This window comes from Pseudoroseomonas ludipueritiae (assembly GCF_014490445.1).
In the GTDB taxonomy this organism is placed as follows: Bacteria; Pseudomonadota; Alphaproteobacteria; order Acetobacterales; family Acetobacteraceae; genus Pseudoroseomonas; species Pseudoroseomonas ludipueritiae.
This window is the reverse complement of sequence record NZ_JACTUZ010000019.1, coordinates 1-45,359: the sequence shown is the minus strand read 5'-3', so window position 1 is coordinate 45,359 and position 45,359 is coordinate 1. Positions and strand designations below refer to the sequence as shown.

General features: G+C 66.1%; 53 protein-coding genes. 46 read left to right on the top strand and 7 right to left on the bottom strand.

The features are described from left to right. On the bottom strand, positions 1-252 hold a 252-nt coding region (locus IBL25_RS27515; protein ID WP_202986712.1), incomplete at its 3' end, for a pentapeptide repeat-containing protein. 95 nt (positions 253-347) lie between these two features. Further along, positions 348-857 (bottom strand): helix-turn-helix domain-containing protein, encoded by a 510-nt coding sequence (locus IBL25_RS07525; protein ID WP_187777937.1) that lies wholly within the window; start codon positions 855-857, stop codon positions 348-350. Here IBL25_RS07525 and IBL25_RS07520 point away from each other — a divergent pair. The 43 genes from IBL25_RS07520 (at position 856) to IBL25_RS07310 (ending at position 36,545) form a co-directional block, all read left to right on the top strand. Further along, positions 856-1,059 carry a helix-turn-helix domain-containing protein gene (locus tag IBL25_RS07520; protein ID WP_187777936.1) on the top strand — a complete coding sequence of 68 codons (204 nt, stop codon included), beginning with the start codon at positions 856-858 and terminating at the stop codon, positions 1,057-1,059. The genes IBL25_RS07525 and IBL25_RS07520 overlap by 2 nt on opposite strands. A 236-nt stretch (positions 1,060-1,295) precedes the next feature. Then, the gene (locus tag IBL25_RS07515; protein ID WP_187777935.1) at positions 1,296-1,706 is read left to right on the top strand and encodes a hypothetical protein; all 411 of its coding nucleotides are present in this window, start codon (positions 1,296-1,298) and stop codon (positions 1,704-1,706) included. A gap of 24 nt (positions 1,707-1,730) precedes the next feature. Further along, entirely contained in the window at positions 1,731-2,210 is a 480-nt protein-coding gene (locus IBL25_RS07510; RefSeq protein WP_187777934.1) for a RusA family crossover junction endodeoxyribonuclease, read from the top strand. After that, entirely contained in the window at positions 2,207-2,638 is a 432-nt protein-coding gene (locus IBL25_RS07505) for a hypothetical protein (RefSeq protein ID WP_194433638.1), read from the top strand. Before IBL25_RS07510 ends, IBL25_RS07505 begins: the two co-directional genes overlap by 4 nt. Beyond that, positions 2,631-3,776 (top strand): helicase RepA family protein, encoded by a 1,146-nt coding sequence (locus IBL25_RS07500; RefSeq protein WP_187777932.1) that lies wholly within the window; start codon positions 2,631-2,633, stop codon positions 3,774-3,776. Before IBL25_RS07505 ends, IBL25_RS07500 begins: the two co-directional genes overlap by 8 nt. A 172-nt stretch (positions 3,777-3,948) precedes the next feature. Then, positions 3,949-4,272 carry a hypothetical protein gene (locus IBL25_RS07495; RefSeq protein ID WP_187777931.1) on the top strand — a complete coding sequence of 108 codons (324 nt, stop codon included), beginning with the start codon at positions 3,949-3,951 and terminating at the stop codon, positions 4,270-4,272. Beyond that, positions 4,272-4,523 (top strand): hypothetical protein, encoded by a 252-nt coding sequence (locus tag IBL25_RS07490; RefSeq protein ID WP_187777930.1) that lies wholly within the window; start codon positions 4,272-4,274, stop codon positions 4,521-4,523. Before IBL25_RS07495 ends, IBL25_RS07490 begins: the two co-directional genes overlap by 1 nt. Next, complete coding sequence (locus IBL25_RS07485; RefSeq protein WP_187777929.1) at positions 4,523-4,795, top strand: hypothetical protein; 273 nt, start codon at positions 4,523-4,525, stop codon at positions 4,793-4,795. Before IBL25_RS07490 ends, IBL25_RS07485 begins: the two co-directional genes overlap by 1 nt. Positions 4,796-5,009: 214 nt before the next feature. Beyond that, positions 5,010-5,243, top strand: a complete 234-nt coding sequence (locus IBL25_RS07480; RefSeq protein WP_187777928.1) for a hypothetical protein — start codon at positions 5,010-5,012, stop codon at positions 5,241-5,243. Beyond that, on the top strand, positions 5,236-5,451 hold the full coding sequence (locus IBL25_RS07475; RefSeq protein ID WP_187777927.1) for a hypothetical protein: 216 nt from the start codon (positions 5,236-5,238) through the stop codon (positions 5,449-5,451). Before IBL25_RS07480 ends, IBL25_RS07475 begins: the two co-directional genes overlap by 8 nt. Next, positions 5,451-5,672 carry a hypothetical protein gene (locus IBL25_RS07470; RefSeq protein WP_187777926.1) on the top strand — a complete coding sequence of 74 codons (222 nt, stop codon included), beginning with the start codon at positions 5,451-5,453 and terminating at the stop codon, positions 5,670-5,672. The genes IBL25_RS07475 and IBL25_RS07470 overlap by 1 nt, the downstream gene beginning before the upstream one ends. Beyond that, positions 5,672-5,938, top strand: coding sequence for a hypothetical protein (locus tag IBL25_RS07465; RefSeq protein WP_187777925.1), 267 nt, complete (start codon positions 5,672-5,674; stop codon positions 5,936-5,938). The genes IBL25_RS07470 and IBL25_RS07465 overlap by 1 nt, the downstream gene beginning before the upstream one ends. After that, entirely contained in the window at positions 5,938-6,234 is a 297-nt protein-coding gene (locus tag IBL25_RS07460) for a DUF551 domain-containing protein (RefSeq protein WP_187777924.1), read from the top strand. The genes IBL25_RS07465 and IBL25_RS07460 overlap by 1 nt, the downstream gene beginning before the upstream one ends. Beyond that, complete coding sequence (locus IBL25_RS07455; RefSeq protein WP_187777923.1) at positions 6,231-6,755, top strand: Lar family restriction alleviation protein; 525 nt, start codon at positions 6,231-6,233, stop codon at positions 6,753-6,755. Before IBL25_RS07460 ends, IBL25_RS07455 begins: the two co-directional genes overlap by 4 nt. After that, on the top strand, positions 6,752-7,114 hold the full coding sequence (locus IBL25_RS07450; RefSeq protein ID WP_187777922.1) for a hypothetical protein: 363 nt from the start codon (positions 6,752-6,754) through the stop codon (positions 7,112-7,114). The genes IBL25_RS07455 and IBL25_RS07450 overlap by 4 nt, the downstream gene beginning before the upstream one ends. Continuing rightward, a complete protein-coding gene (locus tag IBL25_RS07445; protein ID WP_187777921.1) occupies positions 7,111-7,662 on the top strand; it encodes a hypothetical protein in 552 nt (183 codons plus the stop codon). Before IBL25_RS07450 ends, IBL25_RS07445 begins: the two co-directional genes overlap by 4 nt. A gap of 317 nt (positions 7,663-7,979) precedes the next feature. After that, a complete protein-coding gene (locus tag IBL25_RS07440) occupies positions 7,980-8,333 on the top strand; it encodes an HNH endonuclease (RefSeq protein ID WP_187777920.1) in 354 nt (117 codons plus the stop codon). A 144-nt stretch (positions 8,334-8,477) separates the two neighbouring features. After that, on the top strand, positions 8,478-8,927 hold the full coding sequence (locus IBL25_RS07435; RefSeq protein ID WP_187777919.1) for a P27 family phage terminase small subunit: 450 nt from the start codon (positions 8,478-8,480) through the stop codon (positions 8,925-8,927). Continuing rightward, positions 8,884-10,686, top strand: coding sequence for a terminase large subunit (locus tag IBL25_RS07430; RefSeq protein ID WP_187777918.1), 1,803 nt, complete (start codon positions 8,884-8,886; stop codon positions 10,684-10,686). Before IBL25_RS07435 ends, IBL25_RS07430 begins: the two co-directional genes overlap by 44 nt. Positions 10,687-10,704: 18 nt before the next feature. Beyond that, positions 10,705-12,426: a phage portal protein gene (locus IBL25_RS07425; RefSeq protein ID WP_187777917.1), complete on the top strand. Its 1,722-nt coding sequence runs from the start codon at positions 10,705-10,707 to the stop codon at positions 12,424-12,426. Positions 12,427-12,574: 148 nt separating this feature from the next. After that, positions 12,575-13,297: an HK97 family phage prohead protease gene (locus IBL25_RS07420; protein ID WP_187777916.1), complete on the top strand. Its 723-nt coding sequence runs from the start codon at positions 12,575-12,577 to the stop codon at positions 13,295-13,297. 24 nt (positions 13,298-13,321) lie between these two features. After that, positions 13,322-14,635, top strand: a complete 1,314-nt coding sequence (locus IBL25_RS07415; RefSeq protein WP_202986711.1) for a phage major capsid protein — start codon at positions 13,322-13,324, stop codon at positions 14,633-14,635. Between the two features lie 70 nt (positions 14,636-14,705). Continuing rightward, the gene (locus IBL25_RS07410) at positions 14,706-14,978 is read left to right on the top strand and encodes a hypothetical protein (RefSeq protein ID WP_187777915.1); all 273 of its coding nucleotides are present in this window, start codon (positions 14,706-14,708) and stop codon (positions 14,976-14,978) included. Between the two features lie 2 nt (positions 14,979-14,980). Next, a complete protein-coding gene (locus tag IBL25_RS07405; protein ID WP_187777914.1) occupies positions 14,981-15,589 on the top strand; it encodes a hypothetical protein in 609 nt (202 codons plus the stop codon). Positions 15,590-15,591: 2 nt separating this feature from the next. Continuing rightward, positions 15,592-15,924, top strand: coding sequence for a hypothetical protein (locus tag IBL25_RS07400; RefSeq protein ID WP_187777913.1), 333 nt, complete (start codon positions 15,592-15,594; stop codon positions 15,922-15,924). A gap of 1 nt (position 15,925) precedes the next feature. Beyond that, on the top strand, positions 15,926-16,327 hold the full coding sequence (locus tag IBL25_RS07395) for a phage tail terminator-like protein (protein WP_187777912.1): 402 nt from the start codon (positions 15,926-15,928) through the stop codon (positions 16,325-16,327). A gap of 10 nt (positions 16,328-16,337) precedes the next feature. After that, the gene (locus IBL25_RS07390) at positions 16,338-16,538 is read left to right on the top strand and encodes a hypothetical protein (RefSeq protein ID WP_187777911.1); all 201 of its coding nucleotides are present in this window, start codon (positions 16,338-16,340) and stop codon (positions 16,536-16,538) included. Between the two features lie 72 nt (positions 16,539-16,610). Beyond that, a complete protein-coding gene (locus tag IBL25_RS07385) occupies positions 16,611-17,564 on the top strand; it encodes a phage tail tube protein (protein WP_187777910.1) in 954 nt (317 codons plus the stop codon). 106 nt (positions 17,565-17,670) lie between these two features. Further along, a complete protein-coding gene (locus IBL25_RS07380) occupies positions 17,671-17,976 on the top strand; it encodes a hypothetical protein (protein ID WP_187777909.1) in 306 nt (101 codons plus the stop codon). Positions 17,977-17,982: 6 nt separating this feature from the next. Then, positions 17,983-18,393, top strand: a complete 411-nt coding sequence (locus IBL25_RS07375) for a hypothetical protein (protein ID WP_187777908.1) — start codon at positions 17,983-17,985, stop codon at positions 18,391-18,393. 44 nt (positions 18,394-18,437) lie between these two features. Then, positions 18,438-18,749: a hypothetical protein gene (locus IBL25_RS07370; protein ID WP_194433637.1), complete on the top strand. Its 312-nt coding sequence runs from the start codon at positions 18,438-18,440 to the stop codon at positions 18,747-18,749. After that, positions 18,746-19,465 (top strand): HK97 gp10 family phage protein, encoded by a 720-nt coding sequence (locus IBL25_RS07365; protein ID WP_187777907.1) that lies wholly within the window; start codon positions 18,746-18,748, stop codon positions 19,463-19,465. Before IBL25_RS07370 ends, IBL25_RS07365 begins: the two co-directional genes overlap by 4 nt. Positions 19,466-19,941: 476 nt before the next feature. Next, positions 19,942-25,389, top strand: a complete 5,448-nt coding sequence (locus IBL25_RS07360; protein ID WP_194433636.1) for a phage tail length tape measure family protein — start codon at positions 19,942-19,944, stop codon at positions 25,387-25,389. Then, a complete protein-coding gene (locus tag IBL25_RS07355) occupies positions 25,386-27,062 on the top strand; it encodes a hypothetical protein (protein ID WP_187777905.1) in 1,677 nt (558 codons plus the stop codon). The genes IBL25_RS07360 and IBL25_RS07355 overlap by 4 nt, the downstream gene beginning before the upstream one ends. A gap of 26 nt (positions 27,063-27,088) precedes the next feature. Further along, positions 27,089-27,913: a hypothetical protein gene (locus tag IBL25_RS07350; RefSeq protein ID WP_187777904.1), complete on the top strand. Its 825-nt coding sequence runs from the start codon at positions 27,089-27,091 to the stop codon at positions 27,911-27,913. Positions 27,914-27,960: 47 nt separating this feature from the next. Beyond that, a complete protein-coding gene (locus tag IBL25_RS07345) occupies positions 27,961-28,239 on the top strand; it encodes a hypothetical protein (RefSeq protein WP_187777903.1) in 279 nt (92 codons plus the stop codon). A 3-nt stretch (positions 28,240-28,242) separates the two neighbouring features. Next, the gene (locus IBL25_RS07340) at positions 28,243-29,058 is read left to right on the top strand and encodes a hypothetical protein (protein ID WP_187777902.1); all 816 of its coding nucleotides are present in this window, start codon (positions 28,243-28,245) and stop codon (positions 29,056-29,058) included. Next, on the top strand, positions 29,058-29,501 hold the full coding sequence (locus tag IBL25_RS07335; RefSeq protein WP_187777901.1) for a FixH family protein: 444 nt from the start codon (positions 29,058-29,060) through the stop codon (positions 29,499-29,501). Before IBL25_RS07340 ends, IBL25_RS07335 begins: the two co-directional genes overlap by 1 nt. 79 nt (positions 29,502-29,580) lie before the next feature. Next, the gene (locus IBL25_RS07330; protein ID WP_187777900.1) at positions 29,581-31,755 is read left to right on the top strand and encodes a hypothetical protein; all 2,175 of its coding nucleotides are present in this window, start codon (positions 29,581-29,583) and stop codon (positions 31,753-31,755) included. Positions 31,756-31,757: 2 nt separating this feature from the next. Further along, a complete protein-coding gene (locus IBL25_RS07325) occupies positions 31,758-34,733 on the top strand; it encodes a hypothetical protein (RefSeq protein ID WP_187777899.1) in 2,976 nt (991 codons plus the stop codon). 70 nt (positions 34,734-34,803) lie between these two features. Then, positions 34,804-35,469: a hypothetical protein gene (locus IBL25_RS07320; protein WP_187777898.1), complete on the top strand. Its 666-nt coding sequence runs from the start codon at positions 34,804-34,806 to the stop codon at positions 35,467-35,469. A gap of 39 nt (positions 35,470-35,508) precedes the next feature. Beyond that, positions 35,509-35,862, top strand: a complete 354-nt coding sequence (locus IBL25_RS07315; protein WP_187777897.1) for a hypothetical protein — start codon at positions 35,509-35,511, stop codon at positions 35,860-35,862. After that, positions 35,859-36,545 (top strand): glycoside hydrolase family 19 protein, encoded by a 687-nt coding sequence (locus tag IBL25_RS07310; protein WP_187777896.1) that lies wholly within the window; start codon positions 35,859-35,861, stop codon positions 36,543-36,545. The genes IBL25_RS07315 and IBL25_RS07310 overlap by 4 nt, the downstream gene beginning before the upstream one ends. 485 nt (positions 36,546-37,030) lie before the next feature. Here the strand turns inward: IBL25_RS07310 and IBL25_RS07305 are convergent, their stop codons facing one another. Genes IBL25_RS07305 through IBL25_RS07285 form a run of 5 tightly spaced genes read right to left on the bottom strand, consistent with a single transcriptional unit; the run spans position 37,031 to position 42,339 of the window. Continuing rightward, the gene (locus tag IBL25_RS07305; protein ID WP_367615572.1) at positions 37,031-38,020 is read right to left on the bottom strand and encodes an ABC transporter ATP-binding protein; all 990 of its coding nucleotides are present in this window, start codon (positions 38,018-38,020) and stop codon (positions 37,031-37,033) included. Continuing rightward, on the bottom strand, positions 38,017-38,982 hold the full coding sequence (locus IBL25_RS07300; RefSeq protein ID WP_187777894.1) for an ABC transporter ATP-binding protein: 966 nt from the start codon (positions 38,980-38,982) through the stop codon (positions 38,017-38,019). The genes IBL25_RS07305 and IBL25_RS07300 overlap by 4 nt, the downstream gene beginning before the upstream one ends. Next, the gene (locus IBL25_RS07295; protein WP_187777893.1) at positions 38,979-39,833 is read right to left on the bottom strand and encodes an ABC transporter permease; all 855 of its coding nucleotides are present in this window, start codon (positions 39,831-39,833) and stop codon (positions 38,979-38,981) included. Before IBL25_RS07295 ends, IBL25_RS07300 begins: the two co-directional genes overlap by 4 nt. Continuing rightward, complete coding sequence (locus tag IBL25_RS07290) at positions 39,820-40,770, bottom strand: ABC transporter permease (RefSeq protein ID WP_187777892.1); 951 nt, start codon at positions 40,768-40,770, stop codon at positions 39,820-39,822. Before IBL25_RS07290 ends, IBL25_RS07295 begins: the two co-directional genes overlap by 14 nt. A 6-nt stretch (positions 40,771-40,776) precedes the next feature. Continuing rightward, positions 40,777-42,339 carry an ABC transporter substrate-binding protein gene (locus IBL25_RS07285; protein ID WP_238940266.1) on the bottom strand — a complete coding sequence of 521 codons (1,563 nt, stop codon included), beginning with the start codon at positions 42,337-42,339 and terminating at the stop codon, positions 40,777-40,779. 66 nt (positions 42,340-42,405) lie between these two features. On the opposite strand from IBL25_RS07285, the gene IBL25_RS07280 reads away from it, so the two are divergent. From IBL25_RS07280 to IBL25_RS07270, 3 genes are all read left to right on the top strand, one after another. Then, positions 42,406-43,404 carry a succinylglutamate desuccinylase/aspartoacylase family protein gene (locus IBL25_RS07280; protein ID WP_187777890.1) on the top strand — a complete coding sequence of 333 codons (999 nt, stop codon included), beginning with the start codon at positions 42,406-42,408 and terminating at the stop codon, positions 43,402-43,404. A 61-nt stretch (positions 43,405-43,465) separates the two neighbouring features. After that, on the top strand, positions 43,466-44,230 hold the full coding sequence (locus IBL25_RS07275) for a class II aldolase/adducin family protein (RefSeq protein ID WP_187777889.1): 765 nt from the start codon (positions 43,466-43,468) through the stop codon (positions 44,228-44,230). Between the two features lie 428 nt (positions 44,231-44,658). Beyond that, positions 44,659-44,910 (top strand): hypothetical protein, encoded by a 252-nt coding sequence (locus IBL25_RS07270; protein ID WP_187777888.1) that lies wholly within the window; start codon positions 44,659-44,661, stop codon positions 44,908-44,910. The last annotated feature ends 449 nt before the right edge of the window (positions 44,911-45,359 follow it).

The window sequence follows — 45,359 nt, the reverse complement described above, 5'->3', positions numbered from 1 at the left end:
CAGGTCCGCGCCACGCAGGTCCGCGCCACGCAGGTCCGCGCCACGCAGGCACGCGCCACCCAGGTACGCGCCAGACTTCAGGGCCAGCAAAACCGCCGCCTTGATGCGACCAAGCATCGGAATAGAAGCGTCGATCTCAGCGCGGAACAGGACGCGCTTCGCGTCCCAGCGCGACACGATCTCGACGGGGACTGTGTCAGGGGTCGCAGGAGCGTCGTCGCGCTCAACTGCGGAAATCTCGGTGGTGGTCACTGTGGGAACCTCCTAATCGGCGGGGTGCCGACAGGAGGAACTTTACGCGGAGAGTAGAAAGGTGGGCAAGGCTTTTTGTCTACTCTCCGCAGATTTTATTTGTCTAGCTCGCCGTCCTCTTTGCCCGCCTCCTGCCGACGCCCCTCTGGATCGGGGTCGCCAGGATAGTCCGCTGATAGCTTCCCCATCACCAGCCAAGTCGTAGCAACCTTATCTGACATGTCTTGGATGATGGACGCCGCCTGCTGCATCCGGGTCACCGCGCCTGGCCCGACCTCAGGGGTCATGAGTAGGGCTGCTGGATGCACACCGTAAAACGCTGCCAAGTCTCTTAAATCGTCCAGGTCCAAGGCTCTTGTTCCGTTCTCCCAGCTACTCAACGTTGATACTGGGTTCCCGGTTTGTTCCGCTAGCGCTCTAAGCGTGTATCCCTTGAAATTTCTCCACAACTTTAAGTTGTGCTGCATCGCTTTGGCCTCCTTTGAGAGGCCTGACTTCTTTTCTGCCATAAGTAGATTTTGCTCTGCGGCCAATTTGCCCCCAAGCCGGCTCCTGTAGAAATCGTGCTTGCGTTTTTGTCTACTCTCCGCGTACAAATGCCGCATGACGCTCCTCGATTACCGCAAGGCGAACGGCCTGACCCTGGCAGCCCTGGCGAAGAAGCTGGGGAGCCCCGTGTCCACCGTTCATAGCTGGGAATGCCTGCGCCGCCGTCCGGACTGGAAGGCGGTCGCGAGAATTGAGGCAGCAACCTCGGGACAGGTGACGGCCTCCGACTTTGTGCCGCGCCATGAGGTGGCGGCGTGAAGGGCCTCTTCCTCTTCGCTGTCGGCTTGGTCGCCGCCCTCCTCATGCGTCGTCGTGACGCCGACGAGGAGAGCCACGACTGATGTGTGGCAACGATTGCTCCTCATGCCGGGCTCTTTGTGGCTCGGCGCAGAACGGAAAAGGGCCGGGGTTGCCGCCCCAGCCCGTCCAAGTCGTCAGTTCCGAAAATCCGCACGCTCTCCATGGCCCAGACCATAGCCATGGAGCTTTGCGTGATGACGCAATTGTCCTGCGCGACCGCGCAGAAGTTTTGCGAGGCTGAGATGAGCGGCACGGTGGAAGCCATGCAACGGTTGGCGCGCGAGATCGGGAGCGCCGAAGAGGCATCTACGACCCAGCGCACGATTGAGCGCGTGGCGCGTGCCATCGGCCTCTCGTACCGACGTGCTTACGGCTTCTTTTACGGCACCGCCAAATCGGTGAGCGCCGAGGAATGGATCGCTGCGCAAAACGCGCTGATGGCCTCGCGCCGAAAGCGCGCGGCTCGCCTTCGGGCAGAGCTGGCAGCCCTCGAAACCCTCACGGGAGATACGCATGCAGAAGATCTGGCGCATGTGCGCCAGCCTGCTGGGCTGGATGGGCGACCGATGCTGGGACGGGGCGGAATGGTGCAAGACCAAAGCTGAGAAACTGAGGCGGAGGGCTGGTCAATGATGATGGTCGAGACCGCCATGAGCCTCAATGCCGAGTTGGAAATGCTTGGCCCGAAGCCTGTCCCCGGCGCCACGATGGTGATCCGCGTGCCGGGTGTCATGCGTGGCAAGCAGCGGCCGCGGTTTAACCGCAGGACAGGCCACGCCCACACCCCAGATCAGACCGTCACCATGGAGGCGCATGTCCGGCATTGCGCTGATCAGGCGGTGGGCAATCCTTGCCTGCAAGGTCCGCTTGCCGTCACTATCGAGGTTGGCGTTCCCATCCCGGTTTCATGGTCGAAACGCCGTCAGACTGAGGCCGCGAGCGGCGTCGCACGCCCCATCGGTAAGCCCGATCTCGACAACATCGTCAAGCTGGTGTGCGACGCCCTGAATGGCGTGGTCTGGCGCGATGACGCCCAGATCGTCGCCCAGCTCGCCACTAAGCATTACGCGCTCGTCCCCGAGACCATCATCCGGGTGAGGGCGGCGTGAAACAGAACCACCTCCACCCAAGCGTCCGCATCCCTGCCGGCCCGCTGAAGGCTGTGGACGGGTTCGCTAAGATGATCGCCATGCGCATCCTGGAGAAGGAGGATGCGCTTCTCTCTCTGACCGAGGCAGCCGGCCGGCTCGGGTGTGAGTGCGCCCCTGACGACCTGCGCATCCACTTTGCGGGCATGTTGAACACAGCCATCCCGGTCTGGCAGATGCGCCGGGGCAAAGCGCACGCCTTCATCAAGAAGGAAGTGCGCGCCCTGGTAGGGATCAAGGCCAAGGTCTCGGACATCGAGGCCGAAGCCATGCGCATCAACGAAAGCCTTGGTGAGCCTCTGCTCTACACCGAGGTCTACCGTCTCATTGGCGCCCAGCTCGCCGAATTCATCATGTGGCATCGCCGCACTGGTCGGCGCCGTGGCTGATATTGATTTCGAGACTTTCGCCTCGCTGTATGAGGCCGTCTCCCATGGCAAGCCCCCGAAGGAGCCTGCCACCAGCTTCCCGCTCCTCTGGTTCGAGGACATCAAGCCTTGCCTCGACACCCAGGACTTCGTTCAGGGCCTCCTGATGGAGCAGTCCTCGGCCGTGGTCTTCGGTGAAAGCAACGCCGGCAAAACCTTCTGGGCGACGGATCTGGCGTTGCACGTTGCGGCCGGACAGAAGTGGAATGGGCGCCGTGTCGAAGGCGGCCCAGTCATCTACTGCGCGCTTGAAGGCGGCGTAGGCTTCCAGAACCGCGTCGCGGCCTGGCGGGAAGCGAACGGAATGGAAGACGCGAACATTCCGTTCGCCGCCATCCGCTCCAGCATGAACCTGCTGTTGCCTGACGCAGACACGCCGCGGCTGATCAAGACCCTGCAGGACGTGGCCGACGTGAAGGGGCCGCCTAAGCTGGTGGTCATCGACACCCTCGCCCGCGCCATGGCCGGCGGCAATGAGAACGCCGCCGAGGACATGGGCGCGCTGGTGAAGAACATGGACCTGATCCGGCAAGAGATCGGCTGCTGCGTCCTGTTCATCCATCACAGCGGCAAGGACAGCGCCAAGGGCGCGCGCGGGCATTCGTCCCTGCGCGGCGCCATCGACACAGAGATCGAGGTGAAGGCTGGCGAGGAGGGCGCGCCCAAGTCTGCCACGGTGGTGAAGCAGCGCGAGTTGCGGAAGGGCGATGTCTTCCACTTCGACCTGAAGACGGTCGAGATCGGCCGGAACCGCCACGACGAGCCCGTAACAACCTGCGTAGTCGAGACAGCCGAGGCCCCCGCCGAGGATGACGAGACGGAAGACCAGACGCCTTCCGCCAAGCCGCTCACCGGTGACAACCTGATGGCGCTGCAGATCCTCCAGGACCTTCTCAATGAGAAGGGGCGTGGCGGCTTCCCCGGCGTGCCCCAAGGCTGCCCCAGCGTCCCCGAGGAATGGTGGCGGGAAGCCTTCTATTCCCGTGGCAAGCCCGGCGCGCTCCAGGCCGCCAAGCAGAAGGCCTTCATGCGCGCCACCACGGCCCTGGGCCTTCGGCGTGCCGTTGCTTCGAATTCTGGGAGGGTTTGGTGCCCGTGATCTCGGTCGAGACATCGGGCCGGACCGCCCGGACAGAACCGGACATGTTTCCGGTGCGGGTTCCACCCGCATACCGGGAAATGTCCGGCCTGTCTAGTCCCGCATCCCGGACATGTCCGGGACAATGTCCGGCATGTCCGGATGGAACATCAGATCTCCGGAGTTCGTGAAGATGGCGTTTGAACAGCGCGACATGACCGGGACCCTGTTCCGGAACGAGAGCGACAACGAGAAGGCCCCCAGCCACAAGGGCAAGATCATGGTCGGCGGGGTCGAGTACCCCATCGCCGCCTGGATCAAGGAAGGGCAGAAGGGCCGCTTCTTCTCCATCAAGGTCGAGGAGCCGCGGGAGCAGCGCCAGGCATCGGGCGGCGACTACCAGCCCCGCCAGCGTACGCCGGGTGAGCATCCGATGCCCCAGCGCGGCGGCGGGCCGAAGAAGCCGATCTCGGCTGGCCTGGAGGATGACATTCCCTTTTCTGCCGAGGTGCGGTGATGCGGACCTACTGGAAAGCCTTCGCGGCTGCCTGGGGTGCTTCGGCTGGCATTGCTTCCCTGCTGCTCATGATTGCGGCGGTGAACTACGTCACGGGTGCCAACCCGCCGGACGATACGGATAGCCCAAGCGCCCGCAGTGGCCTTGCCCTCCACACGGACCACAGGACCGGCTGCCAGTATCTCTCTGCGCTGTTTGGCGGTGTCACGCCCCGCCTCGACGGCCAGGGCAAGCAGGTGGGGTGCCGCTGATGCCCCGCTCCGAAAGCTACGTGGTCGCCCGCGGCTACACCATCGACATCGAGCGCAACCGCCTCACTGGCCTGCGTGACCGCGCCAAGGCCGCGCAGAGCCGGTGCAAGCGCGATCAGGACCGCGACTGCCTCCAGGCGGAGATCGACGTGTTCTCCGGCCTCCTGGCGGCTCTGGAGCGGGCTGCCTCTGCCCCGGCTCCGGATGCGCCTGTCCTGTCGAAGAGAGCCACCGCTTGGTTGGAAGCGGCTGCGGAACGGAGGGTTTCGTGATGGAGAAGCGCAACGACGCCTGCACCTCTTTCGTGCCCGGGCGCCAGATCTGCCGAGACGGCTTCCCTGTCTCTGGGGCTTGTTCCGGAGCGCGATGCCATGGCTGCGGCCAGTGGGTGGCTGAGACAAAGCCACCGGCCTGTCTCCGTGAGGATCTTGGTCCGCACCTGTTGGATGACGCCGGGCTGCCCCGGTTGGCGGAACGGAGGGTTGGATGAGCGAGTTCCGAGTTGTGGTCGCCTATCGCTACGCCAAGCGGAACGGCGGTGTCGCGTACGGCATGACCATCAAGGCCGAGAATGAGGAAGGCGCCATCGCCGAGGGGCATCGGAAGATCCTCCAAGGCTATCGCTCCCGCCGGCACGCCTACACCACCTGCGAGAAGCTCCCCGCCCCACCCGCCGCCCCTCAGATCAGCGCCGAGCAACGGGATGAGCCCCATGGCTGAATTCGTCCAGCGATACGACGGCAAGCCATGGTCCGTCCGGTCGAGCACGATCTGGCCCATGGCGTGCTGTGACTGCGGGCTGGTGCATCGCGTCGTCCTCACTGCTCGCGGGGCGTGGATCGGTATCGCGGTGGAGCGGGATGAGGAACTGACGGCTCAGCGCCGGGCGGAAATGGCCCTTGTACAGAGCGAAGAGGAGAGGGGGTGATGGAGCAGATCAGGTTCGCGGCTCACTACCTCGCTCTCGGCATGGGCTACGGCTTCATGTGCGTTGGTGGGCTGGCCCTCTTCGCCGCCATGGCTTGGTGGTGCCTCGATCAAGTCGCCACCCGCATCGGCTGGGTGCGCCTCTTCTATCGGCACAGCAGGACCATCATGGCCGCCGAGCGTGCGCGGCAGACCCCCACCCAGAGCGGAGAGAAGGCGTGATGGCCAACGTCAACGTCCCGTATTCCTGGGTCGTCAGCGTGGTGCAACTCGGCCTGGAGCGCGAGTTCCCAGCGCTCTCCGACAGCGAAACCCTCCAGATGGCGCGGGATAAGGTGGCCCGGATGGCGGAGGTTGCGCAGCGCCCTCCTAAGCCGGACCTGCACCACTTCAAGCCGAACAGGAAGTACCCCTGGTACTGCGCTCATTGCGGCTACGCGCCGCATGAGCCCCTGAAGCACATCCAGCCCAAGGCGGAGGAAGCGTGATGCCCGACACAAAGACCGCCCCCGCCCTGGCCGATCTCAAGGCCGCGCTGCAATGGCTGCCCATCGAGACTGCGCCACGGGATGGGAACAACATCCTCGTGTGGCCGTTCACGTTCGCCAACTGGGCCGGCACTCATCACGTGGTCACCATGGCCTGGTTCGATGACAACCTGAAGGGGTGGAGCATCATCGGAACGGGCATGATCATCCACCCAACCCACTGGCGTCCCCTGCCCGAGCCACCCGCCGCCGAGCGCGCCGGCCTGCTGACCTCCAATGACGGGGATGCGACATGAGCGAGAGCCTGCTGCCCTGCGCCCACTGCGGCGGGAGGGCCGAGTTCCACCGCTGCGAGAACGAGGAAGACGCCAACTTCGGCGCCGTGTTCGTCGAGTGCAGCAACTGCCATATGAGCAGCCCGCTGATCTTCCCGCTCATGGACGATGCCGAGCCGCCCCTGGCCGAACGCTGGAACCGCCGGACCGGGACAGAATGGGCCGCACAGATCGTCCAAGAGCAGGCGGAAAGGGCGAAGGCACTCCACCAAGCCACGCCGCCCGATGTTCGCGCTGCATGGGGCTGGGACAAGAAGGCTGATGCGCTGTTCGAGGCCGCCGGGCTGATCCGAGAGCGCGCCGGCCTGCTGAGCGAGGAGGAGCCGAAGGACAGGCTCAGCACGGTGGTCGCTGACCTGATCAAGTGGGGCGAATGCGTCCTGGATTGGGCGAGGAAGGATGGCGTCTACGGCACCCGAGGGACGACCGACCTCCACTTGGCAATCCAGCGCGCCCGCCAAGCCATGAAGGAGCGGACATGATGGGGCTCCCTATCCCAGTCCAGCAGGAAGCTCAGGCCCACGGCTTCTACCCGGCGCTGATGCTGTGGACCCGCCTGATCCTCAACAAAGCCGAGCCGCATGTTGGCTCAGTGGTCGAGCGCGAATGGGCTGTGCGGGCGTGGGTCTCGGCCAACAAGGCGCGCCGCAGCAAGGCACGGAAGAGGCCGGTGCAGCTCAGCATGGACGACCGCATCCATGCCAAAGCCCGCACAGCCCTCGCCGCGATCCACGGCAGGGGGATGGTGGTGGTGCCGAGGGAGAGCGGCGGCTTCATCACGTCACAGTCTCCGATGACGTTCCATCCGATGCCTCCCGCCCCCAAGGAACCCACCGCATGAGCCAGTCCGTTGTGCAAAAGGCACTCCGCCATGGCACCCGCCGAGCAGTAGACCCGGTGACGGACTATGGCCCCACTCTCCGCCTCAACCGCGGCGACGTGGAGAAGGTCATGCGGCCCGATCCTGAGAACCCTAACCGGGAGGTGATGGGCTGCCGCAGGGTGGAAGAGTTCCGCCGCATGCACCAGGCCGGCACGATCATGCTGGAGCACTTCCTGGCCTGTGAGCGCTACATCGTCACCGCCTCGGCAGCCATGGGCGTCCATGATCAGGACCGCTGCCCTGTCGGCCGCCGCGCGCATTGGCAGCAGGGCCATCTAGCCGACCAGCAGCTGGCAGCCATGGTGTCCATGCGGAACGCCATCGCAGCCCTGGGGTGCAGTGCCCACGCCCTGGTCGAAATGCTGGTCCTGGAGAACCTGCCGCTCGCTAAGATAGCGCAGCGGCGTGGCATGAACCCGACCGAGGCGAAGGGCGCTGTGCGGGCGGCTCTGACTAGGTTGGCGGAGCACTGGGGGCTTGCCCCTGCAGGAGGCGGCAATGGCTGAGGTGATGGCGCCATACATCGACGTTGAATGCCCGGTCTGCATCAGCGACTTCGACCTTACGGGCCCCATCCTTCCCATGGATCACCGATGGACGTGCCCTAGTTGCGGCACCGAAATCCGCCTTGGCGATATCGGATGCTACAACGTGCCGTCTGAGAACCGGGAGGATTGGCTGTATTTCTACCAGTGGGATGTTCCGCCATCAGATTGTGGTTGACCGACTTTTAGAGAACTGCTAGCCAAACATTATTAGTGCGCATTGCGCCCGAAGCCCTAGGAGCCCACGCTCCCGGGGCTTTTCTGTGTCTGGAGGGTCGATGCGGAAGCAGCGCGATCCCTTCTACGTCTCCCCCGAGTGGCTGGCCCTGCGGGAACAGTGCTTCCGGCGTGATGGCCACCGCTGCGTTGTTCTCGGCTGCAGGACGCCCACGCAGGAACTGACCTGCGACCATATCCAGGCCCGGCCCCGGGGTGCGGTCGGCCTGACCCAGCTTGATGCCCTCTCCAACCTCCGCACCCTCTGCGGCCCCCATGACCGGAGCGTGAAGGAACTGGCCAGCGGCCAGCGACGCAACGGCGGCAGGCTCGCTGTGCGGGGCTGTGACGCCGCTGGACGCCCGCTCGACCCGAGCCACCCGTGGAACCGCAGGCAGCCCTCAGCGCCGCGCTGAGGCGATCCCTGGCCCATCCTGACCGGGGGGGGGCGGGTCAAATCTTTGGCCGGGCTACCCCTCTGGACCGACTGGGGCCGTCCATTTCGCAGGGAACAAAAAACGGAGGGGGGGTTTCGACCTAAGCCCCTGTAATGGAAAGCAATGGCACTCGATGTGATCGCGGGCCCCGGCATGGATGTCGAGGAGCCAGATTGGGAGCTTCTGATCGCTGAGCGGCCTGATGGGCTCCACGCGAACCTGCGGAAGATGGCCCGCCGGGAGTGGTCCCGAGTGTGCGGTGAGCTTCGCGACATGCAGACCCTGGCGGCGGTGAACCGCCACGCGGTGCAGCGCTTGGTGCTGGCCTACATCCGCTACGACCTCGCTGCGGCGAAGGTGCTGCTGGAGGGCGAGGTGGTTGGTTCGCCCAACACCGGCGTCCCTCAGCTCAGCATGTGGCAGGTCGCTATGCGGCAGGCCGACAGTGATGCCACCACGGCCGAGATGGAACTGTGCTTGAACCCGCGCCGCCGTGGCGCTGCCACCAAGGTGCAGAGGAAGACCAAGCGTGTCACGGCGGCAGACAGCTACCTCAAGCGAGCGGGCGGCTGATCCGACCACCGCTTGGGCCCAGGACGCGGTATCGGGCAAGATTATCGCCGGCGACCTGGTCCGCCACGCTGCTGAACGACACCTGCGGGATCTGAAGGATGGGCCGGCGAGGGGGCTGCATTGGAGCCCTGAGCAGGCGGCGCACGCCATCGGCTTCTTCCCCGCTGTGCTGAGCGTCACGGCGGGGGCCAAAGCGGGCCAGCCTTTTCATCTTCTGCCATGGCATCTGTTCACTGTCGGGTGCTTGTTCGGCTGGCGGCGGGCGGATGGCTCGCGTCGCTTCCGGACCGCATGGCTAGAAACTGGCAAGGGGCAAGCTAAGAGCCCTCTCATGGCTGGTGTCGGGCTCTACTTGATGGGCTTCTCGGGCATCAAGCGCGCAGAAGTGTATGCCATCGCCGGGAGTAAGGGGCAGGCAAACGTCCTCTTTCAGGATGGCGTCGCTATGTGCCGCGCCCCGATCCCAGGCGAGGAAGACGGAGATACCTTAGAAGGTCGTGGTTTGGTGCTTATTCGTGGCACCGGCAACATGGCGTGGCGCATAGAACACCCTGAGACGGGTTCGCTCTTTCAGGCATTGGCTGACGGGGACAGCGTATCAGGTCCGCGCCCTACGGCGGTTCTCGCGGATGAAATCCACGAGTTCAAATCGTCCGAAGCAATTGAATTGTGGTCTGCCGCCATCACCAAGATGCCGGGCGATCCGCTGATGATGTTGGGCACCAACACGCCGGCGGCGGATCAGATGGTGGGTACGGAGTATTCCGAGCTCTACCAGAACGTGGTGAAGGGCACCTTCAAGGACGACACGTCCTTCGTCTTCATTGCCCGTGTCGATAAGGACGACGACCCTTTCGAGGACGAGACTTGCTGGCCGAAGTCGCTGCCAGCGCTGGGGATCACGTACCCGGCCGACAACGTGCGGAACGAGGTGGCAAAAGCCCGCGGGCTGGCGTCCAAGGCGCTGTCGGTCAAGCGCCTGTTCTTCGGCATCCCGGTTGGATCGTCGGAATACTGGATTGACGAGGATCTGTGGGACAGCGCGCTGGGTGACGTGGACGATGCTGAGATGCTGGGCATGCCCTGCTGGCTTGGCCTTGATCCGTCGCAGCGAAACGATTTGACCGCGCTGGGCAAGGTCTGGCGCGGCGCCTCAGGGCATCTGTACGCACGCATCGACTACTGGAAGCCCAAGGATGGGCTGGCCGACGCGGAAGCGAAGGACAAGGCGCCGTACCCGCAATGGGTGGAGGAGAAGCTGCTGAACGCCGTCCCGGGGCGGACCATCAGCATGAGCTTCGTGGCGGCCGAGGTGGAGCGCATGACGGTGCGGCACAACGTCGAGGCCATGGCCTTCGACCTGGCGCACTTCAACGGCTTCCGGGATGCCGCGTCGGAGGCGGGGTTCGCGACCTGGGAATACCAGGGTCCAAAGGAGCCGGAGGGCTCCGGGTTGAAGATGATCCGCCACGCGCAGGGCCAGCGGGGGCTGCATTCGGAGAAGCAACTCTGGATGCCGCGTTCGGTGCAGGCGCTGGAGGATCTGATCCTCTCGGGTGGCATCACGATCCACGACAGCGCCATCACACGCTGGTGCTCGGGCAATGCCACGCTGATCAGCGACGGGCAGGGCAACCGGTTCTTCGACAAGAAGCGCTCGCGAGGGCGCATCGACGGAATGACCGCTCTGGCGATGGCGATTGGGGCGGCAACGTCCACCGCGCCGGCGCCGGCGCGCTCATTCTGGCAAGACGCATAACGGCAGGAGGCCGACAGTATGGGTTTCCTGTCACGCCTGCTGGGGCGGGAGGAGAAGTCTGCGCCGCGCTATGGCTCCATGGAGTTGTTCCGAGATCTGCTGACCTGGGGGCGCTCCTCCAAGGCCGGCGTGACGGTCAACACCAGCACTGCCATGCAGGTCACCGGGGTCCTCGCCGGCGCACGCGTGCTGGCGGAAGACGTGTCCGGTCTGCCACTGCGGATCTACGAGCGCCGGGGCTCTTCGCGCGTGGCGCTGGATGATGAGCTTCAGTCGCTCCTGGACATGCCGAACGACTGGCAGACCGGGCAGGAGCTGCGCGAGCAGCTGATGCTGCACGCCGTTCTCTGCGGCAACGGCATCGCCTGGAAGAACGTCGTACGGGGCCGGGTGGTGGAACTGCTGCCGCTGCAGCCGGGCTGGGTGACGACCGAGCAGCACAAGGACTGGGGCATTGTCCACAAGGTCCATCTGCCGGACGGAGCCACTTTCGATCTGACAGCTTCGGAGGTCGTGCACCTGCGCGGGCCGAGCTGGGCGGGTTTCACGGGCCTGGAGGTCATTCGCCTGGCGCGTGAGGCCATCGGCTTGTCCATCGCCACGGAGGCGGCACACGCTTCGTTGCACGCGAATGGCCTGCATACCACCGGCCTGTATTCGGTCGAGGGCGCCCTGCAGAAGCCGGACTATGACCTGCTGCGGGCGCACATCGAGGCCAACTTCATCGGTGACCAGAACCGCGGCAAGCCGCTGATCCTGGACCGCAACGCCAAGTTCACCCCGGTCAGCATGACGGGCGTGGACGCGCAGCATCTTGAGACGCGGCGCTACCAGATTGAGGAGATCGCGCGGGCGCTTCGGGTGTTCCCGCAGATGATCGGCCACACGGACAAGGCCAGCACCTTCGCCTCGGCCGAGGCCTTCTTCCTGGCGCACGTCAAATACAGCGTCCTGCCCTGGGTCAACCGCTGGGAAGGGGTGATCAAGCGCGACCTGATCGGCCGAGACCGCCCCGGCGTCTTCGCCAAGCACAACGTCGCGGCGCTGGAGCGGGCCGACATCAAGACCCGCTACACGGCCTATGGCCAGGGCATCAAGGATGGCTGGCTGCTGCGCAACGAGGCGCGCGGCTGGGAAGAACTGGACGAGCTCGACGGCCTCAGCGAGCCCTTGCAGCCGCTGAACATGGCCACCCCGGATCAGGCTGCGCAGGAACAGGACACGGGAGGCGAGCCGAGCAAGGGCCGCCGCCCTTTCGGCGTTGAGGGTAAGGCGCGCACCTTCCTGCGCGACGCGCTTGGCAGGTTCGCCAGCTTCGACAGCATGCTTGCCGCGGTTCTGGCGGCGGTTCACCCCTCAGGGGCCCTGGCTCGGATCGGCAAGCTGTCAAAGAAGGATCGAGCCGGGCTCAAGGCGGCGGGCATCCGGTGGTCCGGCGGCACCATCCATGCCGAGGACCGGGTGCTGAAGAAGGCAATGCGTCAGGTCGGCACTCGCAAGCCAGCGACGGCTGCGGACCTGCGAGCTATCCCCTCGGTCATGCGGCCGACTGGCGCCAAAAGCTACGTTGATCGCGCCAATGGCACGCTTGTCCGGGTGCGGACGGCGCCTGATGCAGAGGGCATGGTGGTCAAGTACGTGATCCGGCCTTCGTCTCCACAGGGCGGCAACCGCCTGGTGACAGTGCAGCGGATGCCGACGGCGGCCATCGGCAACACGACGCAGTACAAGCCTATTTGAGGGAATTCCACCGGGTGAGGGTGCGCCACATCCCCATCCGTCCAACGGCCCGAAGGCCAAGCGACGCGTCGGTATAGCGACTTTCCGGGCGTCACCCGGTGGAAACCGAATTATGGGGGGTTTGCCCCCCAATCTCAAGGAGAATGCGATGCGCTGGGGAGCTGCGAGCCGGGCGACCGGCGCTGCGCTGGAGGTTCGCGACGGCTTCGGGGGCCGCAAGACCCTGGATTTCGGGCTGGAGGTGAAGGAGGTTGCCGCGGACGGCACTTTCTCCGGGTATGGCTCCGTCTTCGGCGTCCTGGACAGCTATTCCGACCGGATCGCGCCGGGGGCCTTCAAAGCCTCGCTGGCGGAGCACCGCTCTGCCGGGACCCTGCCGGCCCTGCTCTGGCAGCACGACCAGCGCCAGCCCATCGGTGTCTACACCTCGATCCGCGAGGACGAGCGGGGCCTTTATGTCGAGGGCAAGCTGGCCCTGAAGACCCGCCAGGGCGCCGAGGCGCACGAACTGCTGCAGATGAAGGCCATCTCCGGCCTGTCCATCGGCTTTGCCACGGTGAAGTCGGAGCGGGACGAGAAGAGCGGCATCCGCACGCTGAAGCAGGTGGATCTGTGGGAAGTCTCCCTGGTCACCTTTCCGGCGAACGGCGCGGCCCGCGTCTCCAACGTCAAGGCGGCGGATCGTATCCGCCTGCCCAAGGAATTCGAGGCCTTCCTTCGTGAAGAGGGCGGGTACTCGCACAGCCAGGCGCGGGCCATCGCCAGCGTCGGCTTCAAGGCTGCCATGGATCTTCGGGACGAAGAGGCGGGCGGCGTGTCGGACCTGATGGACAGCCTGCGGGCTCTTCAGGGCTCCCTTTCCTCTACCTGAACACACGCCCCCAAGGAGGGCAGTATGAACCGACATCATCTGATGGACGGCACGGCCCTGCGTGGCCGCGCCCCTGCTCTGGAGCGCCGTGAGGCCGGGAGCGAAACGCCGCTCGTCGAAGTCAAGAAGCTCATCGAGGGCGTGAACCGCGGCTTCGAGGAGTTCAAGACCGCCAATGATCGGCGCCTGAAGGAACTGGAACAGCGGGGCGCAGCCGACCCGACCGCGACCGAGACCGTCAACAAGCTGGAAGGGCAGATCAAGAAGCTGTCCGACGAGCTGATGGATATCGGCAAGAAGGCCAACCGCATCCCTGCGGGTGGTTCCGAGCCCGGCGCCATGGATACCCCGGAGAAGCGGGAGCACCGCGCTGGCTGGGACAAGTGGGCCCGCCGTGGCGCCATCACGGACCACGAGCTGCGTGACCTGGAGCGGAAGGCCAATACCACGCTGGTGCCGGAGGACGGCGGCCTGCTGGTGCCCGAGACCGTGGACGGCCAGATCCTGAAGCTGCTGCGCGACGAGAGCGAGGTCCGCGGGCTGTTCGATGCCCAGGCCATCGGCACCACCGAGTACCGCAAGCTGGTCAGCCTGGGCGGCGCCGGCAGCGGCTGGGTCGGCGAGACGGAGGCGCGTCCGGCCACTAGCGGCCCGCAGTGGACGGAGATCGCCGGCACCTTCGGCGAGATCTACGCCAACCCGCAGGTCAGCCAGACCCTGCTGGACGACAGCCGGGTTGATCTGGAGGCCGAGCTGGCGGGCGAAATCGCCTACGAGTTCGCGCAAAAGGAGGGCCGGGCCTTCCTGTTCGGTGACGGCGTGAAGAAGCCGAAGGGCCTGTTCACCGCGCCGATGGCGGCCACCGGCGACAAGACCCGCCCGTTCGGCACCTTCCAGTTTCTCCCCACCGGTGCCGCGGCGACCCTGCCAACCACGGCGCCGGGCGACCTGCTGCTGGATGTCATCTACAGCCTGAAGAAGGGCTACCGCCGCAACGCGCGCTGGCTGATGAACGGCGTGTCGCTGGCCACCATGCGGAAGTGGAAGGACAACGACGGCAACTACCTGTGGCAGCCCTCGCTGCAGGCCGGCGAGCCCGGCTCCCTGCTGGGCTATCCGGTGACCGACCTGGAGGACATGCCGGACGTGGCGGCGAACGCCATGCCCATCGCCTTCGGTGACTTCCGCCGCGCCTACCGCATCCTGGACCGCATCGGCATCCGCACGCTGCGCGACCCGTACACCAACAAGCCCTTCGTCGGCTTCTACACGACGAAGCGTGTGGGCGGGATGATCCTGGACACCCAGGCCGTGAAGTTCGTGAAGGTGGCGGCCTGATCCGGCTGCCACACCCCTGAGCAACCCATAGGCCCCGCTCCGGCGGGGCTTTGTCTTTCAGGAGGGCCAGATGGCCGACGAGACCAATCCGAAGCCGGCGGCGAAGGCCGAAACCAAGCCGGTGGAGAAGCTGAACCAGGCCGGCACCGCGCCGGCGGCGCCAACCCAGCCTTCCGTGGCGGAAGCGCACGCCGTCTACGAGGAGCGCCTGGCGCGCGCCACGGCCGTGGAAGCGGCGAAGTGGGACAAGGTGGCCGCCGGCGCTCCGCAGCGTGAGGCCAAGGCGGAGGCCGTGGCCGAGAACAAGGCGCAGGGCGCCGCGCCCGAGAACAAGAGCGCCTGACCATGCTGTCCATCGTCACCCCCGCCACCGGCACCCGCCTGACGACCATTGCGGCCGTGCGCGCTCAGGCCGTGGTGGGGGATGACGTGGACGATATCACGGTGGGCGAGTGGATCGACCAAGCTTCGGCGTCCATCGTCAGCCATTGCCGCCGCCGGTTTGCGCGCGAGACGGTCACGCAGACCTTCCTGCGCCCCGCCAATGGCCCGCTGATCCTCGACCGCGCGCCGCTGATCGCCGCGCCGGCCGTCGTTTCGGATGGTTTGGGCCTTCTCGATGACGAGATGGAATGCGACCTCGCGGCCGGCCTGATCTACCGCCTGCACGGGGACTGCCGTGGCGGGTGGTTCAGCCGGCGGCTGACGGTCACCTACACCGCTGGCTGGTCCCTGCCTGGCTCCCCCGACCGTGACCTGCCGGCCGACATCGAGCAGGCCTGCCTGACCCTGGTAGCCGCGCGCGCCGCCGGCATGGGACGTGATCCCATGCTGCGCTCCCGCACGGTCGAAGGGGTCGGCTCCACCTCCTGGATCGCCAGCGCCGATATGGGCGCGCTGCCTCCGCAGGCGGCCAGCCTCCTGGCTCCCTATGTCCGCTACGTGATGGGCTGACCATGAGCGAACTCCTCGCCGGACGGCGCGCCGAGATCCGCAAGAACGGCCGCTCTATGGTCCTGACGCGCCAGGCGCGCGGCACCACGCCGGCGGTCTCCGTCACCCTGCTGGGCTTCCCGCGCACCTACCGCCCGCAGGAGATCCAGGGTGGCGTGCAGGTCAACGACCAGCAGGTCGAAACGCTCCATGACGAGATTGCCGCTGCTGGTTGGCCATTCCCGCCCGCGCAGCCCGACCGGCTGGTGATCGACGGTCGCACATCCACCGTGAAGGCTGCTCGGCCGATCTTTGACGGGCCACTGCTGATCGGCTGGTCGATATGGGTCTCCTGACATGAGCAGCCCTGACGTGTGGCTCGATGCCCGGGCGATCATCGCTGACGGCGCCGCGCAGGCCGGCCTAACGGTTGCGTGGCCGAATGAGCCCTTCGACCTTCCTGAGCCTCCAGCCCCCTTCCTGGCCGTCGATCTCCGCGCCGATGGCTCCGAGCCCATGGAACTGGGCCCTGGCGTCTGGCTGGAGGAGGGGATGATCGACGTGGCGGTGGTGATCCCCACCGGCTCCGGCATCACAGAAGGCGTAGCGTTGCGCAAGCAGGCAGCCGACTGGTTCCGCGGTCTGCCGCCCCGCGCGGTGCTCTATGACCGCTTCATCTTCGATGCCGGTGGGGATGACGAGGAGGGCAACTGGCATCGGTTGCCGCTGAAAATTGCCTATCGCTTCCAGTCCTTCTGAGGAGGGCCGCATGGCCGAACGTACCTTCAAGATCTTCGACGAGGCCGGCAAAGAGGTCGGCGACCAGACTGTGGACGAGCGCTTCACGCCGTTCCTGCTGCCCGGGCAGCGCGCCGAGCCGGTGCCGACCAAGGAGGAGGCCAAGGCGGCGGAGCGGGTCGAGAAGGCAGCCGCCAAGGAAGAAGCCAAGGCCGCCGAGAAGGCGGGCTGAACCCCCGGCCGCGAGGCCGCTCCCCCACGCATCACAGGCCGCCTCCGGGCGGCTTTTTTCATGGAGGGCCGCATGGCCTCGACCACCAACTACGCCGCCGGCCTGGAGAGCAACCTCGTCCAGCTGGCCTACATCCAAGAGACGGCCTGGGGCGTCATGCCCGCCAGCCCGAAGCTGAAGGCCATCCGCTTCACGGGCGAAAGCCTGCGTGGCCAGAAGACGCGCCAGCGGCCCAGCGAGATCAACCCCAGCCGCGTGGCGTCGTCGGCGGTCACGACGGACGAGACGGCAAGCGGCGGCATCGACTTCGCGCTGAGCTACGGCACCTATGATGACATCCTGGCGGGCCTGCTCGGCGGCGAATGGACCGGCGACGTTCTGACCAATGGCCTGGTGTTCAAGAGCTTCCTCTTCGAGAAGAGGTTCGCCGCGACGACCCTGCTGCAGTACGCTGGTTCCTTCATCAACAGCGGCACGCTGAACGTCGCGCGCGGCCAGTTCCTCTCCGGCTCCTTCGGCGTGCTGGCGAAGGAAGAGAAGAAGGCCGCCGTCTCGGCCTCCACCGGTGGCACCTACACGGCAGCCCCGACGGGCCGCGTCATGGACCCTGTGGGCGGTGTGCGCGATGTCATGCTGGATGGCGCGGCGGTGCCGGCCGTCTGCAACAGCATCACCCTGAACATCACCAATGATGGCGCTGCTGCTGACTTCGGCCTCGGTTCCGCCAGCGCCGCCGGCATGCGCATGGGCAACTTCATGGTGAGCGGGAGCGTGGAGTTCTACTTCCGCGACTTCACCCTCTATGACCGGTTCAAGGCCGAGACGGCTGGCCTGCTCTCCTTCCGCACGCTCGACGCGGCCGGCAATTCCTACAAGTTCGAGATGCCGGGCTCCACCATCATGAACCCCACTGTGAATGCCGGCGGCCCTGGCCAGCCGATCATGGCCAGGTTCGATCTCGAAGGCGGCGACGACGGCAATGGCGTCGCGCTCCGGATCACCCGCACCCCGGCCGCTGCCCCGTAATCGCCTGCCGGCGCCGCGGCACCGGCGAGCGTAGGGGCCGGCCGCTGCTGCGGGGCGCGGCCGGCCCCGCCTTCCTGCCCCGCAATCCCGCAAGGACCATCCCGTAATGGACCGCGTCAAAATCGAGGCCGAGGGCCCAGAGCCACACCGTGTCCGGGTCACGCGCTCTGACACGGGCGAGAACCTGGGCAAGACGCTGCTGATCCAGGGCATCAGCATCGACATGGGTGTGGGTCGCCTGACCCGCGCAACCCTGGAGATCGTCGGGCCGCATGTCCTGATTGACAGCGCGTCGGCCGACTACCGGATGCGCCACCCCGATGGTGGCATCCGCGAGGTGTCCCGGATCGAATACCGCGACGGCACCTCGATCGACTTCCCCGCACCCAACACCCTTCCCGCAGAGGATTGAACCGCAATGGCTAAGCTGTCCGCCTTCAAGACCAACTCGAAGGCCATCAACGAGGGCGACTGGATCAAGGTCGGCGACGAGTTCGACGATCTCGAGATCCACACCCGCGGCTTCACCGACGCCTATTACGACGCGCAGGCCCGCCGTCAGCGCCGCGCAGCCATTCCGCTGAACGGTGACGTATCCAAGCTGAGCAACGCCCAGCGCCGCGCCATCAACACGGAAGTGCTCATCGAGCACGTGGTCCTCGGCGTCCGGAACCTGCACCACGATGATGGCCGCGAGGTCACCTTCGCCGAGTTCCAGGACATGTTGCGCGATCCCGATTACGCAGAACTGCTGCTGGCCTGCTACCGGGCGGCCGGGCAGGTGGGGCAGCGCCGCACTGCGGACCTTGAGGAGGCGGCGGGAAACTAAGGCAGGCCCTCCGGCTGGCGCTGGAGTGGGGGCGGTATCGGGAGGTGCTGGCAGACCTTCCAGATGAAGAGAAGCCGCCTCAGCCGGATCTGGACGACTGGCTCATCTGGATCTGGCGGGCTTGGCATCGTCTCCACGATGAACGGCCTCACACCGTCGCCGGCTTTGGCGGAGGGCTCGGCGGGGTGATGATCAAGAGCGCCCCCGGGCGGATCACATGGTCATCCGTCCGCGATTGGTGCCTGCATCACCGCTACTCCACTGAAGAGATGGCCTTCCTGGAACGGTGCCTCGCCGCCATGGATGAGGAATATCTTCTCTGGTGGGGGCAGCAGCAGAAGGTGGATGGCAAATGAGCGGATCGGCCTTCTCCCGCCAGGTGAATGCCTTCGTCTCCCGCAACCTGTCGCCGGCCGAGCAGTCCAAGATCCTGGCGCGGGTCGCCCGCGAGGGTCGAGACGAGCTGATCCGGTCAGGGCGGGCGTCCCCGTCCTACCGAACCTTTGTGGATGGTCGAGAGGGGGCTGACGAGGCATCGGTCAAGCCCGATGGCGCTATTGTCTACCGCTTCTCGGTGATCGGGGAGGCAGCCGCCTTCGCCATGGCCTACCTTCGGGCCAGGTCCCCGGTGCGGGGCGGCAAGTTCCGGGACAGTTGGATCTATGCCATCGGTGCCGAGGGATACACCTCAGGGCCGGCCCGCGGCACCTACCACAACGGGGCCAAGGTGGCGGCGTCTTTCAATGCTGGCTCTGCCGCCGGAGCCAGGATCATCCGTCAGGGCAGCTTCGATCCGCAGAAGGTCGGAGCCGGTGTGGGCGAGATCCTGATCACCAATCTTCAGCCCTACGAGCGCCTTCAGGATGTTCAATTGGCTGGCAACCGGCGTCTCCGCTTCAGTGTCCCGCCTAACATGGTGGACGACGCCGCGGTGGCTGTGCGGCGCCGGTTCCCAACGCTTGATGCCAGGCGGGTCTACACCGTCCACTTCCCAGGCCAGTACATACTGAAGACCGGGCAAAAGGCCGGCAGGCCGGTGGAGAACCCGGCGCTGGTGATTAGCGTCAGATAGCTAAGACGGCGTAGGGATGTTCTTGCAGAACCGTTGCCACTGGTCTCTCGCAATCTCGGGCCGCGCGCCTGCCTCAACCGCGTTAACAATGAAGCTCCATGTGCCGTCCTGCCGAGGGAAAGCACCAGCCCAAAACCTGGATCGGATTGTACGCTTGTTGTCGCGGGTTCTGTAAGTAACAGTGCCGCACATGGCATGCCAATTCTTCTCGAAATTGACAATTTCATAACGCCCGAATTGAACACTCTCTCTTAGGCCAAGACCATCCGCAACACGATCACGTATCCAGTTCTCACCTGCAGATATAAATGCTTGATCAGGTTTAGGGCCGGAGGCGGACTGACCTAATGCGCCGATCAGTGCCAGCCCCAGTATTATAGCAACGCCAATTCCGATTACGCGCATCCTTCGCGATCTCCGAAAACTACAACGCTACGACAATCCAACCTGAAGTTGCAAATGGGAGGCCCACCGGCATGGCAACAGTCTCCCAGGTGACCGAGGCGGTCTTCCGTGCGCGCTATGAGGACCAGATGAGCGCCGGCGCTAATGCGGCTGCTCGCGCGGTCGAAAAGCTCGGCGTTACGGTCCAGGAGACGGAAGAGAAAGTCACTCGCGCGTCCCGCTCGGGCGCTACCTGGGTAAACCAGCACGATGCGGTGACGCAGGCGGCCAAGCGGGCCGAGAAAGCCGAGCGGGACCTGGGGACCGCCAGGAAGGCGCTCTCCACTGACGTGGCAGCCGGCACCGTGTCGCAGGAGCAGGCCAGCCGCGCTCTGGATGCTCTGGCCACCAAGGCGCAGGCCGCCCGGGAGAAGCTCCAAGCCCTCCAGGCTGCCGAAGCGGCCGCCGGGCAGGGTGCCGATCAAGCCTCCGCAGCAGCGCAGAGCCTCGCCGCCCGCCTCGATGCCGCCGCGCAGGCCGCTCAGCGTGCCGCGCAGGCGCAGGCCGCCTTCAACCAGTCGCAGGGCGTTCGGGCTTCGAACCAGGACGACTATGCCCGGCGCGCCGCCGACGTGGCTGCCTATGGTGCCGAACTGGATCGTTTGCGGGCGAAGTTCAACCCGCTCTATGCCGCCAGCAAGCAGTATGAGAACACCCTGGAGGAGATCGCTGAGGCCGAGCGTCTGGGGGCGATCTCTGCACGCGAGGCGCAGGCCGCTCGCGAGCGCACCACTGCCGCCTTCGCTGCATCGCACGCGCCCATTCAGGGGACGACCCAGGCGCTCGGGCAGGTCACCAATAGCCTTGGCTTGGCTCGCCACCAGATGCAGAACCTGACGGCGCAGGTCGTGGACTTCGGCGTCCAGATCAGCTCCGGCGGTGGGATCTTCCTGCCGCTGGTGCAGCAGGGGCCGCAGGCGATTGACGCCATGGGCGGGCTCTCGGGCGCCATGCGTGTCCTGACGCAGCTCGCCACTCCGCTGAATGTCGGTATCGTTGCGGCGACAGCGGCTCTGGCGACAGCGGTCCTGACGGCCGAGCGCGCCGAGCGCGCCATCAATGACTTGTCGGCGCGCCTGCGGACCACGCGCTCCGACTTCCAGGAGCTGGCGCGCGACGCCGACACCATGGCTCGCAGGCTGGCTGGCTCTACTACGCTGTCCACGGCTGATGCTCGCGCGGCGGCTGGCACCATCGCCGGGTCTCGGGACTTCTCGGGCAACCGCGCCGAATTGGAGCGGCTGACCAAGCTCAGCGCAGATGTGGCGCGGGCGTTCGGCGTCACCGTGCCGGAGGCTGCGCAGCGCCTAGCTGACGGGCTGAAGAAGCCTGGAGATGCCGCGCGCCGGATGATTGATGGCGATCTCCGTGGCATGGACGATGCCCTGCGGCGCCAGATCGAGTTGCTGGAGGCATCTGGCCAGAAGCATCAGGCTCAGACGCTCTACACTCAGGCTTACGCCCGCAGCGTAGCAGACGCCGCTGCTGCCATGACGCCCTTTGAGCGGGCAATGGATGAAGCAAGTAAGGCCGCCACCCGTCTGTGGAACGGCGCAGACGGGAAGAGCGGCCTGCGCGTGATCCTGGAGGGCATTGGCAGGCCAGTCGTGGCCACCGCCGGCGGCCTCATCAGCTTCCTCGCTTCCGTGATCGACAAGCTGGAACAGGTCCGCTCCAAGATCGAAGGCCTGGGTTGGATGGGGCGGCTGATCGCCGGCGACCCAACCGAGGCCGGCGCGCAGGCGAACGATTGGCTGCGCGGGCGCACCTCGACGCCGGCCGGATCGCCGGTCACTGGCTCCAGCGACGTTGCGGCCCGCATCCTCTATGGCGAGGCTGGTGGGCAGGGCGATCAGGGGCTGGCGGCCGCAGCAGCGGTCATCGTCAACCGCGCGCGCCTGACGGGCCAGAGCCCGGATCAGGTCGTCATGGCACCGGGGCAGTTCGAGCCCTGGGGCAACACGGCGACCCGTGACCGGCTGATGGCGATGTCGCCGGCCCAGTACGAGCAGGCTGCCCGTATCCTGGCCGGAGTGATGAGCGGGCAGGTCGCGGACCCCACGGGCGGCGCGACGCATTTCTATGCCCCAGGCTTGCAGTCGAGCCTGGGGCGCAACCGGCCCGCTTGGGCCGAGGGAGACGGCGTCCGCATCGGCGATCAGGTCTTCTACGCCCGCCCGCAGGATTTCGGGCAGGGTAGTGCTGTGCCAGGGCGTGGCGGGCGCACCTTGGCTGCGGCGGATGAAGGGCTGCAGAACTGGGATAATCAGCAGGTTCTGCGGGAGCGGAACGCTGCGCAGATCAGCCTCTACGAGGCGGCTGCCGGGACCGATGGTCTGTCGCCCGAGCGGGCTCGCGACTATGCGGACCGCCTGAAGGAGCTGCGCGCCGAGGCCGAGCGGCTGCGCGATCCAATGGACGAGCTTCGCCGCCAGGGCGACGAACAGGCGCGGGTGTTCCGTCAGGCGTCTGGCGCGGCACAGGAACTTGCAGCGGCGGAACTGCGTGGCATCCAGGCGGCCCGTGCGGCCGGCGAAGGCCCTGAAGGGCAGGCTGCTCGCGGCTTGGAGGAGCGCCGGCAGGCACAGGCTCGCATGAACAGCGAGCTTATGAAGTCGATCGAGGCGACCGAGCGCGATACAGCGAAGAAGCAAGCCCAAACCGCCGCCCTGGCCGGTGGTGTGGCGGCTATGCAGGAAGTCGAAATACAGCGCCAAGCTGAGATTGAGGCTCTCAACTTCGCCATCCCGGGCACGGCCGACTATACCCGGAACGTCAACATGCTGGTCCAGGCCAAGCGGGACCAGAAGGCTGCTGACGTAGATCTCAGCACAGGCAGTCTGATCGCGCAGCAGAGTGACCAGATCGCTCTCCTGGAACAGGAAGCGAGGTTGATCGGCCTCTCGACAGAGGCGAGGCAGGCCGAACTGGCGGTCATGAAGGAGCGTCAGCGGGTCGCGAATGCAGGGGGTGATCCTGATAGTGATGCGTCTCGCAAGGCGCAGGACAACATCAAGCGCATCGCGTCCCAACAGGCGTCGAACCAGCAACTCACCAACTCCTGGAACGAATTGGCGCGTGTTGGCGAGCAGGCGTTCGACCGCATCGGCAGCGCAATCACGGAAGCCTTCGCCAACGGCAGCCTGAAAGCCATCGACTTCAAGAACATCGCCAAGGCCGTGTTCAGTGAGGTGATCCAGGCCGGGTTGAGGCTGGCGGTGATCAACCCCGTCCTGAACGCCGTCTTCGGCGGTACGCGCGGCACGCTGGGTGGCATTGGCACGGTGATGGGTGCCGGCGGCGGATCCCTGGAGATCACAGACAGCAATGGCGGTTTGATCGGCTACGCCTCGCAGGGCGCCCAAGCCTACTCCGCCTACAGCAAGCTGAGCGGCATCAATCCGACCAGCTACATCAATGGCTCTACCCAGTTCGCAACTGGCTGGGGCGGCCTGGATGGCGTTCTCAACACGCCAATCTGGGGCGCCAGCGGCGGCATCAATGCGGGCGGCGCCGTCACGAACTCAGCCGGCTATGGCTCCATGGCGCAGTCGTCCATCGATGCTGGCGGCAGTGCCGCCGGTGGCGGTGTGGGCGGCCTGACTTATGGTGGCGCAGCAACCGGCGCCCTCGGCATCGCCGGCGGCCTCTACGGCGCCTACAGCGGCATCCAGCGGGGCGGCGTCGGCGGCTATACCCAGGCAGCCGGCGGTGCGGCCACGGCGGGGCTATCGGCTGCGGCAATGGCCAGCATGGCGGTTCCGGTTTACGGCTGGATCGCGGCGGCGGCCCTGACAGTGTTGGGCGCCCTGCTGCCCGGCCAGAAGCCGTCCGACCGCACCGGCACCGCTACTTTTCGGACCAACGAGCCGGGTGTGGTGGACATTAACGGCCTGAACGGCGACCGCTACAGCCAGGAGAACCGCGACCAGGCGCGTGCCATTGGCGCGGAGCTGATGAAGATCGCGGACCAGATCGGGGAAAAGGCCGGTCTCGGCCGCTCGGTGGAGACGGCCTACCGGGTTGAGTACGGCGCTCGCGATGGCCTGAACGTCTATCTGGGCACCGACAAGCTGCACGGCGGCACGGACGAGGAAGGCATCACCGCCGTTACGCAGGCCTTTGTCTCGCGGATGCTGCAGCAGGCGATGGCGCAGACCCCCGACGCCAACATCCGACAGATCATCGGGGCTACGGGTGTAGCTGACCCGGACAAGACCCTCGCCAACATCGACTGGTACGAGACCACCTGGAAGGCGATGCAGAAGCCCCTGGAGCAGACGCGCTCCGGGCTGGAAGCCTTCGAGGCGCAACTGGAGCAGATCAAGGCGCCGTTCCAGGAGGTGATCAACAAGTCGGCGTCCCTGGGCCTCGCCACGGACGAGTTGGTGAAGCGCCAGCAGGAAGCCGCCGACTATGCGCGCATCCAGGTTGGCGTCGGCTATGACCAGTCGATGTGGCAGGCGCAGGGGCGGGGCTACGTCCAGGCCGCGCGTGAGATCCGCTCCAACTACACCGCCAACGCAGACCTGTACCGGTCGGTCGGGCGCAATGCAGAGGACCTTTACAACGCGCAGGCGTCCCAGTTGCTCGGCGGGTTGTCGGCGGACCAGCTACGCGATGTGGTGAACGAGTTCCGCGGCCTCGATGAGGCCATGGCAAACATCGCGCAGTCGATGCTGGACTTCAAAGTGGCGACCGATGCGGCGACCGAGGCGCAGCAGCAAGCGATCCAGAACCAGCAGACGCGCTTGGGCTATTGGCAGGCATCCCGCTCGGCCGAGGGGCGCGATTACATCAACTCCGTCGAGAACGTGCGGACAAATTGGGCTGAGAACGGCGCATCCTATGCGGCGGCCGGCCTCGATCCTGACCGCCTCTACTGGCAGCAACTTCAGTCCACGCTGAACGGGCTGAACAACGAACAACTGCGGGATGTTGCGATCTCCTTCCGCGGAGTGGATGACGCGGCGGCCGATCTCGCTGAGCAGATGCTGGCCCTGGGTGGCAGCGCCGCGCAGGTCGCGGAGGATCTGGCCAAGCGCCAGCAGGCTGAGCAGACCGTGACGGGCACGCTCGGAGGCATCACTGACTTCATCCAGTCGATGCAGACGGACGACAGCTCACTGCTCTCGCCGCAGGCCAAACTGAGCCTGACGGAGCGAGACTTCAACGATGTGGCCAGCCGCGCGGCATCGGGGGACTTCGATGCGATCAGCGAGTTCACCACTGTGGCGGGGCGCTACCGGGACGCAGCACGGTCCTACTACGGGTCGAGCGCCGGCTTTGGCTTCGCGCAGGATCGCATCTCCAGTGTGGCGGAGAGCATCGGGAACATCTCGGCTGACACACTCACCAACTCCGCCATGGCGTCGATGCTGAAGACCACCTCGGACAGCATCGTGGACGCCATCAAGGATCTGAAGACGGAGAACCAGTTGTTCCGGCAGCAGCTCGCCGGCCTGCTGGCTGACCGATGACCGGCCTGCACGCGCCAGGCGCCTGGGCGCCTGGTGTCACGCCGAGCGGCCCCGATGCCTTTCCGGGGGAGTTCGTAGTTACCGACCTGCCGAACCTGCCCGACGAATGGCTGATCGAGCTGGGCGCCACGCCGGAGCCGGTGAATGTCCAGCCGCCCGCGCTGGGTATGCCCGGCGGCGTCGCGGTGGGCGCCATGCCGGACGACTTACCCGCCACGGGTGGGGCAGGCCTGGTACTACGCTTCAGCCTGCGCGGCTGGATCGGGGAGCCAAATGACGCGGCGCAGCCGAATGTCGCCTATCCGGACCGGCTGGTGGAGCCGCCGACGCTGGTCCGCAGCCTCCGTGTGCTGCCGGAGGACACGGCCAGGCTGAACTTCCAGGCTGGCGAGCTGGCCCTCGACAATGCCGACGGCGGGCTGGATTTCATCGGCGGCGATTGGGCCATGGCCGGCCGTCTCGCTGTCCTGCGCCGCGGGCCGTATCGCACGCCGATCCGGGCGATGTACAACGAGTTCGGCCGGGTGGCCGATCTGCGCATCACCAGCGCGGCGATGACCAGCGGCACGCGGCTGACGGTCGCCCTGCGGGATGCTGCCGCGGACCTCTCCGTGCCGGTCTGCGGGGTCTATGCCGGCACGGGAGGGCTGGAGGGGGACGTGGCGCTTGCCGGGCAGTCCCGCCCGCTGTTGCTGGGCTTTAAGCCCAACATCGCGCCGACGCGGCTGCTGGCCACGCTGTTGGTCTGGCAGGTCTCCTCCGTCCCGCTGCAAGCGGTCTTCGCGCTGCGGGATGGCGGGGCGCCGCTGACGCTGGTGGGCGACTATCCGACGCTGGAGGCGCTGCTGGCGGCGCCACTGCCAACCTCCTCCTACGCGACTTGTTTGACGCATGGGCTGGTGCGGACCGGCAGCCCGCCGGCGGGACAGTTGACCTGCGATGCCCGCAGCCCGGGCGATATCAGCCACGCCGGCATTGCCCTGGCGCTGCTGCAAGGACCGGGAGGGCTGAGCGGGGAGCGCATCGTCCGCAGCGGCTTCGCGCAACTGCCGCTCGGGGATGCCGGGTGGATCTGGCGGTCTGGCACGGTCACGGCCGCTCTTGATCAGGTGTTTGGCAGCTGCGCCGGGTGGTGGGGATCGGACCGGCTGGGCCGCATCGTGGCTGGCCGGCTGGCGCAGCCGGAGCTGCTCGGTCCTCGCATGATCATCGAGCGGTGGATGGTGACCGCGGACCCGAGCGAGGTGGCCGGCGTGGCGCCGCGCTGGCGCCAGCGCGTGGCCTACCATGTGCTCGATCAGGTGCAGACCGCCACGGACCTGTTCGGCATCGCTGAGGAAGATCCTGCGCTGGTGGCCGCCTACGGCACAGCTCAGCAGGTCGCAACCGCCTACGACACAAGGATCAACCAGATCTACCCGTCTGCCACTGATCCAGATGTGCTGGTCAGTGGCTTCCGGACGGCGGGGCCTGCCCAGGCGCTGGCGGATGACCTGCTGGCCCTGCACGGCACCCGGCGGCGGCGATGGCGCGTACCGGTGGGCAAGTGGGGGCACCTGATCGACCTGGGCGACGTGGTGGCGGTCGATCACCCGCGGCTGGCCGGGCGCCACTGGCAGGTAATCGCCTCGGATGAGGTGGGTGACGCGAAGACGCTGACGCTGTGGGGATAACAATGACCAACCAGGAGGGCCGCTAGATGGCCGACGCTTATCTGCTCGACCGCGTGAGGGTCGCCACCACTTCAGGCGGCACCGGCGCGCTTGTGCTGGGACTGGCGCCTGTCGGGTATTCCGATCCCTTCACCGCCGGCGCGGTGCCTGGGCGCCCCTATACCTGGGTCTGCGAGAGCGAGGACCGCGCGACCTGGGAGGAATTCGTCGGGAGCGTGACGCCAGGTAGCCCAAGCACCCTGTCTCGCAGCCGCATCATCCGTACCAGCAATGGCGGCACGTCAGCCGTTAACTGGCCGGCCGGCACCACCAAATACATCACCTGCGTGGCTGTCGCCGAGTACCTCCAGTACGGCGGCAACGAGCCAGGTTGGGAGCGGCTGAACGTCGATATCGTCACCTCGCCAGTCGCGGCGATCATCAAGTCGCTACCGCCCGAGTATCCCCGGTTTCGCCTGACTTGGCAGGACGTGACGCCAGCGCAGGCTCAGACCGACCTCTACTTCCGCCTCTACGTGGGTGGCGCGCTGTTGCAGGGCGCCGCTGATTATCCGTACCGGCACACGATCGCGTCCGAGACGGGCGTGGTGGCCGGGGGCGGAGCGCTCAACGTCGGCCGGCTGTCGCCCGGTTCGCCTGGTGCTGCTGCTGGATACCTCGAATTCAACGCGTCCGGGGCGCGGGCTTGGTGGGCGCGTGCGCATTTCCGCGACGGCAACAACGTGCATCATGGCTATGAGGCATCCGGCTGGGTGCCTGGGATCACCTCGGGGCCGGCTGAGCAGATCGTGGTCTCGTTCGTCAGCGCCAGCATTGCGGCAGGCCGCTTCACGCTGTGGGGGGCAGAATGATTTCTAGCAGCCCAGCTTTCGTTTACGTCAATGGCCAACTCGTTCCGATGGATGATGCCCTGCGTGCGGCGCTGCACGTCGAAGCGGTGCCGCCGCCGGTGCCCATGTCTCTCACCCCACTTCAAGCCCGGCGCGCCCTGCGTCAGGCTGGACTTCTGGCCCAGATTGAAACCGCTATCGCGGCCGAGGGAGAGGAAGCGCAGGAGGAATGGGATTATGCGCTGGAGATCCGGCGCGACAATTCGACGCTGCTGACCGTCGCAGCAAAGATCGGCATGAGCGACAGCGAGATCGACGCGCTGTTTCGCGCGGCTGTGCAGGTTTGACCAATGCCCTCGCTCATCTCCGCCATAAACCTTGCAGAGTTGCCCGGCGCCTCGATCGAGACCAACAGCGAGGTCGCGGGCCTTGGTGTGCGCGCGCTGCTGACAGAGCGCCTGGGCGAGGTCTGGCGCACCGGCCCCGGCACAACCCGCACGCTGTGGCTGGACTTGGGCTCTCTCCAGTGGGTGCGGACTGTTGCCCTCTTTGCCCCACGGGACGGCATGCTGCCGGAAGCAAGCGCGAAGGTGGATCTTTCGCTCTCAGCTATAGCCAAAGGCGGGGACGAGCTGGGCAAAGCCGGCGACCTGCTGGTGGTGGACGCGGCTGGCCGGATCATGACCGACATGGCGGGCGCCGATTTCGTCGTCCGTGCCGGTAAGCCGTTCTCCCTGCCGCGCGGCTTGTGGTGCTGGGTGCTGCCCGAGCCCGCCCAAGTCCGCTTTGTTCAGATCGTCATCACGAGCAGCCAGCCGTACTTGCAGTTCTCGCGCCTCTGGGTTGGGCCTGCGCTGCTGCCGCTGCGCGACCCCTCACCCAATGGCTATGCGCCGGGCGGCGTTGACGACAGAACGAGCCTGCCGCGGCGAAGCGCACGGTTCACCCTGGCCACGCTGAGTGAGAGCGAGGCGGACGTGCTGGAAACCATCGCACTGGAAGCGGGCACGCAGCGCCAAGTCTTCGTGGTCCCACGTACTGAGCGTGCTGACCGGACTGGCTTTTTCGGCAAGTTCACTTCAATCCCGGTGCCGGCACCACAGCAGGCATGGAACGAGCGCGGGCGCATCTACGCCGCTGACATCGCCGCGCAGGAGGACCGCTGATGAGCATCACGCTCCCTGTCGAGGTCGCCGCCAGCATGACGCTGGGTGGACGCAAGCCGGGGCGTCCTGTTCGGTTCTATGCCGGGACCAGCTTGCGGGCAGTCGCCACGTTCCTGGATCGCTCCACGAGCCAGCCCGTTGACGTATCGGATGTGGCCTTCATGGTCCGCGACCCTACCGGCGACGAGATCGCCGTGCCGCCAGCGGCCGTGGCAAAACTCGGCCCCGGTGTGTTTGCTATCGCTTTGGCGGTGGAGATGCCAGGCACTTGGCACGTGGTGGCGCGCTGCTCCATCCCAAGCCATACCGTTGCGGTGGCCTCCTTCGATGTCGTGGCGCTACCTGCCAGCAAGCCGCTGTCTGCCATCGAGTACCTGACTACGGCAGACGGCCGCTTCATCTACATGACCTCGGACGGCTCCCTGGTCGTCAAGCCCGCCTAACAGCCTCTCAGCCCCCCTGAGCCTACCCAACGCGCGGCAGCAATGCCGAGTGCGATCACTCACGCATGGAGCGTACCTCATGAGCGGCAGTACCCGCGTCGTCCTCAACGATCCCACATTCCGCGCAGCCATTCCTGTAACGGCGGCGCAGCTTGACGCGGTTCCAGCAGCAGTCGCGAGGGCCGAGGGTGCGGCGGGTCGCGCAGAGGCGGCGGGAACGGAGGCTGTTCAGCAGGCCCTGCAAGGAGCCACCGAGCTTGGTTCTGTAGCCCTCCTACTCGACGGCTCCAATGCCGACGCGCTCCAAGGCACGGCAATTGAAGATGTCCAGATCGAGACGGCCCCTACGCAGCCGAAGCAGATCGCGCGGGTCGCCGAGGTCAGCAACGCCACGACGCTGGCTGATGCCGACGTCAATGCGGGTGATGCGCGCCCCCTCAAGGACATCGCTGGCGACACTCTCCTCCTGCGGAACTTCTGGCGCGCGGGCGACGCGGATTGGAGCAACGCGTTCCAGCGGGCCATTGACTACGCCGCTTCGCAAGGGGGCGGCACAATCCGAGTGACCCGGCCGCGTCAGGCGGGCACGTCCTACATGACCAGCCGGACGATAATCATGCGAACCGGCGTCATCCTCGACGTTGACCAGCGCGCGACTATCCGGCTCGCCAACGGCTCCAACTGCACGATGATCGAGGGGCAGGACTTTCGGTCCCTCACCGGCACGAATAGCGGCCTGGGCATCTCGGATTGGGGCATCATTGGATACGGGACACTCGACGGCAACCGAGCCAACAACACTGGGGCACCCGCCGGTCAAGGGCATGGCGTCGCCATCTTTGGCCGAGACTTCGTGGTCGATATCCGCATCAAGAACTGCTACCGACGCGGCCTGCACCTGGAGTACGGAAACACTCAGGTTGGGGTGTCTCCGTTCAACGGCTGCATCAAGCGGGTGGTCACCGATACCACCGGCGAAGAGGGCATCTGGCTCGGTGTCTCGGACGCGCATGTGTGGAGCGCGAACGTCCGCTACCCGGCGATGAACGGGCCAAACAACACCTTCGATGGCATCTACCTGAAGTTCGGCGTCCGAGCCTCGCACATCAATGTCTGGGGCGGCAACGTCGCCATCCCGTCCTGGCCCCGCTATGCCCTGAACGTGGAAGGCGAGGGGATGACGGCCAGCAACATCCATCTGGAGAGCGGCTTCAGCGCCAACCTCCGCCTGGCTGGCGGCGGCGCGCAAATCAACAACATCCAGACCTACAACCATCGCGGCAACACGAACCTGCTGATCGAGAGTTCCGGCAATATCCTCGGGGCTCGGGCTGTTACTGGACAGTTCGGAAGCCGGGCCGCTGTGGCTCTGCGCATGGGCACGGCAACGGCTGGTGCGTATTTGAACATCGTCGACCTTTACAGCTCGAACCACGACCTCGGCGCGGTTGACCTGACATATTCCAGCGGCGGCAACGCCATCACCCTCAACGGCTTCAACGATAGCGCCTCGTCCGTGTCGGTGGTCGGCTGGACCTCATCGTCTGACACGGTTCGCGGTCGTGTCTCTGGCGGCGCCTTCGAGGTTCTGGAGGGCGGGCGCGGATCTAGATCCGTCCAGTTCGGGCACAACGCCGCAGCGTCCTCGACAAGCGGTGTGGCAGTTGGGCCTGGCGCCATCTCCAGTGGCACCGGCGGCATTGCGCTCGGCAACGGCGTGGTCGCGTCCGGTCAGAACTCTCTGGTTCTCGGCACGAACAGCACGGCCAGTGGATTTGCCTCCTCGGCTCGCGGCGTGCGGGCGGCGGCGGAGGTCAGCGGCGAACACGCGGAAGCCAGCTTCCAGCGTAAGGCGACCGGAGATTGCCAGCGAAGCCACTACTACATGGCCGCCTACACCACCAACGCCACGCCTACGCTGCTGTCTTGCTCCGGCTTCGCGTCTCTGGCCCGCCTGACCATCCCAATTGGGGGCCTGCTCGATTTCCGCATTGACCTGACGGGCATCGGCGAGACTGACACCAGCAAGTTCTTCCGCGCCACTTACAGCGGCCTGCTCCGGCGCATATCCGGCGTGGGGACAACCATGCTGGCCGGCCCGGCTCCGGTGCTCGACGCGGGCAATGCTGCGGGTTGGTCCGTGGCTGTGACGGCCGACACCACCAATGGCGCCCTGCAGGTTCAGGCCACAGGAGATGCGACCATCCCGGTTGTCTGGCTGGCTCGCGTCACGGCCACGAAAATTCTTCTGTAGCCATGAGCGCGCCCGTCTCCCTGACGAACAGCGAGATCATCTCGCTGTTCAACATCCTCGCGCGCGCCGTCCAGAGCCGCACGTTTCCCCGGACCGCAACGGAACTCAACGACATGCTGAAATTTCAGGGCAAGCTGCTGAAGGCTGGCGGCAAGCTGCTGACGGCTAGCGGCGGGATCGTGATACCGCCGGTTGATCCGCCGGTTACGTTGCCGGCGGCGGTCATCACGCCGGCGGCTGGCTCCTTCCGCACGGACCTTGCCTCGGGCACAGCGATGGCCACCGTATCAGCGGTTCCTGCCGGCGCGACCCGGACGTTGACGGTGGCCGGCGGGGTAGCGGAGTTTAATGCCGACAAGACGCAGATCCGGCGCAGCAGCACCGGCACGCTGTCCGTCGGCTCGCTCTCCGTCACCGTGACGGACACGCACCCCAACGCGACGAACAGCCCGCGTAGCGCGACAGCCAGCCTGTCCATCGTGGCGCCGCCGGTCACGTTGCCGGCGATCTCTCTCACGGCGGCCGGAGCATCCTTCCAGACCGATGTCGCGGCTGGAACCCTGCTCGCCACCGTGTCGCAGGGGGTGCCAGCAGGCGCCACCCGCGCTTTCACGGCCGGCGGCAATGTGGTGGTCTTCGCCAACAACCAGACGGAGATCCGGCGTGGCACGGCGGGCACGCTGACGGCGGGCTCTTTGTCCGTCGCCATTGCTGACACGCATCCGAACGCCACCAACTCGCCGCGCACGGCCTCGGCCACCCTGACGATCACCGCGCCGGTGGTGGTAGACCCGCCGGTTGATCCAGGCCCGACCGATCCGCCGCCGCAAGGTGAGGCCGTCAAATTAGCATCCTTTCCGATCACTGGAACAGGCGCGCCTGCTGGCACCGTCTACACATTCGGCCAGGCATTTCAGAATGGGCACATCGGCGCAGGAGATACGGTCTCCCTGCGCTTGGCGGATGGCACCCGCATGGCGACCCAGTTGGACCGCTTATCCGACCAGTACGACGGCTCGTCTCTGCTGATGGGGGGCGTGCATGTCGCACTGCCGGCTATCGGGAGTGGGTCACAGCTCCCGGTCGAGTTGTGGAAGGAGCCGGCTCCGTCGTCTCCATCAACGCCATTGAACATTGCGTCGCGTATGGCTGGGCGTACCTGCCGGGTGGAGATCAGCAACGGATCGCAAACCCACACGCTGGATTGTGTGAGCACGCCGGTTCCGGCCGACCGGTGGTTCAATGGCCCCATCTGCGCACAGACGCAGTTTGTGAGCGAAGTGCCTGCCTCGGTGATCAACTCCAAGGGGCGCCTTGAAGTGGATCTGGCCGTCTACTCAGACGGTTCGATCCAGGCCGATGTGACGCTCTGGAACTTCTACGTGTTCCAGGCGGGCGTCGGTGACGCCGCCTATACGATGAGGCTCATCGGCGATCAGAACACCACCATGTTCACGCTGACTGTGCCTCGCGCGCCGCTCTACACCGGCTGGGGTGAGCGGGCTCGCTGGAAGGCTGACGGCACGAAGGTGGCCGTTTCTCCTGCCCGCCATCGGCCGCCGACCGCCTACCTGATGCGGACAGGCTTGGTGGCGCGCTATGACACTGACCTCGATTTCTCCTCCCGCCTCTCAGAGTTCTCCACGAACCTGAACAACGCCAACTGGCTCAAGCCCTACGGCACCCGCGATATCGTCGTGGGCATGGGCGGAACGGGCGGCAACAACGTCATTGGTCACGCTACAGAGGCTCAGGCCCTTTGGCTGGCCACGGGCGACGCCAGGGTTGCCGAATACATCGAGCGCATGGCTGAAGCTGCCCGAGGCATTCCTTTCCATCACTTCCGCCAAGATGTTGGCCGCTTTGTGAACCCTGTGGATGATCCGTATGGGCGTGTGGATCAGTATACCCAGGGGAGTTTCGGCGCCCCCTATATCAACTCCTCCAAGCTCACTGCGGATGGCGAGCAGTGGGATATAGATGATGGGCACTGGGGCGAGTATTGCTCCGTTCCGTACATGATGACCGCCCGCCGAGCCTACCTCCGCACCGTCGAAGGTATGGCTGCTTTTGGCATCATGGTCCGGAACCAGGAAGCTGAGCGCGGCACTGTTTACCCCTGGGATGGCGGCCCGCTGGACAGCAACGATGAGGCTGGCCGTTCGTCTCGCCTGAATTACTACAAGACCGACCCTCGCGCTGGCGGCATCGGCTTGAAGAATGTCCAGCAGCGCGCGTATGCTTGGTGTCTTCGTCAGTTCCTCAATGCTGCCCTGCTTATCCCGAAGTCACGCCAGCCGTTCGGCGGGTTCTGGCAGACCGTTGCGGAAGCGCAGTATCGCACACTGAATGTTCTGCATGCCGAGACCCCGATGGGTGAGTTGGAAGGCACGCTTCCCAACTTCCTGCGCAATGGCGACCCCGCCGGGGGATACCCGACCAGCGAGTTCTACATGGTTGCCCCATGGCAAGTCGAGATGGGCTATGGCGAGCATCTCCGCGCTGCACGACTTGGGGTTCCCGGCGCCCATGATCGGGTGATGAAGAACACCAAGTTCATCCTCGGGCGCTTCACTCATCCGGAGAGGTTCAACCCGGCAGATGGCACCGCCGGACGCATGACCATGTATGAGGCGGATGGGGTCACGCACTTCACCACCTGGGAACAGGCCGAGCAGTACAAGAGCGGCTGGGGTGAGGATAAGCACTTCATCAACAAGGCCCTGCGCAGCTACGGCGTGAACTTCTCTAACATCGACGGTGTTGAAGACGACTATCCGATGCGCAGCTATACCACGATCCACATGACGCTACAGTATCTGCGCGACAAGGGTCTTCCAGAGGCCGAGGCGCTTACAGCCAAAGGCTTCTTCGACAGCCTGGATGCTGCGACGAAGCAGAAGATATTCCTGGCCGTTCCCAACATCATCAGCGATGCGCGGATGTCAATCCGAGTGGTCGGAGAGGCGTGGGCCTAATTCCGCGCAAATGGCAATCAGAAGGCCCGGCCACGAGCATCGTGCGCATTGGGCAGACGAGGGAGGCCTGATGCCCCTACGATCCATCCCGCCCGACCAGACCACGTTCAGCCGCGCGGAGGTCGAAACGCTGATCACGGCTGAGCGCGCGAGCCAGCAGTCGCACGATATCAAGAACCAGCAGCAGGCCCATGCAAGCAACGACTTCCTGGCTGCGAAACTCACCGCAGCTCTGGCCCCGCATCTCGCGAAGCCGGAGCCCAAAACCGACGTGCCCGTCTGGCTGAAGATCGTCGGTGCGCTGGGCGGCGCAGTGCTGACCGGCTGCGGCATCCTCGCCATCGTCTGGAACGTCGCCATCGGGCCGGTGACTGCGCGCCTTGACCTGCTGGAGAAAGCCGACGTGGCGCAGGGCACAGCCATTGCTGCCCAGGGCACGCGGCTGAACGCAGCCGAGGCGAAGGGAGCGCAACTGGAGGCCTCCATGGCTACGGCCGGCCGCATCCGCGACCAGCAGCAGCAGGGCATGCAGGATCAGATCCGCAGCCTCGCCAATGCGGACCAGGCCGGGACGGAACGCATCGGCGCTCTGGCCAACACCATCGCCGGCATCCTGCCCAGGTTGGAGGAGATCCTCCGGCGGCAGGAACGACTTGAAAACAGGTTGTCGGCGCCTGGCCCACGGCAGCAGAACGACGAGCCGTCCGTGGCCTGGGTCCCCGACCGCAACATCTGAGCCGCCGCCGGGCGGCATCCCGGCTCAAGGAACAATCCGATGCAATACGTTCTCGCTCGCCTTCGCGAGCCGGGCACGATGCGCTCGCTCGCCGTCGTGCTGTTCGCCCTGCTGGGGCTCGCACCGGACGACCCCCGCATGGAACTGGCGATCCAGATGGGCATCCTCGCCCTTGGCGCCATCTCCGCGCTCATCCCCGAGAAGTCCACGCAGGCGGCCGAGACCGTGCAGCAGGCAGCAGCCACTGCCCAGGTCGCCGCGACCACCGCAGCCAGCGCCGTGAAGCAGGTGGCCAACACCACCAGCGAAGCCGCGCAGCTCGTCAACAGCGCCCGCAGCCTCGCGGAAGCCGTGAACGTCACGCGGCTGCGCAACCCGGAGGACCGCCCGTGATCAACCTCTCCACCACCATCGACCTCCTGAAGCACATGGAGGTTCGGACCAAGGACGTGCGCACCTGGGCCGAGGAATTCGACCGCACCTGCGCGACCTACGACATCCTGGCACCGCGCCGCCGCGCGCTGTTCCTGGCCAATGGCCTGGTCGAGACCGGCTACCTCTCGGCTCTGGTCGAGAACATGAACTACAGCGCCGACCGGCTCCAGAAGGTGTTCGGCGCCCGCCGCATCAGCGCCAAGGATGCGCAGCTTTACGGGCGCACGGACGGCCAATCGGCGCGGCAGCCCGACATCGCGAACACCGTCTACGGCGGGGAGTGGGGCCTGGAGAACCTGGGCAACACGCAGCCGAATGATGGCTGGTACTTCCGGGGGAGGGGCTTCTTCCAGCTCACCGGCCGGGCCAACTACAAGGAGCACGCCAAGATGCTCGGCTTGCCGATCACGGCGCTACCCGACCGGCTGGAGACCATCGGCGGGGCACTGGACAGCGCCGGGTTCTATTGGGACCGCTGCCAGTTGAACCCGCTGGCGGATCGGGAGGAGATCGACGAGGTACGGCGCCGGATCAATGGCGGGTCACACGGGCTGGCCGAGGTGAAGGCGCTCTATAAAAAGGCGCTCGCCTTCATCAATGACACCGAAGGCGTCTCATACCGAGGCACCGCATCAGTTTGATCTCAATCGCCGCTCGGTGGGGAGACCTGCCGGGCGGTTTTGTTTGGGCGGCCGGCTTGATCGTGGCGGATATTATGTCGCCGCTGGCACGATAACGCGCAGATATCGTGCTGACCTTTCGATCTGCCGTCGGTTGCCATATCTCGTTGATATTGCCTGGGAAATCTAGCCTAATGGCATGAGTTTTGCTTGGCACCGTTCCCTAGGCTGATATTCCAGCACTTGACCTAGATGTTGATCAAGAGGGGCGAAACGAGAACTTCCCGCAAGCCTTTGACCTGTAAGCTGTTGACAACAAAGGGCCTTTTATGCAGGTGCGTTCATAACGCATAACAAGGATTATGTAATTTACCTGCTCGACATTCACGCGGGACATGCTGGCTCTGGCTATCACGGCCGCCAGCGCGCCGCGCCGCTGCCGGACGTGCCAACCATGGCCGAGCCTGGACTGGATGGTTACCTCCGCGGCCTGCCAGGCCAAAGCATCAGCTCTTGGCGCGTACCGCTCCTGCCCGTTCTAACTCCGCCACTGTGTACTGGCCTGGGAAGTGGCAGGCAGCCAGATGCTGCGGCCCCTGCTCGGTCAGGTACGGCTTCTCCTCGGCACAACGGCGCTGAGCGCGCAGGCAGCGGGTCCGGAAGCCGCAGCCGCTGGGCGGATTGGCGGGGCTGGGCACTTCCCCGCGCAACACGATCCGGCCCCGCGCCGGTGCGCCGGGGTCCACCACGGCCGATATCAGTGCCTGCGTATAGGGGTGCTGCGGATTGGAGAATATCGCCTCCCGCGGCGCTTCCTCCACCACGCGGCCCAGGTACATCACCGCGACTCTTGGGGCGAGGTGCCGCACGGCCGCCAGATTATGGCTCACAAACAACACGCCCAGCGCCAGCCGATGTTGCAGGTCGCCCAGCAAATTCAGCACCTGCGCCTGAATGGAAACATCGAGTGCGCTGGTCGGCTCGTCGCAGACCAGCAATGCGGGCCGGCTGGCCAGGGCGCGCGCGATGGCGATACGCTGCCGTTGCCCGCCACTGAATTCGTGTGGATAGCGCGCCGCATGCTCCGGCAGCAGCCCCACCAGCGTCAGCAGCTCCGACACCCGCTGCGCCCGGGCCGCGCGGTTGCCGATGCCATGCACCACGAGCGGTTCCGCCAGAAGCTGCGACACCGTCATGCGGGGATTGAGGCTGCCGAAAGGGTCCTGGAAGATGATGCCCATGTCGCGCCGCATCTGGCGCAGACGCGCTGCGCCAGCGGCGCGCAGGTCCTCTCCACGGAAGTATAGCATGCCCTCGTCCGGGTCGATCAGGCGCAGCAGCAGGCGGGCCACGGTCGATTTGCCGCAGCCGGATTCGCCTACCAGCCCCAGCGTCTCCCCGGCCCCCAGCCGGAGGTCCAGGCCATCCACGGCATGCACGCCGCCCGGAAAGGTCTTGTGGAGTCCACGCGCCTCGATCAGCGGCACATCTGTCACGGGGCGTGCTCCAGGTGCAGGATGCAGGCTGCCGCGAGGCCATCCGGCAAGGGCACCAGCGGCGGTGGTGCGAGGCTGCATTCCGGATGCGCATGTGGGCACCGCGGCGCGAAACGGCATCCGGCCGGGAAATTCATGGGGCTGGGCACCACGCCAGGGATGGAGGGCAGCCCGGCAATCGGCCCGGTGAGGCGGGGAATGGCAGCCAGCAACGCCCGGGTATAGGGATGCCGCGGATGCGCGAAGAGGGCGGCCGCCGGCCCCGTCTCGGCGACCCGCCCGGCATACATCACCAGCACCCGGTCGGCGAAGTCGGCGACGACGCCAAGGTCATGGGTGATCAGCAGCACGGCCATCCCGAATTCCCGCTGCAATCCGCGCAGCAGATCAAGGATGCCCGCCTGCACGGTGGCATCCAGCGCCGTGGTCGGCTCATCCGCGATCAGCAGCTTGGGTCGGCAGGCCAACGCAATCGCGATCATGGCGCGCTGCCGCTGGCCGCCGGAAAGCTGGTGCGGGTAGTCATCCACCCGCCGCTCGGCCGCCGGGATCTCGACCAGCCGCAGCAGTTTGATCGCCTCGGCATGGGCGGCGCGCCGGTTCATGCCGCGATGCCGGCGCAGCACCTCCGCCACCTGCTCCCCCACCGTCAGCACCGGGTTGAGGCTGGTCATGGGCTCCTGAAAGATCATCGCCATGCGGGCGCCGCGCAGGCGCTGCAGGTCGCGTTCCGGCAGGGCGGTGACCTCCTGCCCTTCCAGCACCGCGCGCCCGGCGACAACACGCCCGCCGCGCGGCAACAGGCCCATGATGGCCAGCGCCGTCATGGATTTCCCGCTGCCGCTTTCGCCGACGACGCCCAGCACCTCGCCTTCTGCCAGGTCGAAGGAAAGGCCTTCCAGCACCCGCAGCGGGCCGAAGCTGACGGAAAGGTTCCGCACCGAGAGCAGCGGCACTGTCATCGCACGGCATCCCGCAGCCGGGGGTCCAGGGCGTCGCGAAGGCCATCGCCCATCAGGTTCAACCCCAGGACCGTCAGCGCGATGCCAATGCCAGGCACGATGGAGATCCAGGGCGCTTCCTGGATATAGTCCCGCCCCTCCGAGATGATGCCTCCCAGCGTCGGCGTCGGCGGCGGCGGGCCGACGCCGAGGAAGGAGAGCACGGCCTCCGCCAGCACGGCGAGGGCGAAGACATAGGTCTGCTGCACCACCAGCGGCGCCAGCGCGTTCGGCAGCACGTGCCGCAGCAGCACGCGGGTGGAGGAAGCGCCAATGGCCTGCGCGCCTTCCACGAAGGGGAATTCCCGCACCACCATGACGCCCGCGCGCATCACGCGGGCGGTGCGCGGCACATAGGCGATGCTCAGCGCCAGGATGGCATTGATCTCGGAAGGGCCCAGCGCCGCCGCCAGGGCAATGGCCAGCAGCACCGCCGGAAAGGCCATCAGCGCATCCATGAGGCGCATCAGCGGCCCATCCAGCCGCCGCGCGAAGCCCGCCAGCGCGCCCACCGCGCCGCCCACCAGGGCCGTGACGCCGGCCACCGCCAGCCCGATGCGCAGCGAGACCTGTGCCCCGTGGAGCGTGCGGCTGAGGATGTCGCGTCCGAAGCGGTCGGTGCCCAGCCAATGGGCCTCCCCCGGAGCCATCAGCCGCGCGCGGAAATTGTTCCGCAGCGGGTCATGGGGCGCCACCCAGGCCGCCAGCAGTCCGCAGAGCGCGACCAGCGCGAAGAGCAGCAGCCCCCAGCGGAAGGAAGGATGCGCCAGCAGCCGGGACCATGTGCCCGGCACCCGCCTAGCCACGGCCATGGCGAATCCTTGGGTCGAGCCAGGCGTAGAGCAGGTCCACGGCGAGATTGACGAGGACGAAGATGGTGGCGGTCAGCAGCAGCCCGCCCTGGATCACCGGATAGTCCCGCCGCTGGATGGCGCCGATGATCAGGCGCCCCACCCCTGGCAGGCTGAAGACCTGCTCGATCACCACCGCGCCGCCCAGCAGCACGCCGGAGGCGATGCCGGCCACCGTCACCACCGGGATCAGCGCGTTGCGGAAGGCATGCTTGCCGATGACCACCCAGCCCGGCATGCCCTTGGCCCGCGCCGTCCGCACATAATCCTGGCGCAGCACTTCCAGCATCGCCGCGCGGGTCATGCGGGCGAAGAGGCCCATCTGGGACAGGGCCAGGGTGCCCGCCGGCAGCACCATGAAGCGCAGCCAACCCAGCGGGTCCTGGCTGAAGGGCACGAAGCCGCCGGTGGGCAGCCAGGCCAGTTGCACCGCCAGCACGTACATCAGCACCAGCCCCAGCCAGAAGTCCGGCAGGGAAAAGCCGATCAGCGCCGTGCCCATGGCCAGGCGGTCCGCCCCCTGCCCCGCCCGCACCGCGGCCAGCACCCCCAGCGCCGTGCCGAGGACCAGGGCAATGGCCAGCGCCAGGAAGGTCAGGGACAGCGTCACCGGCAGCCGCTCCAGGATGGCGGCCCCGACGCCCTGGCGCAGCAGGATGCTCTGGCCGAGGTCCCCCACCGCCAGCGCGCCGTACCAGCCCAGGAGCTGCTCGGGCCATGGCTTGTTCAGCCCCAGCCGGTCCCGCAGCTGCGCCAGCTCCTCGGCCGTCGCGGTGGGCCCGGCCATTTCGGAGGCCACGTCGCCGGGCACGATCCAGACGATGGCGAAGGACATCAGCGAGACGATCAGCAGCACCGGCAGCGCCGCCAGCAACCGCCCCGCCGCGTATTTCAGCATGGCGCCCTAGCCCAGCGACACGCCCCACATGCGCGGAATGCGATAGGGCTTGTAGTCGCGTACCTGCGCCCGCGTGGCCTGCACGATGCCGACATCGCCGCATTTGATGGCGATGGCCTCGTCATACATGCGCTTCTGGAAATCGGCCACGGCCTGCTTGCGCTCCTCCTCCTTCAGCCCTGTCGTCAGGCGGCGCTGGCAATCCTCGATCACCTCGTCCCGCACATGCTGCACCGGCGCATGGCCGGAGAAGAAGCCGACAACACCGTAAGGCCCTTCATAGGGCTCGATGCCCAGCATCAGCGCCCAGACATGCCAGCCGCTGCGCTGCGTGCGCTGGCTGAAGGCGGTGGGCCAGTCCGTGATGTTCACGCGCACATTGATGCCAATGCCCCGCAGTTGCTCGGCAGCGGTGACGATGGTGTCGTTGTGGTTCTTGAAGCTGCTGTCGCCCAGGAGGATGATCTCCTCCCCCTTGTAGTTCGCTTCCTTCAGCAGGGCCTTGGCACGGTCCTTGTTGTTGATGTTGTACAGTTCCTTGCCGGCATCGCCGGCGAAATAGGTGGTGCCGGGGTGCTGCCAGCCATGCGTCATGCGGTAGAGGCCGTCGGTGGAGATGGCCATGATCTCCTCCAGGTCCAGCGCCGCCTGCAGCGCACGGCGAAAGGCCGGATTGTCCATCGGCGGCTGCGCCAGGTTGAGCATGAGGGTCTGGAAGGACCATGGCATCATCTCATGCATCTTCAGTGAGGCATCGGAGCGCAGCCGCTGCGCCGCCGGCACGGCGATGGCCTCGAGGATATGCATCTCCCCCGCCTGGAGCCCGGCCGTGCGCGCGCCGCCTTCCGCGACGAAGCGGATGGTGATGTTCTCGACATTCGGCACCTTGCGGCCCGCGAAGCCGTCCATGCCCTGGTAGGCGCGGTTCTGCACATAGTCGGCAAAGCGTGCCAGCTGCACATGGCTGTCGGGCCGGTATTCCACGAAGCGGTATGGACCGGTGCCGATCGCCTCGTTCTTGCTGGCTTCCTTGCCCGCTTCCTCCTCCGGCATGATGGCGCAGGGCGCGCGGGGGGAGGAAATGCCGGCGATGAAGCCGGGCGAAGGCGCCTTCATGCGCACCACCACGGTGCGGGCGTCCGGTGCCTCGATGGCATCGACCGGCTGCATGATGAAAGCCGAGCCGCCGACCCGCCCATAGCGCAGCAGGCTGGCCTTCACATCGGCCGAGGTCATCGGCTTGCCATTGTGGAAGCGCGCGTCCCGCAGGGCGAAGCGATAGGTCAGCCCGTCCGGCGAGATGTCCACGCCCTCGGCCAGGTCCGGCACCGGGTTGCCCGCTTCGTCGCGCGCATAGAGCGTCTCGTAGAGATGCAGCGAGATGTTGCGCGCGGCCTGGGCGGTGGTCACCTGCGCATCCAGGGTCGGCGGCTGGGCCTGCTGGGCCATCACGAGGTTGCCGCCGGCGCGCTGCGCCAGCGCGGGCCGCGCCAGACCCGGAAGAACCGCCAGTCCACCCGCAGCGAGGCCGAAATCCCGTCGCGTCAGCATGGTCGAGCCCTCTGCCATCTTCCGCGCAGGATGCTAGCCTTCGTTTGTCGTTCGCATCAATCAATCGTTTTGGGAAAAGGTCCGATGACGGCAAGCCCGGTTGTGGCGGAGTTGGATCTCGACAGGAAGGGAAAGCAGATCGGGCAGCTCCGGGTGCCGCGCTCCCGCGACGACAGCGGCTGGGGGACGGAGCTTGTGCCGATCGTGTCCATCGCCAATGGCCAGGGCCCGACCGTGCTGCTGACCGCCGGCAACCACGGCGACGAATACGAAGGCCAGGTCGCGCTGCTCGACCTCGCCCGCGATCTTCGGGCGGAGGAGGTACAGGGCCGCGTGATCCTGCTGCCCGCGATGCATTACCCCGCCTGCGCCGCCGGCAAGCGCCTCTCGCCCATCGACGGCCGGGACTTCAACCGCTGCTTCCCTGGCGACCCCTTCGGCACCTTCGCTCAGGTACTGGCGCATTTCGTGGACAGCGTGCTGCTGCCGCTCTGCGACTTCCAGATGGACCTGCATTCCGGCGGCACAGGCATGGATATCCTGCCTTGCGCTGTCGGCCACGCGCTGGATGACCCGGAGATGATGCGCCGCACACTGGACATGGCCGATGCCTTCGGCGCCCCCATCACCATGGTGCTGCGGGAGGTGAATGCCGGCCCGACCCTGCTGGCCTCCGCCGAGCGGCGGGGCATCGTGGCGCTGTCCTCCGAGCTGGGTGGCGGCGGCCGGCTGCACGCGGGCAACCTTGCCATCACGCGGCGCGGTGTCACCAATGTGCTGCGCCATGCCGGCGTGCTGCCGGGGCAGCCCGCGACGGGACCTCATGGCCCTTCCCGGCGCATGACGGTGCCGGACTTCTCCGACTATGTCTTCGCGCCACGGGACGGTATCTGGGAGGCCGCCGACCCGCTAGGGACCACCGTGGCGGCCGGCGACCCGGCCGGTCGGCTGCACCTGACCGAGGCCCCGGGGCGTGACGCCATCCCCCTCGCCTATGGCAGTTCCGGCCTGCTCTGGTGCGTGCGCTTCGCCGGCCGTGTGCGGGCCGGCGACCCGGTCGCCATCGTTGCGCATGATTTATGAATTGTGGAACCGCGCATCCCCACCATAGCATGCTGCCCTTCCGTAACCCTGGGAGGCACCGATGGCGGCTGTGATCGAAGCGCTGAGCGGAAGCGAGGCCGAGGAACAGGAATGGGAACTGCGCCGCGACATGGCGGCAGTCTTCCGCATCGCGGCAAGGGAAGGCTGGAACGAGCAGATCGGCAATCACAATTCCTTGATGCTCCCCGGCGATGGCCCGCCCCGCTTCCTGATCAACCCGCGCGGCTACCTGTTCCAGGAGCTGAAGGCCAGCGACCTGATTGTCTGCGACCTGGATGGCAAGGTGCTGCAAGGCAGCGGCGAGTTGCGCAAGGTGGCCTTCCATATCCACGCGCGTATCCACCTGCAGAAGCCCGAGGCGAAATGCGTGGTGCATGTCCACCCGCGCTGGCTGACCGCGCTTTCGCTGCTGCGGGACGCGGAGCTTCGCCTTTCTCACCATAACAACCTGCTGCTGAACGACCGTGTGGTCTATGACCATGAGGGTGACGAGCCGGTGCACCAGAGCGAGGAAGGCGACCGCATCGCCCGGTTGATGGGCGACAGATCCGTCATGGTGATGCGTGGGCACGGCGTGACGGTGGTGGGGCCAACCGTGCATGACGCCTTCGACGAGTGCTTCATCGCCGAACGCACAGCGATGTACCAGATGACCGCCATGTCAACCGGGCAGCCGATGCATACCCTGCCGGATCGCCTGCGCCGCAAGTGGCATGGCGCCTGGGGGGATAAGATCGATGCCCGCCTGCACCTGAATGCCTGGCGCCGGGTGCTGGACCGCGAGGAACCTGATTACGCGTCCTGACGGCTCACCAGGTCCCGCGCCGGCGCTGCTGGATCAGCAGGCTCAGGGTGTCGCCCATCCTGGATGCCAAAGCCTGGCTTAGGAGGCCAGCGGCAATGGCTGGTGAGGTGGCCGGTGGAAGAGCATCAGCATGGGTGGAGCGTAGCCCTCGGCAGGGCAGCTACCGACGACGGGCGTGCCGTCAAACCTCGGGTGGAAAAGCGGTGCCGCCTCAACCGGTGACAGGCCTCCATCAACCCGACAGGCCCTCCCCTGCGGGTCGTTTCTCCTGCCAAGCGGGCTGCGCGCGGGCAGCCGAATGAACGGCAAGGCCCCATGGTTATCGGTCAGCTCACCCGCTGATAAAGCTTACAAATCCCGACTGGCCGATGCGGCTGGGCCTGGCGTTTCCTCTACACAATGGAAACGGGTGTGCAAGGGAATCTCTGATGACGCAGCCTTACCTGCAAAGCATCACCATGGAACTGGACGCGTATTTGCAGATCATTGGCAATGTCATCACGGACGGCAAACGGAACAGTGCAATCGGCGCCTTGAGCATGATGGCGCTCGTCGTCAGGAGGTTTCCGCCCGGGGACATGCGCGACGCCGCGGAGGATATTCTCTGCTCCTATATCGCTGAGGTGAAACCCAACCCTGGCGAACTGGAGCAGATCCGACGGATCCGGATGGGAAACTGACATCTAAGGCCCGTCAGGTCTTATTCTATTCAAGACGTATAACTATATTGAAGTGGACAATACGCCACCAAAAATATTTGTCTAATAATGACCGTCAAACTTCGCGCCGAAGCGGTGTTTGCATAGGTCTGTCAGGGAAGCTGGAGGGTAGGCTTGCAGTAACATCGCCTTACGAGGTGCTAGCAATCCCATCGTCTTAGCTCCGCCACGCCTCAGCCCGAAAAACCACCAGCTCAACAAGGTCAACACCAACGGGAGCGTGGCTGGGTCGTGCCACAAGAACCGGCGCCCTGCTTCGAGGTACGGCCAACCTTATCCTGCCCAGGAAAATTCGCGGTTGGAGATCAGGGACCGGCCTTCAGATACCGCACAGCGGCAGGCAGGCGCCCTGGCGCGCCGCCTAAGGCCTGTTAGATCTTGATCCAAACGGCGGCGGCTGCGAGGCAGAG

Excerpts from the sequence above, each read along its gene's own strand:
- IBL25_RS07520 (WP_187777936.1), top strand. The coding sequence starts at position 856 with ATGACGCTCCTCGATTACCGCAAGGCGAACGGCCTGACCCTGGCAGCC.
- IBL25_RS07525 (WP_187777937.1), bottom strand. The coding sequence starts at position 857 with ATGCGGCATTTGTACGCGGAGAGTAGACAAAAACGCAAGCACGATTTC.
- IBL25_RS07515 (WP_187777935.1), top strand. The coding sequence starts at position 1,296 with ATGACGCAATTGTCCTGCGCGACCGCGCAGAAGTTTTGCGAGGCTGAG.
- IBL25_RS07510 (WP_187777934.1), top strand. The coding sequence starts at position 1,731 with ATGATGATGGTCGAGACCGCCATGAGCCTCAATGCCGAGTTGGAAATG.
- IBL25_RS07495 (WP_187777931.1), top strand. The coding sequence starts at position 3,949 with ATGGCGTTTGAACAGCGCGACATGACCGGGACCCTGTTCCGGAACGAG.
- IBL25_RS07490 (WP_187777930.1), top strand. The coding sequence starts at position 4,272 with ATGCGGACCTACTGGAAAGCCTTCGCGGCTGCCTGGGGTGCTTCGGCT.
- IBL25_RS07485 (WP_187777929.1), top strand. The coding sequence starts at position 4,523 with ATGCCCCGCTCCGAAAGCTACGTGGTCGCCCGCGGCTACACCATCGAC.
- IBL25_RS07480 (WP_187777928.1), top strand. The coding sequence starts at position 5,010 with ATGAGCGAGTTCCGAGTTGTGGTCGCCTATCGCTACGCCAAGCGGAAC.
- IBL25_RS07475 (WP_187777927.1), top strand. The coding sequence starts at position 5,236 with ATGGCTGAATTCGTCCAGCGATACGACGGCAAGCCATGGTCCGTCCGG.
- IBL25_RS07470 (WP_187777926.1), top strand. The coding sequence starts at position 5,451 with ATGGAGCAGATCAGGTTCGCGGCTCACTACCTCGCTCTCGGCATGGGC.
- IBL25_RS07465 (WP_187777925.1), top strand. The coding sequence starts at position 5,672 with ATGGCCAACGTCAACGTCCCGTATTCCTGGGTCGTCAGCGTGGTGCAA.
- IBL25_RS07460 (WP_187777924.1), top strand. The coding sequence starts at position 5,938 with ATGCCCGACACAAAGACCGCCCCCGCCCTGGCCGATCTCAAGGCCGCG.
- IBL25_RS07455 (WP_187777923.1), top strand. The coding sequence starts at position 6,231 with ATGAGCGAGAGCCTGCTGCCCTGCGCCCACTGCGGCGGGAGGGCCGAG.
- IBL25_RS07450 (WP_187777922.1), top strand. The coding sequence starts at position 6,752 with ATGATGGGGCTCCCTATCCCAGTCCAGCAGGAAGCTCAGGCCCACGGC.
- IBL25_RS07445 (WP_187777921.1), top strand. The coding sequence starts at position 7,111 with ATGAGCCAGTCCGTTGTGCAAAAGGCACTCCGCCATGGCACCCGCCGA.
- IBL25_RS07440 (WP_187777920.1), top strand. The coding sequence starts at position 7,980 with ATGCGGAAGCAGCGCGATCCCTTCTACGTCTCCCCCGAGTGGCTGGCC.
- IBL25_RS07435 (WP_187777919.1), top strand. The coding sequence starts at position 8,478 with ATGGCACTCGATGTGATCGCGGGCCCCGGCATGGATGTCGAGGAGCCA.
- IBL25_RS07425 (WP_187777917.1), top strand. The coding sequence starts at position 10,705 with ATGGGTTTCCTGTCACGCCTGCTGGGGCGGGAGGAGAAGTCTGCGCCG.
- IBL25_RS07420 (WP_187777916.1), top strand. The coding sequence starts at position 12,575 with ATGCGCTGGGGAGCTGCGAGCCGGGCGACCGGCGCTGCGCTGGAGGTT.
- IBL25_RS07415 (WP_202986711.1), top strand. The coding sequence starts at position 13,322 with ATGAACCGACATCATCTGATGGACGGCACGGCCCTGCGTGGCCGCGCC.
- IBL25_RS07410 (WP_187777915.1), top strand. The coding sequence starts at position 14,706 with ATGGCCGACGAGACCAATCCGAAGCCGGCGGCGAAGGCCGAAACCAAG.
- IBL25_RS07405 (WP_187777914.1), top strand. The coding sequence starts at position 14,981 with ATGCTGTCCATCGTCACCCCCGCCACCGGCACCCGCCTGACGACCATT.
- IBL25_RS07400 (WP_187777913.1), top strand. The coding sequence starts at position 15,592 with ATGAGCGAACTCCTCGCCGGACGGCGCGCCGAGATCCGCAAGAACGGC.
- IBL25_RS07395 (WP_187777912.1), top strand. The coding sequence starts at position 15,926 with ATGAGCAGCCCTGACGTGTGGCTCGATGCCCGGGCGATCATCGCTGAC.
- IBL25_RS07390 (WP_187777911.1), top strand. The coding sequence starts at position 16,338 with ATGGCCGAACGTACCTTCAAGATCTTCGACGAGGCCGGCAAAGAGGTC.
- IBL25_RS07385 (WP_187777910.1), top strand. The coding sequence starts at position 16,611 with ATGGCCTCGACCACCAACTACGCCGCCGGCCTGGAGAGCAACCTCGTC.
- IBL25_RS07380 (WP_187777909.1), top strand. The coding sequence starts at position 17,671 with ATGGACCGCGTCAAAATCGAGGCCGAGGGCCCAGAGCCACACCGTGTC.
- IBL25_RS07375 (WP_187777908.1), top strand. The coding sequence starts at position 17,983 with ATGGCTAAGCTGTCCGCCTTCAAGACCAACTCGAAGGCCATCAACGAG.
- IBL25_RS07365 (WP_187777907.1), top strand. The coding sequence starts at position 18,746 with ATGAGCGGATCGGCCTTCTCCCGCCAGGTGAATGCCTTCGTCTCCCGC.
- IBL25_RS07360 (WP_194433636.1), top strand. The coding sequence starts at position 19,942 with ATGGCAACAGTCTCCCAGGTGACCGAGGCGGTCTTCCGTGCGCGCTAT.
- IBL25_RS07355 (WP_187777905.1), top strand. The coding sequence starts at position 25,386 with ATGACCGGCCTGCACGCGCCAGGCGCCTGGGCGCCTGGTGTCACGCCG.
- IBL25_RS07350 (WP_187777904.1), top strand. The coding sequence starts at position 27,089 with ATGGCCGACGCTTATCTGCTCGACCGCGTGAGGGTCGCCACCACTTCA.
- IBL25_RS07345 (WP_187777903.1), top strand. The coding sequence starts at position 27,961 with ATGGATGATGCCCTGCGTGCGGCGCTGCACGTCGAAGCGGTGCCGCCG.
- IBL25_RS07340 (WP_187777902.1), top strand. The coding sequence starts at position 28,243 with ATGCCCTCGCTCATCTCCGCCATAAACCTTGCAGAGTTGCCCGGCGCC.
- IBL25_RS07335 (WP_187777901.1), top strand. The coding sequence starts at position 29,058 with ATGAGCATCACGCTCCCTGTCGAGGTCGCCGCCAGCATGACGCTGGGT.
- IBL25_RS07330 (WP_187777900.1), top strand. The coding sequence starts at position 29,581 with ATGAGCGGCAGTACCCGCGTCGTCCTCAACGATCCCACATTCCGCGCA.
- IBL25_RS07325 (WP_187777899.1), top strand. The coding sequence starts at position 31,758 with ATGAGCGCGCCCGTCTCCCTGACGAACAGCGAGATCATCTCGCTGTTC.
- IBL25_RS07320 (WP_187777898.1), top strand. The coding sequence starts at position 34,804 with ATGCCCCTACGATCCATCCCGCCCGACCAGACCACGTTCAGCCGCGCG.
- IBL25_RS07315 (WP_187777897.1), top strand. The coding sequence starts at position 35,509 with ATGCAATACGTTCTCGCTCGCCTTCGCGAGCCGGGCACGATGCGCTCG.
- IBL25_RS07300 (WP_187777894.1), bottom strand. The coding sequence starts at position 38,982 with ATGACAGTGCCGCTGCTCTCGGTGCGGAACCTTTCCGTCAGCTTCGGC.
- IBL25_RS07295 (WP_187777893.1), bottom strand. The coding sequence starts at position 39,833 with ATGGCCGTGGCTAGGCGGGTGCCGGGCACATGGTCCCGGCTGCTGGCG.
- IBL25_RS07290 (WP_187777892.1), bottom strand. The coding sequence starts at position 40,770 with ATGCTGAAATACGCGGCGGGGCGGTTGCTGGCGGCGCTGCCGGTGCTG.
- IBL25_RS07285 (WP_238940266.1), bottom strand. The coding sequence starts at position 42,339 with ATGGCAGAGGGCTCGACCATGCTGACGCGACGGGATTTCGGCCTCGCT.
- IBL25_RS07280 (WP_187777890.1), top strand. The coding sequence starts at position 42,406 with ATGACGGCAAGCCCGGTTGTGGCGGAGTTGGATCTCGACAGGAAGGGA.
- IBL25_RS07275 (WP_187777889.1), top strand. The coding sequence starts at position 43,466 with ATGGCGGCTGTGATCGAAGCGCTGAGCGGAAGCGAGGCCGAGGAACAG.
- IBL25_RS07270 (WP_187777888.1), top strand. The coding sequence starts at position 44,659 with ATGACGCAGCCTTACCTGCAAAGCATCACCATGGAACTGGACGCGTAT.